We start from the raw sequence: 57671 nt of genomic DNA, 5'->3' as shown, positions 1-57671 counted from the left end.
AAAGCGGGCGGATCGGACGGTCGATCAGGCGCGAAACCAGAGTTTCGTTTTCGCTTGGACGACCTTCGCGCTTGAAGAAACCACCTGGGATCTTGCCAGCTGCGTAAGTCTTTTCCTGATAGTTGACGGTCAGCGGGAAGAAATCCTGACCCGGCTTTGGTTCCTTGGCAGAAACAACAGTCGCCAGAACGACGGTTTCGCCATAGGTTGCGAGAACTGCACCGTCAGCCTGACGCGCGATCTTGCCGGTTTCCAGAATGAGCGGACGGCCGCCCCATTCGATTTCAACTTTATGGGTATTGAACATATCTTGTCCTCATGTGGAGATGCCGCGCAAAAGCGCCTGAAGGCATCACCTCGGTTGGCGGACGGGCCACGGGCAAGACAACGGGAAGTTCGTTAAACGTATCAGAACATTCACTGGTACGAACTACCTGCAATCCTGCCCCATGACTGGTCCAGGTCATAAGCCTTACGGCTCTTAGAGCGGTTCCAGTTAAGATTGAAGCGTTGGAACCGCGTCTCACTATTTATTTTTAAGCATTGTCCTGCGCAAAACCGCTTTGCACTTTTGCTGGAAATGCTTTGATTGGCATGACGGAATGCACCCAGTGCGCCGTTTCATGCCAGATGGGCATTCGCCCTATACAGTCGCATCTTGCTCTGTCAGCGGCTATCCGCACGACAAAATGCCAAATAAATCAAACGGGCGACGTTTTGAGACGTCGCCCGATTTTACCGTTAGCGGCGCAGGCCGAGACGGCCGATCAGCGCCTGGTAACGTGCCTGGTCGATGCCCTTGACATAGTCAAGAAGACGACGACGCTGCGAAACCAGCTTCAGAAGGCCGCGACGCGAATGATTGTCATTCTTGTGGCCCTTGAAATGATCTGTAAGGTTAGCAATACGCTCGGAAAGAACGGCAACCTGTACTTCAGGAGAACCGGTATCGCCTTCCTTGGTGGCGTATTCCTTGATAAGTGCTTGCTTGCGCTCAGCAGTAATCGACATCGTACACCCTTTCTTGATGAGAGGAAAAAGAGACGCCCAGGCCGGGATGTCGTCCAGCGCGGGCCATTTACACGATCAGACACATATTTTGTGCGATCGCTGATGGGGCATATAGTGCAAAAACGGCAATAATACCAGCATCAATTCAGCACCGGTATTATTGCAGTTAATTTAGCGCCCTGTGAAAACACGCTTTGGCTTGAACTGACCATGCTCAATATAACCGATCGCAAGCAATTTGCCATGCGATGTCACACAAGCCTCGTCCGCTTCAAGCGGAGCATCGCGGCCACGAATGATCACAGGATTGCCAAGACGCACGCGTTGCGCCTGATCATCAGACAATGGAACCTGCGGCAGGCAATCAAGGGCAGCACCCGTATCGATGACAAGCGCATCAAGGGCGGAGAAATCGCGGCGCGGTGCCGACTGCTCAACAACCTCCGCCTCAGCGTCAGCTTCGCTCTCTTCCTTCTTGGGTGGAAGCGGGGGCCAGACTTCTTCAAGCTCTGCCAGCGTCACCAGATCCTCTTCGGTAAAGGGAGCCACTTCGATGCGGCGCAGATCAGAAATATGACCGTAACAGCCAAGATCGCGGCCCATATCGCGTGCAAGCGAGCGAACATAAGTGCCCTTGGAGCATTCAACTTCAAATTCGGTGCGGTTTTCGTCCGGAAACTCGACGATTTCCAGACGGTCGATTTCGACTTCACGCGCCGGAATTTCCACCGTTTCGCCTTCACGAGCCAGATCATAGGCACGTTCGCCTGCAATCTTGATGGCTGAGAACTGCGGCGGAATCTGTGAAATAACGCCGGTATAGTTTGGCAGCAAGGCTTCGACATCTGTCCGCGACGGGCGATTGTCGGAGTTCTTGGTAGCAACACCTTCCAGATCGTCGGTGGAGCGCTCTTCACCCCAGGTTACCGTGAAACGATAAACCTTGGTGCCGTCCATGACATAAGGCACGGTCTTGGTGGCTTCACCCAGTGCAATTGGCAACATGCCGGAAGCAAGCGGATCAAGTGTGCCAGCATGACCGGCCTTTTCAGCGTTGAAAAGCCACTTGATCTTCGAGACCGCTTCGGTCGATCCCATACCTTTCGGCTTGTCAAAAATGACCCAGCCAGAAACCGGACGGCCTTTTTTCTTGCCCCGTCTTGCCATGCTTTATGCGTCTCCATTGCGGGAAGCGTCGTCGGCTTCACCATCTGTATTATCGGCTTCTTCATTGTCTCGTCCAAGATCGCGTGCCACTTCCGGCGAGCGCAGAAGCGCATCAATCTTGGAAAAATTGTCAAAGCTGGTATCTGCCCGGAAGCGGAACTCCGGCATGTATTTCATCTGGCTCAAGCTTGGTGCAATGCGTCCGCGAATGAATTTCGCATTCGCCGCCAGCGCCTTGATGACAGCCTGCGCATCAGTGCTGCCGAGTGGCGTAATGAAACAGGTTGCGATTTTCAGATCAGGCGACATACGCACTTCCGACACGGAAATAACGGTGCGCTCGATCAGATCATCGCGGATTTCCCCGCGCTGAAGGACTTGTGCCAACGCGTGACGTACCTGCTCGCCGACGCGGAGCTGTCGCTGGGAAAGACCGCCCGAGCCTTTCGGGTCCGGAGAACGTGCCATAATTTTATCCTCGATAAACAGTGACTAGAGCATTTCCATTTTTGATTGAATCAAAAGAAATGCTCTATCTTTTTGTTTTAACGCACATCTTGTTCCGAAAACCGGTTCCCACTTTTCGGGATGTGCTCTAAGCGGCATTCAACCCCAAGGGCTGACCGATGAAATGACTACAAATTGATAGGTTCAATTTACCACAATTCAGATGGGAGTCAGACCCTCGGAACCGGGCAATGAAAAGCCGGACCGTCCAATCGAGGACGGCCCGGTATTTAAGAGATTACAGCGTACGCGTAATGTGTTCGACGCGGAACGCTTCGATCGTATCGCCTGCACGGATGTCGTCGTAGTTTTCGAACGCCATACCGCATTCCTGACCCATCGGCACTTCCGAGACTTCGTCCTTGAAACGCTTGAGTGTCTTGAGCTTGCCTTCGTGGATAACCACGTTGTCACGGATGAGGCGGACGCCTGCACCACGTTCAACCTTGCCATCAACGACACGGCAACCGGCAACCTTACCAACCTTGGTGATGTTGAAGACTTCGAGAATCTCAGCATTACCAATGAAGGTTTCACGACGTTCTGGCGACAGGAGACCCGACATCGCTGCCTTAACATCTTCGATCAGATCGTAAATGATGTTGTAGTAGCGGATTTCCGTGCCCTGCTGATCGGCTGCATCGCGTGCCTGCTTGTTGGCACGAACGTTGAAGCCGATGATCGCCGCATTGGAAGCTTCAGCCAGCGACACGTCGCTTTCCGTGATGCCGCCTGCGCCCGAATGAACGATACGCGCACGCACTTCGTCGGTGCCGAGCTTTTCGAGAGCCGTAATAATCGCTTCGACCGAACCCTGCACGTCACCCTTGATGACAAGCGGGAATTCCTTCGTGCCGGTCACCTGAAGCTGGTTCATCATCTGCTCAAGCGAGCCACGCTGACCAGTCTGGCGTGCAACGGCCTTATCGCGAGCAAGACGCTGACGATATTCGGCAATTTCACGAGCCTTGGCTTCATTGGCAACGACTGCAAAACGATCACCAGCCTGTGGCGTGCCCTGCAGACCGAGGACTTCGACCGGCATTGCAGGACCGGCTTCTTTCACATGTTCGCCATGGTCGTTGACCAGAGCGCGCACACGGCCCCATTCATTACCGGCAGCAATGATATCGCCCGGACGCAATGTACCCTTCTGAACCAGAACGGTTGCGACCGAACCACGGCCACGATCAAGCTGAGCTTCGATGACGACGCCTTCAGCCGTACGTGTCGGATCAGCCTTGAGGTCAAGAATTTCAGCCTGCAACAGAACGGCTTCAAGCAGCTTGTCGAGGTTCAGTTTCTTCTTGGCCGAAACTTCGACATCGAGCACTTCACCGCCCATGGTTTCGACGAAAACATCGTGCTGGAGCAGCTGTGTGCGAACCTTCTGCGCATCGGCTTCCGGCTTGTCGATCTTGTTGATTGCAACAATGATCGGAACGCCTGCGGCCTTGGCATGATTGATCGATTCAATCGTCTGCGGCATGACGCTGTCGTCGGCTGCGACCACCAGAATGGCGATGTCGGTTGCCTGCGCACCACGGGCACGCATTGCGGTAAATGCAGCGTGGCCCGGCGTATCGATGAAGGTAATCTTATGGCCGTTCTGTTCGACCTGATAAGCACCGATATGCTGCGTGATGCCACCAGCTTCACCCGATACCACATTGGCCTGACGGATCGCATCGAGAAGCGAGGTCTTGCCGTGGTCAACGTGACCCATGATGGTAACGACAGGAGGACGCGACACGAGTGCTGCCTGATCATCCGCCACGTTGAAGATGCCTTCTTCAACGTCGGATTCTGCAACGCGCTTGACTGTATGGCCGAATTCTTCAGCAATCAGCTGCGCCATATCGGCATCGATCACATCGCCCGGCTTCATCATCTGGCCCTGCTTCATCAGGTACTTGATGATGTCCACAGAACGCTCAGCCATACGCTGTGCGAGTTCCTGAAGCGTAATGGTTTCAGGCACGGTCACTTCACGAGAAATCTTCTCGCGGGTTTCCTGCATCTGCGAACGCTTGAACTTTTCCTGACGGCGACGCATTGCCGACAGCGAACGCGAACGACCTTCATCTTCCAGATTGCTGGAGATTGTCAGCTTGCCACGACGACGATCGTCTTCGGTCTTGGTAACCTTTGGCGCACGGACTTCCGGCTTTGCCGGTGCACCGCGACGCGCGGCACTCAGGCCACCGCCACGACGATCATCGTCGTCACCGGCGGCTCCACCCGGCTTGCGCAGCTGGCTCTGTGGAAGCGGCTTGTTGGCTGTTGGAATAACATCGGCAATCGCAGGTGCTGCCGGACGTGCATTCTGCTGCGGACGACCACCCTGTGGAGGACGACCCGAATGCTGCGGACGACCACCCTGCGGTGCAGGACGGGAATCGCCACGCTGTTCCGAACGGCCTTCCGACTGCGGCATACGCTTGTTTGCTTCCGCTTCGGCACGCGCCTTGGCTTCTGCTTCCGACTTCAGACGTGCTTCTTCCTCTGCCTGACGGCGAGCGGATTCTTCACGTTCCTTGGCGCGACGTGCATCTTCTTCGGCGCGGCGCTTGGCTTCTTCAGCAGCGCGAACGCGATCAGCAGCGTCACGAACCTGCGCTTCTTCAAGCGCGCGGCGACGTGCATCCATTTCGGAACGCGAGAGCGTATTCAGCACCATGCCGGAGCGATCAGACTGGCGTGGACGCTGCTGCTGGCCGGAGCGCTGCTGGTTACGCGGCTGCTGCTGTGCAACATGCGGCCGAGGCGTTGTTACGGGCGGCGCTGCTACAGGAGCTGCCGGTGCCGCTGCCACAGGAGCCTTGGGCTGCTGTGGTGCAGGCGTCGCCGCTGGTGCAGGTGCCTGTGGCGTTGCAGCTACAGGAGCGGCTGGTGCAGGTGTTGCAACAGGTGCAGGCGTCGCTGCTGGTGCGGGTGCCTGTGGAGCTACAGCTGCGGGAGTTGCCGGAGCAGATGCAGCTACAGGCTTTGGTGCCGCTGCTTCCACTTCAGGCTTCTCATCAGGCCGTGAGAACTTGCGCTTCTTAGTTTCAACGACGACAGCCTTCGTGCGGCCGTGGCTGAAATTCTGGCGCACGGTGCTCTGCTCAACGCCTGGCCGCTTGATGGTCAGCGTCTTCTTGGAGTTGACGCTCAGCGTCTTGTCGTCGTTTGTTTTATCGCTCATTACGTTTCCGTTTCCTTCGCAGCTTCAGCCGCTTTACTCGAGCAGTATCCAATCAGATCAGATCATTTTGAATAATGCTCCAGTCATCCACTTCAGTGCATGATCCAGCCCGGCAACCAAGCCGAGTATCCGTTTCATGCTCCAGAGCGGATCCCGTCTTCCCGGGATTAAGAGAACCGCTCTACTAATTTATACCACAGCAGTGTCGGACTGCCGTTTCAATTTCATAAAGCGCTCATGCAACCCTGAGGATCACGCGCTTTAAACCCTATTTCTTCACTGTCGTGATCGGAAACCGGCAACCGCCTTTCCGCGACAGTTTTGTTGACGCAGCTTCAAACGGGAAACCGGTTCCCACTTTTCCTAAAACTGCGCTAGTGGCTTTCACCACGATAGCGATGCAATAAAAGCACCCTTTGCACCACCCCGACGGATGCCTTTCCGTCGAGCACGGCTGCATGTATCACATTTCCCCCCCCAAATGCCAAATCCATTTCTTCTCCTTTGAAAAGAGAGAAGGCCGGGATTTCGGGGCCATCCATATGCACAACCACGCGGCGGGCCTGATCAAGCTTGCGAACCCCATCGGAGGCCGCTTCCTGAGCATGTAGCACAAGTGCCGCAGCGCCCGAGCGGATCGCCTGATCCACTTTAGTCGAACCAGACACCACAGCGCCCGCCTTGCGCGCCAGGGCCAGACTGCCGAGTGCGGATTTCGTCAGCAGCTGGTCAACCAGCGCGCCAAGATCCGCCTGTGGCGTTACGCCTTCCTTCAGCGCCCGCGCAAAAAGCTTGCGCTTGACGGCTTCATCGACCAGACGCCGTTCTGCCTTGACCCAACAGCCCCTGCCCGGCAGGTTTCGCTTGAGGTCCGGCACAACCGAGCCATCGGGACCTGCCACAAAACGGATCAGGTCATCAGCAGAACCGCTTTCGCGCGTGACGATACAGGTTCTGTCATTCATATCCTGCTCCACACGCAACTCCAAGCCAGGTGCAACTCCAAGTCAGGCCGGGCTTTGCCATCGACCGCCATCAACTCAATTACAAATCTGGCAGCGGCCTAGCAGAGCTTACGCCACTTCTCAACATGAAACTCTGAAACAGCAACTTTTGCGCCCGGATCGCTCCGGGCGCAAAAGCATTGTGTTCGGATACTTTACGAAGCGGCTTCTTCGTCGCCCGCTTCAGCATCTTCATCGGTTTCAACCGAAACCAGCTCGTCTTCCGTGATCCAGCCAGCCTTCAAACGCGCAGTCAGGATCATCTGTTCCGCGTCGACGCGAGAAACATCGAATGGCGACAGGATACCGGTATGGGTAACGGTTTCACCGTCCTTGCGTTCACGCCAGCCAACAAGATCGTCAACGGCATAACCAGCGAAGTCTTCGATGTTCTTCACGCCATCTTCGCCAACTGCAACCAGCATGGCTGTGGTCAGGCCCGGAAGATCGCGAAGTTCGTCTTCAACGCCAAGCGCCTTACGACGGTCGTCCTGCTCACCTTCGATGCGTTCCAGGAATTCGCGTGCGCGTTCCTGAATTTCACCAGCGGTGTCTTCATCGAAACCGTCGATAGAAGCGATTTCGCCTGGCTCGACATAAGCGAGCTCTTCAACGGAGGCAAAGCCTTCGGAAGCCAGAACCTGACCAACCATCTCATCAACGTTGAGGGCTTCCATGAAGAGGTTCGAACGCTCAGCGAATTCCTTCTGGCGGCGTTCGGATTCTTCGTCTTCCGTAAGAATATCGATATCCCAGCCGGTCAGCTGCGATGCAAGGCGCACGTTCTGACCGCGACGACCGATTGCTAGTGATAGTTGGTCATTCGGGACGACAACTTCAATACGTTCAGCGTCTTCATCGAGAACAACCTTTGCAACTTCAGCAGGCTGAAGCGCGTTGACGATGAAGGAAGCCGCATCTGGCGACCATGGAATAATGTCGATCTTTTCGCCCTGCAGTTCAGCAACAACGGCCTGAACGCGGGAACCACGCATACCAACACAGGCACCAACCGGATCGATCGATGCATCGCGCGATACAACGGCGATCTTGGCGCGCGAACCTGGATCACGGGCAACCGACTTGATTTCGATGATGCCGTCATAGATTTCCGGCACTTCCATGGTGAAAAGCTTCGCCATGAAAGATGGATGGGTACGCGAGAGGAAAATCTGCGGACCACGCTGTTCGCGACGCACGTCGTAAACATAAGCGCGGATGCGATCACCATAACGGAATGCTTCGCGTGGGATCAGTTCGTCACGACGAACGATGGCTTCGCCACGGCCGAGATCGACGATCACATTGCCATATTCGACGCGCTTGACAGTGCCGTTGGCGATTTCACCAACGCGATCCTTGAATTCGTCATACTGACGATCACGCTCGGCTTCGCGCACCTTCTGCACGATGACCTGCTTGGCTGACTGGGCAGCAATACGGCCGAAATCCATTGGCGGCAGCTGGTCAGCAATAAAATCGCCAACCTGCGCATCGGGATTGCGATCACGTGCAGTGAACAATGAAATCTGTGTGGAGTAGTCCTCAACAGTCTCAACAACTTCAAGCAGACGCTGAAGCTTGATCTCGCCGGATTTCGCGTTGATGTCGGCGCGGATGTTGCTTTCCTGACCGTAGCGCGAACGCGCTGCCTTCTGGATCGCATCGGCCATGGCCGCAAGAACGATCTCGCGGTCAATCGACTTCTCGCGTGCGACCGCGTCGGCGATCTGCAGAAGTTCCAGCCTGTTTGCACTGACTGCCATAGGTCTCTCCTTGGTGACGCATCCGACCTTCTTCGAGAACCGGACGCCTGAAACTCACTTTGAAACTTACTTCTTTTCCGTTTCGGATTCTGCGGAACCTGCTTCTTCCGTATCATCGCTGGAGCCATCACCGAGATCATCACCGGGGATACGGCCTTCACGCAGAGCCTTGTCCTTGCGCAGCGCATCGCGGATCAGATCATCGGTCAGAACCAGACGGGCATCCGAAATCAAATCAAACGGAATACGAACAACGGGTTCATTTCCATATGAAATCTGATCACTTTCAATCACGACCGAATCCGCATCGCCGATCACGATACGACCACGAAACTTCTTGCGTCCTTCATGGACGATAGAGGTCTCGACCTTGGCAATATGTCCGGCCCAATCCGAAAAATCAGACTTACGAACCATCGGGCGATCAATACCCGGCGACGAAATTTCCAGGTGATACTTGCCGCTAAGCGGATCTTCGACATCCAGAACCGGAGCCACGGTACGGCTCAGCAATTCGCAATCTTCAACCGTCATCGTGCCATCAGGACGTTCCGCCATGATCTGCAATGTCTGACCGTTAAGGCCGGACAGGCGCACACGCACAAGGCGGAAACCCAGCGTATTGATCACCGGTTCCACGATGTTTGCTACTTTTGCATCGATGCCCGTTTCGCGAATGATCCGATCATCTACGCTCACGGCTTCAACTGCCTGTTCCTGTTCCGTCACCCGATAAACCTTTTTTACAGAGCCGTAAGTAACAAAAAAGAGCGGGACCGGGGGGACCCACTCTTGTTCAAACGACCAAGAATTTGAAACTTATATACCAGCGGATGCGAGTTTTTTCAAGGCCGCAATTTGCTTCCGTTTCAAAGCCGGATGAATGTCAGATAGGCCGCACGGCGTCCTTCACGAAAAGCCTTGGCCTCGTAGCGTGTGCCCGGCCAGCCTTCATAGGCGTCGTTCCAGTCGGACGGTCCCTCCGCCTGCCATTCAAATGCCGGATGCCTGCTGCAATGCTGGAGCGTCCAGTTGACGTAATGCTCGATATCGGAAGCGAAACGGAATTTCGCTCCCGGCTTCAGCAAACGCGCAAACCGATCAAGATTGGCGTCACTCACAAAACGACGCTTCCAATGACGACGCTTGTGCCATGGATCAGGATAAAACAGATCAATTCCTGAAAGCGAAGCTTCCGGCAGCCAGTCGAGAACCTCTGTTGCATCCTCATCGTAAAGCCGAAGATTGCGACGCTTTTCTTCATGAAGGGCTGCCAGCATCTTGGCCATACCGTTGACGAAAGGCTCGACGCCAATGAAGCCCGACTGCGAATAGCGTCCACTCTCATGATAGAGGTGCTCTCCGCCGCCGAACCCGATCTCCATGCGCACATTTTCGACCGGTGCATCGAACAAGGTTCTCAAGTCCTGTGGTGCAGGCGTGTCGAGGTCAAGTTTCAGACGCGGTAGCAAATCCTCAAACAGATTGTTCTGATGTGGACGGAGTGGCTTACCATGACGGCGGCCGAAAAAGTTTCCGGCCGCTCGTACTGGGTGGGTAGGATCAGTCATTTTAGGTCTATCAAGCTGAAAGGGCGCTCTTCAATGCCTTGGTGAGATCGGTCTTCTCCCAGGAGAAGGAACCGTCACGACCTGGCTTGCGGCCAAAGTGACCGTAAGACGAAGTCTTGGCATAGATAGGCTTGTTAAGATCAAGATGCTTGCGGATGCCACTTGGCGACAGGTCCATGACCTTGCGCAACGCTTCCTCGACCGCCGATTCATCCACCTTGCCGGTGCCATGCAAATCGACATAAACCGAAAGCGGCTGGGCAACGCCAATGGCGTAGGAAAGCTGGATTGTGCAGCGATCAGCAAGATTGGCAGCAACGACATTCTTGGCGAGATAACGCGCAGCATAAGCTGCTGAGCGGTCAACCTTGGTCGTATCCTTGCCGGAGAATGCGCCACCACCATGCGGAGCGGCACCACCATAGGTATCCACGATGATCTTGCGACCCGTCAGGCCCGCGTCACCATCCGGTCCGCCAATAACGAACTTGCCAGTTGGGTTGATGTACCAGTTGCAGTTTGCGGCAATTGGAAGATCGCCAAGCGCTTCGCGGATATATGGCTCGACAACCGAACGGACCTTCTTGGAATCCCAGCTTGCATCGAGATGCTGTGTGGAAAGAACGATCTGCGTGACTTCAGCAGCCTTACCGTTTTCGTAGCGCACAGTGACCTGGCTCTTGGCATCAGGTCCGAGCTTGCCCGGATCGCCTTCGCCCTTGTGACGGGCTTCTGCAAGCTTTTCGAGAATCTTGTGCGAATAATAGATCGGAGCTGGCATAAGATCCGGGGTTTCACGGCAGGCATAGCCGAACATGATGCCCTGATCGCCTGCGCCTTCTTCGCCCTGACGGTCGGCTGCATTGTCCACGCCCTGTGCGATGTCGGCGGATTGTGGGTGCAGAAGCACATCGATCTTGGCTGTGCGCCAGTTGAAACCGTCCTGTTCATAACCAATTTCGCGGATCGCTTTACGGGCGGCCGAACGGAAACGGGAAGGATTGATCAGCGGATGGCCAGCCTTGTCGTGAGCGACAGAGCCGTCCTTATTCTTCTTCAGGAAAGTCTCAGGCACACGCACTTCGCCGGCAATAACCACACGATTGGTGGTGGCGAGCGTTTCGCATGCAACGCGAACAGTCCAGGGGTCAACGCCCGTACGGCGCGCCTCCTTGTAAATCATGTCTACGATTTCATCGGAAATGCGGTCGCAAACCTTGTCCGGATGACCTTCGGACACCGATTCGCTGGTGAAGAGATAAGAACTGCGCGACACGGGTAACCCCTCTTGAAAATCCAACGGAGCGAATGTCCGTTATGGAAACACAGTAGCGCCCGGAGCGATAAACAGGTTCCGGGCACATCATTGTGTTAGCGAAGTTGGGATTGAACCGTCAATGTATATTCTTGTTGCGACACAGCGTTGCTGGAAAAAAACCATCCGGCTTACGCTTTTGTGAACCAATCAGAGCGCATCGCGTTGAATTTCATTCACACGACGCGCTTTTGAATGTTCTTAAAACATGTGTCCCAAAACCGGTTTCCACTTCCGGGAGACATGCTTGAAGCCTTATTCGCCTTCTGCGGCGAGCGACTTTACCAGATCGATGATCTTGCGGCGCACTTTCGGATCCGCAATTTTGGTGAAGGCCCGGGTAAGCTGCACACCTTCATTCGAGTTCAGAAAGTCGACAACGTAAGTCGCTTCATTATCCTCGGCAAAGCCTGCCTGCGATGTTGGGTTTGAACCGGGCGCATCTTCAAAAAAGAAAGATACAGGAACCGTGAGAATGGAAGAAATCGCCTGAAGACGGCTGGCACCGACGCGATTGGTGCCTTTTTCGTATTTCTGGATCTGCTGAAATGTGATGCCGAGGCTTTCGCCTAATTTTTCCTGACTGAGACCCAGCATGTTGCGGCGAAGGCGAATGCGGCTGCCCACATGCACATCAATAGGGTTGGGTTTCTTCTTATTCTCAATCATACGGCTTTCACTCCTCGCAACCGCGAGCTTTCATTCATGGCCTGTTCATCTGAACAGGGATAAAATACATTGTGGGAGGTAGTCAGACTGGTTTGCGAAAGAAACCGTCACAGCGCGAGTATAACAGCTTAACAAAATTGCCGTGTCAATGAAAACGCCGTCGGAAAGACACCCTGAACCACACGCATACGGCGAGTAGGGTTAATAGGAGTGAAAGAGTCTGTTTGCCGCCGGGTGCACTGCCCCAAAATGGGACACGCTCTTCAGGCAAATAAGCATCAATTACACCGACAGCATCGAGTGGCAATTCCTCGATGATTCGACCATAGGCATCAACGACAGCCGAAATTCCATTATTAGCTGCACGAACCAATGGCAGGCCCTGCTCTACGGATCGCACCTGCGCCTGTCGGAAATGCTGATACGGCCCCGGCGTATCGCCATACCATGCATCATTGGTAACGTTGACAATCGCTGTCACTTTGCGGCCCGTATAGGACAGTTCATCCGGGAAAATTGCTTCGTAGCAGATCAGCGGCAGAAAGGTCTGCCCTTCCATTACATTGATCGCGTGACGCCTCTTGGCGGCGGTAAAGCCACCCGGCATCTCCACCACTTCCTGAAGCCCGAGACTGCGCAAGATACCTTCAAAGGGCAGATATTCGCCGAAGGGCACAAGATGCACCTTATCGGTATAATCAGTGATCCGACCCTGACCGCTGATTGTGAGGATCGAGTTGTAATAACGCGGGTCGCGCCGGGGAACGAGTTCTTCGCGCACTGCACCGGTGAGCAGCACCTGATCATCGCCAATCACCTCGCCGATCCGCGTGAGCGCCTCGGGCGTCGATGACAGGATATAAGGCACTGCCGTTTCAGGCCAGATCACCACGTCAGGCTTTGGTCTGCCCTCCACTGGCGCCTGTTGCGTCATGGCAATGAACTTGTCGAAGATCGCACGACGTTCGTTGTTGTCCCATTTAAGGCTTTGCGAAATGGAAGGCTGGACAATGCGGATCGACAGAGTTGTCCGATCAGCATCGAGAGCTGGCGCATTAGACAGCGTCCAGGCACCAAAGCCGATATGGGCTGTGATCAGCAAACCTGCCAGGACGATGCCGCTCTTTGCCAAACGCCCGCCGCTCAACAGCGACGGTGCCGAAAAAACCAGTGCCGCAAGCGCGCTCATCCCGACAAGACCGATGACTTCCACCGATTGCATCATCATCGGCGTAGGCATTGCGGCATAGCCGAGTGCATTCCACGGAAAGCCCGTGAAAACGAATGTGCGCAGCCATTCGGTAAAACCAAAGCCCAACGCTATCGCAAAAATACGCCCGATACCGTCCGACCAGAACAGCCGGGCGACCATGGCAGCCAACCCGTAAAAAATCGCAAGAAATGCCGGAAGCCCAAGAACTGCGAGCGGTATGGCCCAGGCAAATTGTTGCGCATCGACAAGAAGCGCCGTGCCGATCCACCAGAGGCCGGACACGAAATAACCGAAGCCGAACCACCAGCCGATTAAACCTGCCGGGAAAAAACGCCGGATAGGGCCTTTGTCTTTATCGGGGATGGCACCATCAATAAGCCAGACCAGCAGTGGAAAGGCGATGAAGCCCGCAATGAAAATATCGAATGGCGGCTGGGTCAGCGTCGCAACAGTGCCACTGAGAAAAGCGGTCAGCGCACGACGCCAACCGCTCAAAGAAGAGATCTTCCCCGCAAGCCTCTCTATCATCAAGCCTCTTTGGACGTTTCCGTTGTTTCAGTCATGACCTCGGATCCGTCATCCGATTTCGCTGGGCTCACGGAACGCTGCTGCCTGCGGCGGTCTGCTTCCGAAAGAGGCACGATCCGAACACGCTTTACGCGACGCGGATCGACTTCAAGCACATGGAATTCATAGCCCTGAACCGCCTGCACGACTTCGCCGCGCAATGGAATACGTCCCAGAACGGAGAAGATCAGACCGCCGACCGTGTCGACGTCCTCGCCATGCTCACCCACTTCAAATGAAGGGCCGATCTTCTGAGCCAATTCATCAAGATCTGCACGGGCATCGACGACGAACACGCCATCGGCCTCTTCAGCGATCATGATTTCTTCATCGTCATGTTCGTCTTCGATGTCACCGACGACCATTTCAACAATGTCTTCGAGCGACGCCAGTCCATCGGTGCCGCCATATTCATCAATGACCAGCGCCATCTGAATATGGGATGCCTGCATGCGCGCCATCAGACCGCTCGCCATCATCGACGGTGGCACGAACAACACCTTGCGCATCAGATTAAGCTCACCAATCGTCTTGGTGAGATCGATACGCCCCATGTCGAACTTGGCAGCGCTTGCCTCGGCGGTCTTGCGCGCCGTCGTACGACGGGTCGTCTTCTGACGTGCCTGCTTGGTGATATAATTGAGCACATCGCGGATATGGATCATACCACGAGGATCATCCAGCGTTTCGGCATAGACCGGCATACGCGAATGGCCGGAACTTTCAAACAGCTCCAGCGCTTCCCAAAGCGGTGTGGAAATTTCAACCGCCACCACATCGGCACGCGGGATCATCACATCTTCGACGCGGATTTCACGCAGACGCAGGATATTGTGCAGCATCGCCTTTTCTTCAGGCGAAAAAACGGAGTCCTGCTCACTTGCGGTGCTGGAAATCGCATCGGCCAGATCTTCACGCAAGGAAGATGACTGGCGCGAACGCATGAAAGGAAAAATGTTCGACAGAAGGGAACGCTTTTCGGTCGTCTGCGACCGCTGCGTACTTTGCCCTTCAGAATCTTGTGTGTCGCTTCGGCTATCGCCTGCGGACGAGGAATTGCTTTGGTCAGCCATGATCAATCTGTTTCAACGTTTAAATCGGATACAGCATAAGGGTCGGGGATGGCAAGAGCATGAAGGATTTCACGCTCACGGCGTTCCATCTCCTCGGCCTCATCTTCCGTCTCATGATCGTAACCCAAAAGGTGCAAAAATCCATGCACAACCAGATGGGAGAGATGATTTTCGAGCGGTTTGCCTTCTTCAAGAGCTTCGCGCTCAACCGTTTCCCGTGCAATGATGATGTCACCAAGCATTGGTCCAGGCTGCTCGCCAGCCTTTACAGGATAAGCAGGAAAAGACAGAACATTGGTCGGCTTGTCCTTGTTACGCCACTCGGCGTTGATCTTCCGGATGGAAGCATCGTCGGTAAAAACCAGACTCAATTCGCTCTCAGCGGGTTCAAGCCGGAGATTATCCCAGGCCGCCTCTACGGAGCGTTGTACAAGCCCTTCAAGGACCGTTTCGTCCGGCCAGTTGCCGGCTTCGATCATGATATCGATTTGGATCGTGTTGTCTGACACTTATTCCGCGGCTTGCGATGAAGCAACCGCTCTATCCTTCCAGTTGTTAAAAAATGCCGTCCGCTCAAAAGCGGACGGAATATTTTTAGATCGTCATTGTCTCACGCGAATACAAGAATAATTTTCAATTATTCTGATCGCGCATGTTTTTTGGCATCATTGTCGTAAGCACCGACAATTGCTGCCACCAGAGGATGACGAACCACGTCTTTCTCGGTAAAGCGCACTTTAACAACCGAATCCACGCCTTCGAGAACGCGAAGCGCCTCAACGAGACCGGACTTCTGGCCGGGCGGAAGATCGATCTGGCTTGGGTCGCCATTGACCATCATGCGCGAGCCTTCACCAAGACGCGTCAGGAACATCTTCATCTGCATCGACGTCGTGTTCTGCGCTTCATCGAGAATGACCGCAGAATGCGCCAGCGTGCGACCACGCATGAAAGCGAGCGGCGCAATTTCAATGACACCAGCGGTAATGGCACGCTCGACCTTTTCGGCAGGCATCATGTCATAGAGCGCGTCATAAAGCGGACGAAGATAAGGATCGACCTTTTCCTTCATATCGCCTGGCAGAAAGCCCAGACGCTCGCCTGCTTCGACAGCCGGGCGCGACAGGATAATGCGTTCCACAAGACCACGTTCCAGAAGCATGGCGGCATGGGCGACGGCCAGATAGGTCTTGCCCGTACCAGCGGGCCCAACACCGAAAACCAGCTCCGACCGGTCGAGAGCACGCATATAGGCGTCCTGCACCGGCGTACGGGCAAAAATAGTCTTCTTGCGTGTCGATATCTGCGCAGCCGACATCTTTCCCTTGTTTTCAAGCGTCGGCAATGTCAGCTGATCATCCGCAGCAATGGCAATGCGCATGGCACCATCCACATCCGACGTCGTCAGCTCATGGCCTTTTTGCAGGTATTCATAAAGCTGATCGAGAGTACGGCGCGCCTGTTCTGTGGCTGTCGCGTCTCCACGGATGGAAAGCTCGTTACCCTTGGAACGGACATCGACGCCAAGCTTCTGCTCGATACGAGCCAGATTCTCATCGAACTGACCGTAAAGCGCACTGGCAAGACGATTATTATCGAAGGTGAGGACGATATGGGCCATGTCGGAGGCCCCGGTCGCAGCCCCTGTAGCCGGACGTGTAACCGAACTTGAAATTGTGTTTGTTTGCGTTTGAATGGTTGGCTTGGCAGGCTTTAACTTTTCCGTAGCGCTCAACCGCATCTCCCTAAGGTTCACGCATTGCAATCGCAGTACCAGCAGAACGTTCGGTCAAAGGCTACTCACCGCGACTACTGCCTGAATGACATCATGCGCTTAGACAAGCTTTTGCGCAATAAGACTATTTGTGCCAGTCCCCGTAATTTTTACGCGGATGATCTCGCCGACCTGATCGTCATTGTCGTCGATAATGGCCGGCAGAAGCCACGGCGAACGCCCAACCATCTGGCGCTCGAAACGGCCCTTCTTTTCCAGAAGCACATCCATTTCACGACCAACAAGAGAATCCTGAAAGGCATATTGCTGCTCGTTCAGCAGCGCCTGAAGACGTTGCAGGCGCTCGTCCTTGACTGCTTCTTCCACATGATCGGGCAGATCGGCACCCGGCGTTCCGGGACGTGGGGAATATTTGAATGAATAGGCCTGCGCGTAATGCACTTCACGCACCAGCCGCATCGTATCTTCAAAATCCTGATCCGTTTCGCCGGGGAAGCCGACAATGAAATCGCCCGAAAGCGCCATATCCGGGCGCACTTCGCGAATACGTTCAACAAGGCGAATATATTCATCCGCCTTGTGGCGACGGTTCATGGCTTTGAGAATGCGATCCGAACCGGCCTGAACAGGAAGATGCAGATAAGGCATCAGCTGACGAAGATCGCGGTGCGCTGCAATCAGCGTATCGTCCATGTCGCGCGGATGGCTGGTCGTATAACGCAGACGCGCCACACCGGGAATACGTGCAAGGCGGAACAGAAGTTCGCCAAGACCCCACTCGCGGCCATCATCACCCACACCATGCCACGCATTGACGTTCTGCCCCAGAAGCGTCAGCTCGCGTACACCGCTATCGGCAAGACGTTCGGCTTCCGCAACAATCTGCGCAACACTGCGCGAGACTTCCGAGCCGCGCGTATAAGGCACCACGCAGAAGGTGCAGAACTTGTCGCAACCTTCCTGAACGGTGAGGAACGCAGAAACGCCACGCTTGCGCGTTTCTTCGCGCTTTGGCGCAGGCAGATGCTCAAACTTGTCTTCGATGGCATATTCGGTTTCGACGACCTTTTCGCCGTTACGTACACGCGCCAGCGCATTAGGCAGGCGGTGATAGGTCTGCGGTCCGATAACCAGATCGACATTCGGCGCACGACGCAGAATTTCCTGACCTTCGGCCTGTGCCACACAACCGGCAACACCGATGGTCAATTCCTTGCCGTTCGGTCCACGTTTATCCTGCATCTTGCGCAGGCGACCCAGCGCTGAATAAAGCTTTTCCGATGCCTTTTCGCGAATATGACAGGTATTGAGCAGCACCAGATCGGCATCATCGGGTGTGTCAGTCGCGACATAACCTTCAGCCGCAAGGCTGTCCGCCATGCGCTGGCTGTCATAGACGTTCATCTGGCAGCCATAGGTCTTCACAAAGACCTTACGTGTGTTGCTGCCATCCGTGTTTGTCTTGATATCGGTCATATTTTCGCTCATGCGCGGCTATCTACAGTTTTTATCGCCACTTTGGAAGGCGACAAACTTACGCTCTCAGTCTTCTGGGACTTCGCGTCCAAGAAGCGAGCTCTGCAACAGTGCCCTCACCCGGTTTTCCATCGTGCGGGCAAGCGCCTTGCGATCGGTTTCAGCCGTCACGACAACCGGCTCGCCAAAGCGCACTTCGACGTCGATAGCCCCCTCGCGTAAAATGCCTTTGAGATGCGGCATCAGCTGAACATCGCCGGGCCATGAAGCAATCGGGCGGTGATAGCGTCCCATCGCCATGCCGTGGACGCCGGTATAGGCAATCGCCACCGGCTGCACGATCACTTCCGGCACACTCGCCTCACGGATTGCTGCATGGGTAGCTCCAAAAAGCGCTGTCTTGAACGGCAGCACACGATTGCCATCGGAAGTCGTGCCTTCGGGAAACAAAACCATGGCATCGCCATCGGCAAGGCGCTTCGCAATGTCGGAGGTCTGCTCGCCGGTCTTGCCGCGGCGTTCACGCTCGACAAAGACAGTACGCTGGAGAACGGCAAAGAAGCCAAAAACCGGCCAGCTTCTGACTTCAGATTTTGCAATGAACGACACCTGACCAGTGGCCGACAAAACGATGATGTCACTCCATGAAGTGTGATTGGAGACCAGCAGCAGCGGTCGTCCTTCCGGCATCTCTCCAACAATCGTGATCCGAAAACCAAACAGTCGCGCGATGACACGATGAAAGAAATTGGGCAGCCGACGCTTCCATGTGTTTTTCAGTTTCAGAAACACATATTGCACCGGTATGAGCGACAGGCTGAGCGCCACCATCGCCGCTACGACCAAAATGATGCGGATCGCACCAATCATTGCGGCCTCACCAGATCGCGCCGCAAAATGAAAGCAGATGAACGACCACTGGAGGTTTCATAGTAAGCAGGCCTGTCGCCGACCTTATTGAAACCCATACGACGATAAAGGGCCAGTGCAGCCACATTGTTTTCATCGACTTCCAGGAACAGCGTTTCGGCGCGTTCCTGATAGAGATGGCGTAAAACGGCATCCATCAAAGACCGGCCCACGCCTTGCTTACGCACTTCATCAGAAACGGCAATTGTGAGAATTTCCGCCTCACCCGCAACCAGTCGCGCCAACACAAAGCCACATGCCTTGCCGGGCTTACCTTCCGGCCGCGCCACAAAGCCGAACACCGAATCCTGTGCGATCAGCGAACGGAAATCGTCCGAGCTCCAGCCATGATGAAAAGCCAGCGCGTGAATACGCTGGATTTCCCCGCTGTCCTGCGCACCAAGCGCTTCAATTGAGACAGGTCTGCGTCCAAAGCGTCCAAGCACAAAGCTCATCATGACGCTATTCTCCGCTTGCCTTACGCGGCAGCGCAAAGCCGGTCTGCGGCTTCACATCAGGTCCGCGCATATAAAGCGGCTTCGGCGCTTCGCCTGGCTCACGCAAGGCTGCAAGCTTTGCATAGGTGCCGATGTGGCCCGTTGGCTCGACATGCGCAACGCTGAAAGCGCCTGCAAGCGTTTCGCTGAGCGCTGTTGCAGCAGAACCAGCCAGAATTGTGCCGGAGGATTGCTGCTGAATAAGCGCCAGCGCTTCCTCCCGCGCCAGCACCATCGGGCCAGTTGTGGCTTCTCCGTCAGCGCCAAAGACCTGTGCGTAAATCTCGCCACGATGCGCTTCAAGCAGAATCAGAGCAGGTTGCCCGGGATGACTTGTCGCGACCTCCGATGCAAGTGCATCAAATGCACTGACACCAATCGCCGGACGGTCAAGTGCCAGTGCAAAACCGCGTGCTGCCGACACGCCAATACGCACGCCGGTAAAGGAACCGGGGCCGACATTAACCGCCACGCGATCGAGTTCGGACATGGCAATTCCGGATTGTGCCATTGTGCGCTCGATATAGTCCATCAGGACTTCTGCATGACCTTTTCCGATATCCTCGCTGACTTCAGCAAGAACGGCACCACTGCCGGAATCATAAACTGCGGCGGCACACCAGGACGAGGCGGTATCGAGGGCAAGTATCTTCATGAGCCATCGGGTAAATCAGAAATCGTCCCACGACAAGCAAAACACATAAAACGGCTAAAATTTACAATTTCTTTGAAGCGCTGCGCGCTTCAAATGTCTGGCTTTACGCATTGTCCAACGTAAAACCGCTTCGCACTTTTACTGGAAATGCTTTTTCGGGAACCAAACTCCTCTTGAAGCGTTTTTATGCTGGATGCGGGGCGGATATCAATTACCGTATCCGGAGATCGGTCTTATATTGAGATCTGGCGGGGCCGGTTTCAGAGAAACAAATCTGTTTTCCCTCAGCGATGTCCCAATCGCTGATACACAGCCGGATCGTGCAAAGGATATGAGGATAAAATGTCCAAGAAGTCGATGCATGCAACCCGCAACGATCTTCCCTCCAATACCAAGACCACGATGATAGCGTTGCTGAATGAAAATCTCGCAGCGACCATTGATCTTGCCCTCATCACCAAGCAGGCGCACTGGAACCTCAAGGGGCCGCAATTCATCGCCGTGCATGAAATGCTCGATACATTTCGTACCGACCTCGATGAGCAAGTTGATACGATAGCAGAGCGCGCTGTGCAGCTGGGTGGCACCGCCTATGGCACGACACAGGTTGTGGCCAAGGATTCGAAGCTCAAAGCCTATCCGACGGATATTTACGCCGTTCACGATCATCTTGCAGCGCTGATCGAACGCTATGGCGATGTGGCCAACCTCGTGCGCAAGTCGATCAAGGATGCGGACGACGCTGGCGACGACAATACGGCGGATATTTTCACCGCCGCATCGCGCAGTCTCGATAAGGCCTTATGGTTCCTGGAAGCCCACGTTCAGGAAAAGAACTGATTTTGGCGCTCTGACCAATCATCAATGAAAAAGGCCGGGAAATTCCCGGCCTTTTTGCATTCCATTACAGTCAGCTGGCCCATTCGCCGCCACGCATGACAGGCTCGCGGCTACCATCCGCATTAACGCCGTCGACATCGATCTTGTCGGAACCGATCATCCAGTCGATATGAATGAGGCTTGAATTGCCGCCCTGCGCTGCAATTTGTTCAGGCGTGAGCTTCGCGCCATCGATAAAGCATTTCGAATAGCACTGGCCAAGCGCGATATGGCTTGCAGCATTTTCATCAAACAGCGTGTTGTAGAACAGCAGACCACTTTGCGAGATTGGCGAGGAATGCGGAACCAGCGCCACTTCGCCCAGACGACGTGCGCCTTCATCCGTATCCAGCACCTTGTTGAGCACTTCCTCACCGCGGCTCGCCTTGGCTTCGACAATGCGTCCGCCTTCAAAACGCACGGAAATATTGTCGATCAGCGTTCCCTGATGCGACAGCGGCTTGGTGCTCGATACATGGCCGTCGACGCGCAGCGCATGCGGCGTGGTGAAGACCTCTTCGGTTGGAATATTCGGGTTGCAGGTAATGCCGTTCTTGGCAGTCGATGCACCGCCATGCCATTCGTGGCCATCGGCAAGACCCACCGTCAGATCGGTGCCCGGTCCCTTGAAATGCAGAGCGCTGTAAGCCTTGCTGTTCAGGAAACGTGTGCGGGTGCGCAATGCTGCATTATGCGCTGCCCATGCACCAACCGGATCGTCCACATCGACACGCGATGCAGCAAAAATCGCGTTGGCAAGCTTACGAGTCGCAACGTCTTGCGCATCATCCGGGAACATCAGCTTCGCCCATTCCGGGTTCGGATAGGAAATGATATTCCAGTTGATGTCGAAACCGGCAATCTTTTCGAGTGCTGGCTGATAGGCTTTGGAATTGGCGCGATTGGCGCGCGAAACCTTGGACGGGTCCTGCGAGGACAGCAGCATCGGATTGTCCGCCGCAATCGCAAGGCGCGCCGCGCCATTCGCATAGGCCTTGGCCATGCCTTCATAGAGCCAGCCAGCCGCACGATCAAAGCTCTCATCGGACGCATTTTCATAACGCGCCAGCGCAATCGCATCATCGGAGAAGAACGGCGTCACAACGCCTGCGCCAGCTCTATAGGCGTGTTTGGCGATCAGGCGCACCAGTGGCAGAGCAACGACAGGTGCAGTGATGACAAGATCCTGGCCTTCACGCAATTGCAGCCCGACGCGTACAGCCACTTCAGCCAGACGTTCGAGTTTTACCGGATCGATGACGGGAGCGTTATTGTCATGTGCCATATGGCTGCAAGCCTCGTGTTTGAAAGAATCAGTGGCAGTCTATCAGATGACTTAATTTCACCACGCTTTTTCCTGCCACTGCGTTATATTAATGGAGCGGTCGATAGAAATTTTTATGTTACGAGAGCAACGGCTATGAAGAAGAGCGTGCTTATTATCCTTGGTCTGGCGGGCCTGCTTGCAGGTTGTCAAACCATGACTCCGGAACAGCGCCGCGCCGCAGATGAACAAACCTGCCGCAGCTATGGTTTCAAACAAAAATCCGATGCATTTTCCAACTGCCTGTTGCAGCTTGATCTCGACCGCAGAGCAGATCGCCGCGCCTGGCAGAACCGTGCCGATTTCTACGACACACCGATGGTCATCTATCAACCGGTTTATCGACCAGTGCCTGTTCAGGCCAAGTAACAGACAGGCCAAGTAATAATCAGGCCGAGCAATAAAAAAGCGCCCTTTCGGGGCGCTTTTTTGTCTAGCAAAGTCACTTTTAAAGCGGAGATTCCGGACGCTCCTGCGACAGAAGCATCGCACCGATTGCATCAACATGCTTCTTATCGGCTGTGTAGCCGAGAGATACGTTTTCCACCGCTGGAGCCGTTTCATCAAATGTTGGCTGGTAGCTCGCCACCTGCGTCAGCGCCGGCTTTTCAGCAGGCTTCACAGGAAGCGTCGCCAGACGGTCACCACGGGCCTGCGGACCCACGCCGCCATTCTGCTGAGTTTCAGTCGTCTTTGCTGCTTCAGCCAACGCAACCTGCACTGTTGGCTGTGCCTGTGGAACAGTGGCATCCTGCTGATCAGTTACGTTGTAGAACGGACCTTCTGGCATGGATGGTGCCTGTGGTGTGGAAGCATAGGCCAGATTGTAAGGGGTCTGTGGAACCGGATTCTCCAGCTCGCCATCACGGCCACGCTTTTCGTAGAAAGAGTTTCCACCCGCAACCAGCACGTAATGCATGTTGCGGTATGGGAACTTGAGGCCAGCTGTGTGGAAGAACATGGAGTTCTTCAAGGAAGGGTGACGCTTGCCCTTGAGAATGGAATCAGCCGCTGCCTGAACATCTGGCATTGCCCTGGAATTCATCTTGCGGCTCAGAACGCCCGGCGCAAACTGGTTCTTCTGGCCCACAACACCACAGATCGTATCCGGATAGCTGCCGGATGCGAGACGGTTCATGACAACAGTACCGACGGCCATCAGGCCATCGGGGCTTGAACGGTTCGATTCAAAGAACATCGCACGTTCAAGACATTCACGGTCTCTGGCGGTATAGGTGAAAGTCTTAACGCCATTGACCGACTTGACGTGGCTGACCGCCGCCGTCTTATCGGATTTGGTCTTGGCTGTGCCTCCGGTCGTCGTGCAACCTGTCACCACAAATGGAGCAACCAGAAGCCCGAGGATAACGGGCAGTTTCCACTTAGCAGCGCGCGTCAACGGCTCAGTCTCATCGTTAGGACCCTTAATTGATCCAACCCGGCCTCCGCCCCGCAAAAGGCGTTTGAAACCTGGCTGTGGTGCCACTGCATAAAACTATGCAGCAGATTTGAACTAACAGAGCAGCCTTTGTGCATCCAATTGAGACACCCGGCGCTCCAGCCAAATAGAACGAAAATCAAATAATAAACGTTCTGCTGTCACTCATTGCATTCAAGGTTTTGGAATTTTTAGGCCAAAAAAAGGCGAACGGTCAAATTCCTAAAATGACAAAGCCACCAAAACGGTGGCCAATCGAACCCGAATCCAAAGTTGAATTTTCCCCACAAACCCCTTAAATTTATTAACAAATCCTTAACGTGATTTAGCAAATCTTATAAGTTATTGATTTAACGCGATTCAATTTGCTGAAATACAGGCCACATCGCTGCCTTATTTCACTGATGTTTCAAGATTTTACGCAGCCATCTTTTTTGACTTTTCAGATGCTGTTTTTGACGCCGATTTCAAGGCTTATTCAACTTTGTCACGATTGATGTAACATCGCGTGATATTGACCGTTTTTGGTACAGATTTGGGCAACATCACCGAATCGCAGGTCCGAATGCTGAGTCGCGCCGTTCGCTCCCTTCATGCAAAACGGCCCGTCACATTTTCAGTAACGGACCGCTTCTGAGACGTTCTGCAAGTCGAGATTTGATCACCCGAATGAGTAGCCTGCGCCACGCACCGTGCGAATTGGATCGAGTGCGCGCCCGACATTGATCGCCTTGCGCAAACGTCCCACATGCACGTCGACCGTGCGGTCGTCGACATAGATATCCGGGCCCCAGACACCATCGAGCAACTGGCTCCGGGAGAAGACACGGCCCGGTGACATCATGAAATATTCAAGCAAGCGGAATTCTGTGGGTCCGAGGCGGACTTCCTTTTCCTTGCGATAGACACGGTGCTGCTGACGGTCGAGCACCAGATCCCCAACCTTGAGCACATGCGAGAGAACGCTGGGATTGGCACGGCGCAGCATGGCTTTCACCCGCGCAAGCAGTTCCGGTGTCGAGAAGGGCTTTACGACATAATCGTCAGCACCCACACTCAGGCCACGGACACGTTCGCTTTCTTCGCCACGCGCAGTCAGCATGATGATCGGCAGACGCTCGGTTTCCGGCCATTGACGCAGACGACGGCAAAGTTCGATCCCCGATACACCAGGAAGCATCCAGTCCAGAATAAGCAGATCCGGTACGTTTTCGCGAAGCGTGATTTCGGCTTCATCGCCGCGCAGCATCGCATCGACCTGATAACCTTCTGCTTCCAGATTGTAACGCAAGAGTACGCTCAGGGCTTCTTCGTCTTCAACCACAGCAATCTTGGGTGCCTGTGACATCCAGTATTTCCTATCCAGAATTTAGAGCGCAGAAGATACAGTCCCCCCGTCGACCGCGTGCCGCCGCGCTATTCTTACACATGCAGAGATTTTGCGCCGCAATGATGCAGCGCAAAATACCATCAGGATTTACGCGCCTCGTCCACGACGATACCGTGGCTCAGGTCTTCTTTTGGGCGTTCCGCAGGCATTTGCAGGCCGGTCACGATGTAATAGACCGTCTCGGCAATGTTGGTTGCATGATCGCCAATGCGCTCAATATTCTTTGCGCAGAACAGAAGATGCGTGCAGGCTGAAATGTTGCGCGGATCTTCCATCATATAGGTGAGCAACTCGCGGAACAGCGAGGTGTACATGGAATCGATTTCATCATCGCGATCGCGAACAACATTGATCTGCTGTACCGAGCGCGTTGCATAGGCATCGAGCACGTCTTTGAGCTGGGTCAGAGCGAGTTCAGCCAGTGTTTCAAGTCCACGATAGAGCTTGACCGGCTGGCGCGATTCCGAGACGGCGGCAACGCGCTTGGCAATGTTTTTGCCAAGATCGCCCACGCGTTCCAGATCGGCCGATATGCGGATCGAGCCGATGATTTCACGAAGATCGACAGCCATAGGCTGGCGCTTTGCGATGATCATGACGGCCTTGTCGTCAATCTCACGCTCGCTTGCATCAAGGATGAGATCATCGGAGATAACGCGCTGAGCAAGCGCATTGTCGGCGTTGACAATCGCTGCAACGGACTGCTCGACCATACGTTCCGCATGACCGCCCATTTCAGCGATCTTATGGGTCAGGAACTGCAGTTCTTCGTCGTAAGCGGTAACGGTATGCTGAGACGCCATAATAGACCTCGAAGTAAGGATTACAGGGAAGCGAAACCGAAGATGGTTCCTGCTTCTGCTGAAATGTTAACCAAAGCGACCGGTGATATAGTCCTGAGTGCGCTTCTCGGTCGGTGCCGTGAACATCACATCCGTGTCACCCACTTCCACCAGATTGCCCAGGTGGAACATGGCGGTGCGCTGTGAAACGCGAGCGGCCTGCTGCATGGAGTGCGTGACGATGACGATCGTGTAGTTCTGGCGCAGCTCGTCGATCAGCTCCTCAACCTTGGCCGTCGCAATCGGATCAAGCGCCGAGCACGGCTCATCCATCAGGATGACTTCCGGGCTGACTGCAATCGCACGTGCAATGCACAGACGCTGCTGCTGACCACCGGAAAGACCGGTTCCGGCATCGTGAAGACGATCCTTGACCTCTTCAAAGAGGCTGGCCTTCTTGAGGCTGGTTACGACGATCTCTTCGAGATCGGTCTTGTTGCGTGCCAGACCGTGGATACGCGGGCCATAAGCCACGTTCTCGAAGATCGACTTCGGAAATGGATTTGGCTTCTGAAACACCATGCCGACACGGGCACGCAATTCAACCACGTCGATCTTCGGATCGTAAATGTCTTCGTTGTCGAGCGTGATATTGCCTACGATACGGCAGCCTTCAATCGTGTCGTTCATGCGATTGAGCGAACGCAGGAATGTAGACTTGCCGCAGCCCGAAGGACCGATAAGCGCTGTAACCATCTTTTCCGGAACATCCAGATCGACTTCGAACAGAGCCTGTTTCTCGCCATAAAACACGCAGACCTTGTCGCCGCGCATCTTTATGGAGGGGGCGTTGGCGTTCATCTTTTCTCCTACGGCTTTCTCGAGAGATCGTTCAGTCATGAGATTCATCATTTCTCTCCCGTTTACCAGCGGCGCTCAAAGCGGCGGCGCAGAATAATTGCTGCAATATTCATAACGGCCAGGAACAGAAGCAGGACGATAATAGCGCCTGATGTCCGTTCCACAAAGGCACGCTCAGCTTCATTCGCCCACATAAAGATTTGCACAGGCAGAGCGGTGGCCGGGTCCATCGGCGTTGCAGGCATATTGGCAACGAAGGCCACCATACCGATCAGAAGTAGCGGTGCTGTTTCACCCAACGCCTGAGCAAGACCAATAATTGTTCCGGTCAGAATGCCCGGTGCTGCGAGAGGCAACACATGGTGAAACACCATCTGCGTCTTCGATGCACCAAGGCCTAAAGCTGCGGCGCGGATCGATGGCGGCACGGCGCGAAGAGCGGAACGTGTCGCGATGATGATCGTTGGAAGCGTCATCAATGTCAGCACCAGACCACCGACAATCGATGCGGAGCGCGGCAGATTGAAGAAATTGATGAAGACCGCAAGACCAAGCAGACCAAACACAATCGACGGCACTGCAGCCAGATTGTTGATGTTGACTTCGATGAGATCCGTAAGACGGTTCTTCTTGGCAAACTCTTCAAGATAGATCGACGCAGCTACACCGATAGGCAGTGCAAGAACCAGCACGATCAGCATCATGTAGAAGGAGCCCACCAGTGCCACACCCAGACCGGAAGTTTCCGGACGACTGGAAGCACCATTGGTGAACAGCCCCCAGTTGAAAGCCTGGCTCATGATGCCTTCATCGGTCAGCGTCTTCATCCAGGCGACCTGACGATCAGAAACCTTGCGGTTTGCTTCTGCGACCGAAAGATCAATCTGCCCCTTATAGGCCGAGTCGATATCAGCAGCAGCCAGAACCGGGACCGTCTGCGTGGTGCCGATCAGCGATGGGTTGTCCATCACCATCTGGCGAAGCTGAACACGAACACCATCAGAGAAGAAGCGCCCGATTTCACGCAATTGCGCGCGATCCGTGGTTGGAACGCCGAGCTTTTCAGCCAAAGCATTGCGAACCAGAAGCGGATAGTTGGCGGTGATCAGTACATTCGGATCGGTCGCACGCTTGTTGCCTGGATCGATAACCTGTTCGTCAAGCTTGACCGGCAGATAGATCGTTGTTTGTCCGAAAGCGGTATAGCCCTTGGAAAAGACCGAGAACAGAAGCGCGCAGAGGAAGAACACACCGATCGCAATGGCAACAATGCCATAGAGACGGAAGCGACGTTCAGCGGCGTAGCGACGCTTGATTCCGATATCGCGGCGCTGGGGCGTTGCCACGGCATTCCCAGCAGCATTGAAAGTTGAATCGGTCATTATTCGTACTGCTCCCGGTACTTGCGAACGATGTAGAGCGCAAAGATGTTCATGATCAGCGTCAGGACGAAGAGGGTGATACCCAGCGCAAAGGCAACGAGCGTCTGCGGCGAGTCGAATTCAAGGTCACCGGTCAGCTGGTTGACGATCTTGACCGTGATGGTGGTCATGGCTTCAAATGGATTGGCTGTCAGGCGGGCTGCAACACCAGCTGCGAGTACCACGATCATGGTTTCACCAATCGCACGCGAAGCCGTCATCAGAAGTGCACCGACGATGCCGGGAAGTGCAGCTGGCAGAACAACCCGCTTGATCGTTTCGGAACGTGTTGCACCAAGGCCGAGCGAGCCGTCACGCAGCGAGCGCGGGACCGATGTAATGATATCGTCAGACAGCGACGACACGAACGGGATCAGCATCACGCCCATGACGAGACCGGCGGTTAGCACGCTCTGCGCCATGATGAAGCCCTGACCGCCAGCGATTGCCATCGAGAGATCGCGCAGGAATGGGCCAACCGTTATGAGTGCGAAGAAGCCGTAGACGATGGTCGGAATACCGGCCAGAAGTTCAAGCAGCGGCTTGACCACAGTACGCACGCGAGGTGATGCATATTCAGCCATATAGATGGCGGAGAACAGGCCAACCGGCACAGCAAAGAGCATTGCAACCAGAGCAATGTAAAGCGTACCAGCGAGCAGCGGGATCAGACCGAACTGGCCGACTTCACCGCCTGAACCGGCAGCTGCAAAGCGCGGGTCCCAGACTGTGCCGAAGAAGAAGTCCATCGGCGCGATTGACTGGAAGAAGCTCACAGTCTGGAACAGAACAGAGAACACGATCCCGATCGTCGTCAGGATGGCAATACCGGAAGCAGCGATCAGGCCCCACAACACGATGCGCTCGACATTGTTACGGGCACGCGTACGGCGCTTGATACCGGAGAGACCAAAAATCAGACCGGCAATCGCAATAATCATTGCGACGGCGCTGCCGAGCGTATGAGAGATTTTATTCGCTTTTTCCAGGAAAAGGGCGACAGGAACCATATAGTCCTGCCCTTCGGTCGCGAGCGCTACGCCCTTTGAACCGAGCACGTCACGTGCTTCCTTATAAGTCTGCGGGAAACTGTCGATTTCAGCAGGCGTCAGTTTGTCGAGACCGCCTGCAAGGCTGCGGATCATACCAAGCTGCAGGCTGCGCTCGGAAAACGAGCCATCTTCGACAGCAGCCGGCATACGAGCTGTTGCCGTATGATCGAGATAAACCGATGTACCAACCGCCCAGACCGCGAGAAACAGAATTGCGGGCAATGCGGAAACGAGGAAAACCCACCAGCCATGATAAAGCGGGCGGGAATGCATTTTCTCTGTGGCGACGCCTGAACTGACAGCAGGCTGAGCCTTGTCAATTGCAACGGCACGCTGTCGACCTATGAAGAATCCGATCAGTCCGATTGCGACGACACTGACGAGAACCAGAAAGAAGGACATTCAATTTCCCCGGTTGCCCCAAAAAATGTGAAGACAGCTTTTCATGCACAGTTGCAACCAGCCATTTCCACGCGAATGCGCCTGTCTTATCCGACCAGCGCAAAAGAGGAAGAATGTGGGAAGAAGTCCTCCCCACATTCCACAGATCAAAGCTTACTTGGCTTCCATCAGCTTGCCTTCGGTGAAGGCAGTGCGCTGTGCTTCACGTTCTGCATCCGGAGCCGGAACCAGACCGTATTCAGCAAGTGGGCCTTCTGGGCCGACCATCTGTTCGGACAGGAAGAAGTCAACATATTCCTTGAGACCCGGAATGACGCCAAGGTGAGCCTTCTTCACGTAGAAGAACAGCGGGCGCGAAACTGGATATTCGCCCGAAGCAACGGTTTCAGCCGATGGCTTGACGCCGCTGACGGTTGCGACCTTCAGCTTGTCAGCATTGTTTTCGAAGAAGTAGAGACCGAAAACGCCAACGCCCTGCTTGTTGGAGTCGATGCGAGCCAGCGTTTCGCTGTAGTCGCCATCAATATCGACAGCCTTGCCGTCTTTACGAACAGCGATACAGGCCGCAGCCGAAGCCTTGTCATCGAGACCGGTCTTCTTGATTTCGTCGAGAGCGCCCGATTCTTTGCAGCCGTCAGCAAGAAGCTTTTCTTCGAAAACTTCACGCGTGCCGTGCTTTTCGCCGGGGATGTAAGCAGTGATATCCCAATCTGGCAGGTCTGCATTGACCTGGTTCCACTTGGTGTTTGGATTGTCAACCAGCTTGCCGTCTACGACGAGCTTGGCAGCAAGAGCCTTGTAAACGTCAACTGGAGCAAGTTTCCAATCTGGGCCGTTCGCATCGGTTGCAAATACGATGCCGTCATAGCCGAAACGAACTTCCTGAACTTCCTTGACGCCAGCGTCGATGCAAGACTTGAGTTCAGTGCCCTTCATGGCGCGCGATGCATTGGCGATATCGATGGTGTTTTCACCGACGCCCTTGCAGAATTCCTTGATGCCTGCACCAGAGCCGCCCGATTCAATAACCGGCGTCTTGAAGTTAGGATAGGTTTCGCCAAAGGTTTCTGCAACGATCTTGGCATAAGGCAGAACGGTCGAGGAACCGGAAACCTGAATCTGATCGCGCGCATTCGCAGCGGAAACCGACAATACTGCAGCAATTGCGAGCGCTGCGGTCGAGGAAATCATCTTGTTCATGAGCACCAGCCCCTGTTGTAAAAGACACATGACGTGAAAGCGTCACCAGCCGTCTACGCGCTCTATATAACAGTCATATGACAGTAGTGTTACAGCTTTGTATCAATCGACTTTGCCCGCCATTTTGCTGGGTTTTCTCAGGTGCTCAGTCGTTCAAACTTTCAAAAGCGGCAATCGCGCAGCCATTGCCCTGATCCCGGCAACGTCTGCATTGGCGAATGCAAAGCGCAAGAACGCATCCTGCCCATCTCCGAAAAAACTGCCGGGTAGCGTAACAACACCGATTGCCTTGGCGAGCCTCTCGGCAACCTTGACAGACGACACGCCTTCATAAGGATGACGCACGAATGCGAAATAAGCGCCCACTGCCTCTATATGCCAACCAGCCACATTGCTCATGGAAACACGCAAAGCTTCCGCGCGCCGCGCAATCTCCTTGCGGTTGTCGTCACGCCAGACTTTCAGCGGTTCAATCGCCCGACTAACCGCAATCTGTGGCGCACGCGTCGCGCAGATTTGCAGATTGTCCATCACCTTGGCGACAAGGGCCACCATCTCTGAACCTGCAACAATTGCCCCAAGCCTGTGGCCAGGAATACAGAAGGACTTCGAGAAGCTGTAGAGCTGGATCAGATGCGACGGCCAGTCAGCCTCAGTGAACAGATCATGTGGAGCTTGTTCAGCATCACTCAGAAAATCACGATAGGTTTCATCGAGCAGCAGCCATGTCCCGTTGTCACGGCAAGCGGCATAAATCTGGCCAAGCAGTTGCGGCGAGTAAATCGCCCCCGTGGGATTGTTGGGTGACACCAGAACGAGCGCGCGCACGCCTTTATGTAAGGCCGCCTTTACATCTTCGATATCAGGCACAAATCCGTTTTCAGCACGGCAATCGACAGTCGCCGAGCGAATGCCCAGCATCTCCAGTGATGACTGATGATTGAAGTAAAAGGGATTAGTCGCGAGAACCGTATCGCCGCTTTGAGCGACACACATGATCGCGGCGATGAAAGCCTGATTGCAGCCTGATGTTATATGAACATTGTTGGCCTTGATTTCAGCGCCATAAAGCTTGCCGACATGGATCGCATAAGCCTCACGCAAAACCGTCTCGCCCTCGATTGGACCATAGCCCGCAGATGTGACAGATCCCGCAGCCTCACCGAGAAAGCGCAGCATATCAGGATGCGGCGGATAACCGGGAACGGCCTGCGAGAGATCAATCAGAGGACCATGTGCCCCATCATAATTCCGCGCCCAGGCCTGTACCGCAGGAATGGGCGGTGCGGAAAGCTTACCGATAAGCGGATTGATGGAAGGCAAAGGCATTAAAAGCTCCCGTTTGCAATTTTGTCTTATTCACTGGGGCGCGACAACACGTAAGCCGCAGAACCAAGCATAAAGATCGTGACAGAGACAGCAAGCAAAGGCCCCGGACGCGCGCCCCACCAGAACATGCCATAGCCGAATGCCATGCCGAGGCAGGCATACAGTTTTGCCTTGGGCGGGATAGCACCGCGCTCACGCCATTTGACAATAAGCGGACCAAATCGCGGATCTGCAAGCAGGCGCGCCTCAAATTTGGGCGATGAACGGGCGAAAAACCATGCAGCCAGAATGATAAAGATCGTTGTCGGCATGACCGGCAGAACGGCGCCAATGATACCAAGCGCCAGCATGAGGAAGCCAAGGCATAGATATAGAATACGCTTGCTCGCCGAAATGGCCGGAAGCGCTGTGTCGTTATCGTCCTTTTGTGGCTTATCCTGCATGATTTTCCGTTCTGAACATGAGCGCTTATAGCAGGATTTTGGCTTTTGCATGCATGCGATAAGCGGTCAAAACTGCGTCATCGCGCTGCCTTTCAACAAAAGTTACAGACGGCATCACAAACTTTACCACACCAAAAACACCCTATGGTTGTATTTCGCCCAAAAAAGGCCGGATTTTGTCAACTTGACTGACGCAGCCGAAAACTGGGGCTACAAATAAAAATTGCACCGGAACGGCAAGACCGTGGCCATCGGCAAAGCAGCTTTTCTTGGACTTCCCGCATCAAAACATGAGTCCGCAAAGGGCAAGCCCGGAATCCTAACGAATCGTAAACAGTTTTACAGCAACATCGATATATCGGTTAAAATATTCCTGATCTTTTCTTGAGCCATCAAATAAACAACGCATAGTATAGGATCATTTTCCGCACAGTTCATCGAATCTATTATCTCATTATACTCTCAATAACATCACGCCATCGCCACATTTAGATTCCAGTTGGCACAGGTCTTTCTCGTCGTAACTCAAAATTACCGGACAGACTTTGTGAAACGACTCTTGGAATCAGTATGAACTTCAAAATCCGTATGGCTATGCTCGCCGTTGCGACGACAGGTCTTTTCTCGATCACCGCAATGGAAGCTGAAGCTGCGCGCTGTGGCGGCGCCTCCTGGTATGCACTCACCTCACGCACTGCATCGGGCGAACGCATGAACCCAGCCGGTCTGACTGCGGCTCACAAAACACTGCCGCTTGGCACCAAGGTTAAGGTCACCAATCAGAGAAACGGCAAGTCGCTTATCGTCCGTATCAATGATCGCGGACCGTTCATTAAGGGACGCGTGCTTGATCTTTCCAAGGGTGCAGCGCAGCGCCTTGGTTTCATCAGTGCCGGACACACAAACGTCTGCTTTACACCGCTTTAAGAAGCCTCATGAACAGAACTTCACTGTTCAGCCCGCGCGTTCCAGCAGCATTTCTCTGACAGAGAAGTCGGTGTAAGCTTATATTTTATATGCGTAATTTCTGAACCGTCGCCCTTAAAGCGGCGGTTTTCTGCATCATCAAATGCAATTTATTAGTGTTAAAATAGCGCAATACCCGCGTTAACCATTAATTAAGATGTTGGGCGAAGACGCGGCAGTCTCAATTGACTCCGGCCATGTTTCATACTTTAACTTTTCGTTAATAAATGCCCAGTGCGGGCTGTGAAAAGGGCCTTGAGTATGTTTTGCGTAGTTCGCTCGAGCATGAAGTTTATCGCTGCTGCCAGCATCGGCATTGTCGCTCTTATGGCGAGCGTCGGTGCACAGGCTGGAACCGGTGCCTACATGCAGACTGGCAAGCTTACCTCACAGCCAATCGGTCATTACGAGTTCTGCAAGCGCGAAGCCGCTGAATGCAACATCGTCAGCCGTGACACCCGCGCGCTCTCACTCAACAACAGCAACTGGCAGCACATTCAGGCCGTCAATCTTTCGGCCAATGAACGCATCAAGCCGATGACCGATATGGAAATCTACGGCGTCGAGGAATATTGGGCCTATCCAACCACTGTCGGCGATTGTGAAGATTATGTTCTTCTCAAGCAGCGTGAACTTGCCAAGGCCGGCATTCCGATGACGGACCTGCTGATCACCGTGGTCCGCAAGCCAGACGGCGAAGGCCATGCGGTTCTGACCGTACGTACCGATCGTGGCGATTTCGTTCTCGACAACCTGACTGACGAAGTTCTGCGCTGGGATGAAACCGATTATACCTACCTGAAGCGTCAGGCCGCCAATAATACCGGCCGCTGGGTCACGATCGAATCCCAGGACAATCTGCTGGTAGGCGCAGTCAAATAATCACCAGCCTCTCTCGAACATCTTGAAGACAGGCCTGTTTGTGTTATCCTTTTCAGGTCTAAAAAGGAAAGATCGGTGCGGTTAGCCCGATCCCCGTTGCAAAAGCGGGTCCTGGCTTTCGCGGGTGTTGAGAGCGCGCATTTTATCCGAAACCGCTTCACGCTTTTTGGGATGCGCTCTGATCCGACCAATGCGTCGAGTCCCTTGACCTTCAACTCCGATGCAATGGTGCATTGGAGAACAAGAGGTCTTGGTTATGAAACAGCAAATCTCCGTTATCACGCTTGGGATCGATGATCTTGAGCGCTCTCGTCGCTTTTACGTCGAAGGCTTTGGCTGGACGCCCATATTCCAGAACGAAGAAATCATCTTCTATCAGATGAATGGTTTTGTTCTCGGCTGCTTCCTGAAACCCTCACTCGAGGCCGATATGAACCGCTTCGGCCTGATGCAGCCGGGCGCATTTTCACTAGCCCATAATGTGGGTGACAAAGCAGACGTCGAGCCACTCATGGAAAAACTCGTACAAGCTGGTGGAAAGATCGTGCGACCCGCCGATGCGCCGGTGCATGGTGGCATTCGCGGCTACATTGCCGATCCCGACGACCATGCATGGGAAATTGCCTGGAACCCGGCCTGGAGTATTGATGAAAACGGGCTGGTGACTTTCGGACTCTGACAAAATGCCGGGGCGCGTAAACGGCTCCCCGGCTAGAGCATTTCCAGCAAAAGTGCGAAGCGGTTTTGCATCGGATAATGCGAAAAAACAAAGAGATAGAGCATTTCCAATGATTCAAGAAAAACAGGAAATGCTCTAGCACGCAAAATGCTGTTCACCTCTCAACCCGATCTGCGCTATGCTCTGATTCTGGCTTCCTCCACGCCTCCTCCCTCCAATCGGGAAAGCATTTTTCATGCGGGAAATCTAACCATCGAACCAGCTGTTCGAGCGAATGCATAAGGAGGGATTGCAATCAAAGCTCGCATAGGAGGTTTTGATGAAATTATCGGCTCCCATCTATCATTTGAAACGCCGCGCGAAGCTTATGGCGCGCGATGAAAGCATACCGCTTCATTCGGCATTGGACCGCATAGCAAAGCGCGAAGGCTTCAAAAGCTGGAGCACACTGACCCATAAATATACCGACACCGTTTCGGCTGCGGAACTTTATGCGCGCTTACAGCCGGGTGATCTGGTTCTGGTTGGCGCACGGCCCGGCCATGGCAAGACGCTGCTCAGCCTCGAAATCCTCATTGAGGCCATGAAGAAGGGAAATCGCGGCCTGTTCTTCTCTCTCGACTACACGCGGAAAGACATCAGAAAGCGATTTGAGATGCTTGGCGTCAACGAGCATGACTTTGACAGACAGTTCGTGTTCGACACATCTGAAGTAATCAGCGCCAATTACATTATAGAGCAATCGCAGAATGAACCGCGCGACACATGTATCGTCATCGACTATCTGCAATTGCTGGATCAGAAGCGTGAAAAGCCGGAACTGATACTTCAGATAAGGGCGCTGAAAGCTTTTGCGGAGGAAAAGGGGCTGATCATTCTCTGCATCTCACAGATTGATCGTAGTTTCGATGCGGACCTCAAGGCCTGCCCGGATTTAAGCGATGTGCGCCTTCCCAATCCGCTTGATCTATCGCTGTTCAACAAGGCCTGTTTTCTTAACAATGGCACCGTGACGCTTCAGGTGAACTAAGCCCGGAAAAAAGCTTCTGTGGCGTGGTCTTCACGCCACAGAAGACAGTCTCTCAGCACCCATACGATAAGAAATCGCACCTGCAAGATGTATCCGGCTGATCTGATCCACTCCATCAAGATCAGCCAATGTGCGCGCTACTTTCAAAATGCGATGATAGGCACGTGCAGAAAAGCGCATCTGTTCGCTCGCGTCGCGTAACAGTTTTAAACCCGCAGCATCGGGTTTGGCCACGTCTTCAATCAGATTTGCCGAGCAGTAGGCGTTGGTCATGGATGCATCCAGCCCAAGTGCGGCATAGCGCGCGCTTTGCATTGCCCGCGCCCGCGCGACACGTTTGGCAACGCTTTCGCTTCGTTCGGATTGCGAGGGCTGAATGAGATCAAGAGCTGAGACAGCAGGCATGTCGACGCGCAAATCGATACGATCCAGCAACGGCCCGGAAATGCGCGCCTGATAATCGCTTTGGCAGCGTGGCCCACGTGCGCATGTGTGACCCGGCTCTCCCGCCATGCCGCAACGGCAAGGGTTCATAGCGGCAATCAACTGAAAGCGTGCGGGATAGCTTGTGCGATGATTGACGCGCGCAATCATGCATTCACCAGTTTCCAGCGGTTGTCTGAGAGAATCGAGTACCTGCGGCGAAAATTCGGGAAACTCGTCCAGAAACAAAACGCCATTATGTGCGAGCGACACCTCACCCGGTCTCGCCCTGAGCCCACCACCAACCATAGCGGCCATGGAGGCCGAATGATGCGGAGCGCGAAAAGGTCTGCGGTCAGAAAGCTTTCCACCCGATAGCTCGCCTGCAATGGATGTGATCATTGAAACATCGAGCAGTTCACGCGGGCTGAGTTTTGGCAGAATGGACGGCAGTCGCTGCGCCAACATGGATTTTCCCGATCCCGGTGGCCCGACCAGAAGCAGATTGTGATTTCCGGCAGCAGCTATCTCAAGCGCCCGCCTGGCAGTTTCCTGTCCCTTGATATCGGCAAGATCCGGCAGCATTTCGCTTGATACGCGCATGGAAGGATCAGGCGGCGTCAGCACCTGTGTTCCGCGAAAGTGGTTGGCGAGGGCAATCAGGCTGCGTGGTGCAAGAATATCGACATTGGCCCCTGCCCATGCAGCTTCCGGTCCGCAGGCATAGGGACAGATCAGACCCTTGTCTTCACGATTGGCACCAATTGCGGCTGGCAATACACCCGCAACAGCCGTGATGGAACCATCAAGCGAAAGCTCTCCCAAAACCAGATAGGACTGTATGGCGTCTATCGGGATAGCACCGATTGCCGCCATCAACCCAACGGCAATCGGCAGATCGTAATGCGAGCCTTCTTTCGGCAGGTCGGCCGGAGCCAGATTGACCGTGACCCGCTTGGTCGGCATGGAAAGGCCGGAAGCATGGAGTGCTGCCTGTACACGCTCCCGGCTTTCGGCCACAGCTTTATCAGGCAGACCGACAATCGACATGCCCATCTTGCCTGGCGCCACCATCACCTGCACATCGACAGGCACCGCCTCTATACCCTGAAAGGCGACTGTCCCCACGCGCGCTACCATATGCCCCCACACAACACGCAACTCACCTAAAAGATGAGTAGACACTTAAATACAACCATAGGATTTAAGCATTTTCGACAGGTGCAATCAAGAGAAAGGGCCGATCTGATTGTTTCAGACCGGCCCTATGATTTTTTTCGCCGAAGAGATGCGTGTTACTTGCGCTTGGCTTCCACAGCGTCCCAGAACAGGGCGGCGATATTGGTGCCGTCGAAGCGCTCAATCTCTCGAATACCAGTTGGCGAGGTCACATTGATCTCGGTCATGTAATCGCCAATCACGTCGATACCGACGAGGATGAAGCCGCGCTCTTTGAGCGATGGTCCGATGCGGGCACAGATTTCCTGTTCGCGCGCAGTCAGCTTGCTTTGTTCTGCACGGCCACCGACATGCATGTTGGAACGCGCATCGGTTTCCGAAGGCACGCGATTGATCGCACCCACCGGCTCGCCGTCGATGAGGATAATGCGCTTGTCGCCTGCGCGCACATCTTTGAGATAACGCTGCGCAATGAACGGCTCCCTGAAGAGCTGGCCGAACATTTCCAAAAGCGATGTCAGATTGCGGTCGCCATCAGCCAGATGGAACACGCCGGCACCGCCATTGCCGTAGAGCGGCTTCAGGATGATATCACCAAACTCGCGGCGGAACTCCAGAACCTCCTGCGGATCCTTGGTGATCAGCGTTTCGGGCATCAAGTCGGGGAATTCGGTGACGAAGATCTTTTCCGGGCTGTTGCGGACCCATGCCGGATCGTTCACCACCAGCGTCTTTGGATGAATACGCTCCAGAAGATGCGTTGTGGTGATGTAATTCATGTCGAACGGCGGGTCCTGACGCAGCAGAACCACATCCATTTCCGTCATGTCGCGACGCACCGGCTCACCCAGCGTGTAGTGATCACCCTTGATGTCGCGGACTTCCAGTTTTTCGACGCGAGCCGAAACAACGCCATCGCGCATGGAGAGGCGGTCCGGCGTGTAATGATACAGCTCATGGCCGCGCTTCTGAGCTTCAAGCGACAGAGCAAAAGTGGTGTCACCCGTAATATTGACCGTGCTGATATGGTCCATCTGGACCGCAACTTTTAGCGACATGATTTCCTCGCGATTCTCAGTTGCCGGAACTTAAAACGGAATTTGTATGCAACATAGCCCTTTCTGCTTACACAAATATTTGTAGCTGGATCGCGGCCCTGCCCTTCATTATGTTGAAACGGCAAAGCCCGGGAGGAACAGGTGAGCGTAGTCAACACAACCATATTTGCCGAACATATCGCAGAACTGGGGGAAGGTCCGGGCTATGATCAGCTGACCGGTCAGTGCTGGTGGTTCGATATTCTGGGCCAAAGGCTGATCGAGAAAGACGATAGCGGTGAAATCCGCACGCATGATCTCGGCATGAAAGCCAGCGCACTTGCGGTTATCGATCGTGAGCGGCAGTTGATAGTCAGCGAGCACGGGCTTTTTGTGCGCGAGCGCGCCAATGGACGTCTGACGCTGCACCATCCGCTCGAAGCCGATAACGACGCCACGCGCTCCAATGATGCCCGTGTGCACCCATCCGGTTCCTTCTGGATCGGCACGATGGGCAAAAAAGCGGAACCGGATGCAGGTTCGATCTGGTGGTATCGCGAGGGGCAAGTCAAAAAGCTTTTCTCTGGCATCACGATCACCAATTCCATCTGTTTTTCGCCAGATGGCAAGATCGCTTATTTTGCAGATACCGACCGTAACATCATCTGGCGCGTCGACACGGATCCCGAAACCGGCCTGCCGACATCGGAGAAAAGCGTCTTTCACCATCGTGTCGAAGATGGCGGTGTTGATGGCTCGGTGGTGGATGCAGAAGGAACACTGTGGAATGCTTGCTGGGGTGGCAGTGCGCTGAACGCTTATTCGCCGCACGGGCGTCTCTTACGCTCAATCAAACTGCCCGTTACCCAGCCAACCTGCCCGGCTTTCATTGGTGCCGACGCCTCTGTCCTGATTGTCACCAGTGCACATGAAGGCATGAATGAAAATGCCCGCAATGCGGATCCGCATGCGGGCAAGGTCATATTGCTTGATCTGTCTGTCGCGGGCCGTCACGACCCGCCAGTAAGATTATAATCAGGCGACGCCTTCAACGATAACGATTTCGCCATCTGCTACAGTCTGGCGGATGGCTTTTGCTGCCTGATATTCCGGCGAATTGTAGCAATCAAGCGCGTGCTGCATGGTTTCAAATTCGATGATGACGTTGCGGGCGCGGCCCGGTCCTTCGACGGCTTCGGCTTTGCCACCGCGTGCAATGAACTTCGCACCATAGCGCTCGAAAGCAGGCGTAGCGGTCGAAACATAATCCTTGTAACGCTCCGTATCACGGGCATCCACACGGGCGATCCAATAAGCTTTGGTCATTAGGTCCTCCTCAGAAATCGATTAGAGCGCCGGGCGTCCTATTGGACGCCCAAAGGTCGCTCTAACCCTTTAAAATCAGAGCATAATTTTACCTTAAACTGATCCAAGTTTAAGGAATTATGCTCTAGGCAACCGAGCGCATTTCTTCGAGAATGGCAAGGGCCGAAGCCCTGCGATCCTGAGCTCCGACAATTGGTCGCGCAACAACGAGATGGCTTGCACCGGCTTTCAGCGCATCGGCGGGCGTCATCACGCGCTTCTGGTCGCCCTTCTCGGCTCCCGCCGGACGAATACCAGGCGTTACAACTGCCATATCGGGACCGATTGCCTGACGGATGGCGTAAGCTTCAGCAGCCGATGCTACAATCCCGCCCATGCCAGCCTCACGCGCCTGCTGTGCCCGCTTGAGCACCAGCGCTTCCGGCGTATCGGAATAGCCCGCTTCTTTGAGATCAGCATCATCCATAGAGGTCAGAACCGTCACACCCAGCAGGCAAAGATCAGACCCTTTGGCCGCTTCCACAGCCGAGCGCATGGCTTTTGGATAAGCGTGGAGGGTGAGCATGGAAACGCCCATCTTCGCGACATTCTCCACGCCCTTGGCGATGGTGTTGTCTATGTCGAGGAGTTTCATGTCGAGGAAGACTTTTTTCTTGGTCGCAATCAGGCTCTTTGCAAAATCGAGACCGCCCGCAAACACCAGCTGATAGCCGATCTTGTAGAACGTGACAGCATCGCCCAGTTCTTCGACCACTTTTTCTGCTTCAGCAACGGTTGGCACGTCGAGGCCCACGATCAGCTGATCGCGCAAATCTTTCGTCGTCATGGAAATCTCCGCTGTGATTTTTGTTTTACAGCATCGGCCCAAAAATCGGAACCGATTTTTGGAAAGCACGATGCGTGGATCAAATAGATTAGAGCGTCCTTTGTGCGTCCAGTTGGACGCACCGCGCTCTAGTCGCACAACAGGGCGCGGTACGAAAGATACCGCGCCCTGAAATGTGCAGATAATGCTGACTTATCAGCGTCCCGGATTGACCGAATGTTTGATAAGGCTCGCACAAACAGCGCTCAGCATTTTGGCGTGACGCTCGTTCCTGAGTGTACCATCATCATTGAAAGCGTCGGCCGCACCACCAACCGAGCATTGCTCTGTCACAATCTGCGTGCCGCAATTCATCAGAACAGCGCGCAAGTGATAAAGCCCGCGCATACCGGCAAAGGCACCGTTGGAAGTCGAGCAAAGCCCAACCGTCAAACCCGCATAAGGCCTAAACGGCTTGTCACCATCCCTGGAAATGCGGCTGACCCAATCAACTGTATTTTTAAGCAGCGGCGGGATCGACGCATTATATTCCGGCGAACAGATCATCAGCCCGTCATGCCCGGCAAAGAGTCGGGCAAGCTTCATGGCATTTTCAGGAATACCCTCTTCGGCTTCCAGATCTTCATTCATGATTGGAAGCTGATAATCGGCCAGCGTTATGCGCATGACCTTCGCACCCTGTCGCGTGAGTTCTTTTTCGGCTGCATCGGCCATCTGTCCCGAAAATGCACCCGTGCGGATAGAACCCGCAAAAACGAGAATTCGTGCAGTCATTGTTACTCCAGTTATCAGGCAAGCGGGCTGCGATAGACCCAGAGCTGCGCAGGCGGTACGTTGCGCACGACAAAATCATAATGCTGCACAATGTAATTGCCCTTGCCTGCCGGAACCGGTGGACGCGGACCATAAGTGATCTGGATCAAAGGACGACCGCGCGGCATACGCAACAACAGGCTCTCCATCAGCTGAATGCGGCTTTCCATCGGAAAGTTCAGCATGGGAACAGCGGAAACGATGCTGTCGAATTTCTGATCTTTCATGTCGCCAAGCGCCTGATCGAGATCGAATACGTCTCCCTGAATGATGTTCACGTCAGGAAAAGTCCGGTCAAGATGATCGACAAAGTCAGATGAGTATTCAACGCAGTAGAGATCGGACGGCTTCACACCATGGGCGAGAATGGCTTTAGTAATGACGCCTGTGCCTGGTCCGAGTTCTAAAACAGGCAGTCCTGATTTCGTATCGATGACACTCGCCATGCGTCGCGCCGTAATCGAACTTGTCGGCAATATCGCGCCGACCGCTTTTGGTCCGTCTATCCAACCTTTGAAAAAACGGATTTCTTCATCGAACTTAGCGGCCAGTTTCCTGCCGAGCTGCCCTGCCATTCTTCACTGCTCCCATTGTCGTTATCAGGCAAGTTTATGCCGCATTGGAGTATTTAGGCAAGGCAACATTAAGGAATGTATTAAAAAAAGGGAGCCAAACGGCTCCCTTCTTTCACTCACCTATGCCTTCGAAAAACTCCTTCATCCGCGAGAAGAAGCCTGCCGATTTCGGGCTGTTCTCCTTGGACGAGAGTTGTTCAAATTCCTCAAGCAACTCACGCTGGCGTTTGGACAGGTTCTGCGGTGTCTCAATATCGATCTGGATATAGAGATCGCCCACTGCCTGCTGGCGCAAAACCGGCATGCCTTTGCCCTTGAGGCGGAACTGTTTGGCATTCTGGGTGCCTTCGGGCACCTTCACACGCGTCTGGGTGCTGTCGAGCGTGGAGACTTCAAAATCTCCGCCCAGTGCCGCCGTGGTCATCGAGATCGGCACTTTGCAGTAAAGATCAGCGCCATCACGCTGGAAAAACTCATGTGGTTTGACCGACAGGAAAATGTACAGATCGCCCGATGGGCCACCCCGCGTTCCGGCTTCACCTTCGCCTGCGAGACGAATACGCGTGCCGTCTTCAATACCAGCCGGAATATTGACTGATAGCGAGCGCTCCTGCGTCACACGGCCCTGACCGTGACACTTGCCGCAAGGGTCCTTGATGATCTGACCGCGACCGTTACAAGTTGGGCAGGTGCGCTCTACAGAGAAGAACCCCTGCGCAGCACGTACACGACCCGCACCCGAACACATGGTACAAGTGGTCGGCTGCGAACCGGCCTTAGCGCCCGAACCCGAGCATTCATCACAGGTCATGGATGTCGGCACACGGATCTGTGCGGCCTTGCCGGAATAGGCTTCCTCAAGGGTGACTTCCATATTGTAGCGCAGATCGGCGCCGCGTTCGCGTCCGCCATTGGAGCGACGGCGACCGCCACCCATCATCTCGCCAAAAATATCTTCGAAAATATCGGCAAAACCACCGGCTCCACCGAAACCGCCGCCACCACCAAAACCATTGCCCATGCCGCCATTTTCAAAGGCTGCATGACCGAAACGGTCGTAGGCTGCGCGCTTTTGCGGGTCTTTCAGCGTTTCATAGGCTTCGCCGATTTCCTTGAACTTGCGCTCTGCATCCGGATTATTCGGATTGCGATCCGGATGGTACTCCATGGCGAGCTTGCGAAAGGCGGTTTTGAGCACCTTATCGTCTGCAGTTCGCTCCACACCCAGAGCTTCGTAATAATCGATCTTCATAGTTCGTTATCCCGACGGCTGGATCGCATCCATTTTCCGGATTGCGTCTCCACGGTCCCATTTTTCGCAAAGCGGCCTCTGAATGACCTGTCTGCTGGACTGTTTTTATTTTTGTCCGTCCGGTGCAACCGTCCCGAAAGGCCGCAAAGGCCCGGGAATGACCCGGGCTTAAGCTTTACGGACAAGGCTTACGACTTTTTCTTGTCGTCGTCGATTTCTTCGTAATCGGCGTCTACGACATCGTCGTTGGAAGAAGCATGCTCACCACCTTCAGCGCCACCTTCTTCAGCAGCCTGTGCTGCTTCATACATGGCCTGTCCGAGCTTCATCGAAGCTTCGGCAAGTGTCTGCGTCTTCGCCTTGATATCTTCAGCATCGTCGCCTTCAAGCGAGGTCTTCAGCGCTGCGATTGCGCCTTCAATTGCCTGCTTGTCTTCGGCCGAAACCTTGTCACCATATTCCTTCAACGACTTTTCAGACGAATGAAGCAGGCTCTCACCCTGGTTCTTGGCTTCAACCGCATCGCGGCGCTGCTTGTCGGCTTCAGCATTTGCTTCAGCGTCCTTGACCATCTTTTCGATGTCAGCATCCGAAAGACCACCCGATGCCTGAATGCGGATCTGGTGTTCCTTGCCTGTGCCCTTGTCCTTTGCGGACACGTTCACGATACCGTTGGCGTCGATGTCGAAGGTCACTTCGATCTGTGGAACGCCACGCGGTGCCGGCGGAATGCCAACGAGGTCGAACTGGCCGAGGATCTTGTTGTCGGCAGCCATTTCACGCTCGCCCTGGAACACGCGGATCGTCACGGCCGACTGATTGTCTTCAGCGGTCGAGAAGGTCTGCGACTTCTTGGTCGGGATCGTCGTGTTGCGTTCGATCAGGCGGGTGAACACGCCACCGAGCGTTTCAATGCCGAGCGAAAGCGGGGTCACGTCGAGCAGCAGAACGTCCTTGACGTCGCCCTGCAGAACGCCGCCCTGAATTGCTGCGCCCATGGCAACAACTTCGTCCGGGTTCACGCCCTTGTGTGGTTCCTTGCCGAAGAAAGCCTTAACGACTTCCTGAATCTTCGGCATACGGGTCATACCGCCAACCAGAACCACTTCATCGATATCACCAGCCTTCAGGCCTGCATCGCGAAGAGCTGCCTTGCATGGCTCGACCGTGCGCTGAACGAGGTCGTCAACAAGGCTTTCAAACTTCGAACGCGAAAGCTTGATTGCAAGGTGCTTAGGACCGGTCTGGTCAGCCGTGATGAATGGCAGGTTGATTTCGGTCTGCTGAGCGGACGAAAGCTCGATCTTGGCTTTTTCGGCAGCTTCCTTGAGGCGCTGCAGAGCAAGCTTGTCTTTCTTAAGATCGATGCCCTGTTCCTTCTTGAACTCGGCAACCAGATATTCGACCAGACGCATGTCAAAGTCTTCACCGCCGAGGAACGTGTCACCGTTGGTGGACTTCACTTCAAACACGCCGTCACCGATTTCGAGAACCGAAACGTCGAACGTGCCGCCGCCAAGATCGTAAACAGCAATCGTCTTGCCTTCGCTCTTGTCGAGACCATAAGCAAGAGCTGCAGCAGTTGGTTCGTTGATGATACGCAGAACTTCAAGACCAGCGATCTTGCCGGCATCCTTGGTTGCCTGACGCTGGGCATCGTTGAAGTATGCCGGAACCGTAATAACGGCCTGGGTAACAGTTTCACCCAGATAGGATTCAGCGGTTTCCTTCATCTTCTGAAGGATCATCGCAGAAACCTGCGATGGCGAATATTTCTTGCCGTGGGTTTCTACCCAAGCATCGCCATTGTCACCCTTGACGATCTTGTAAGGCACAAGATCCTTGTCCTTGGTGACCATTGGGTCATCAAAGCGGCGGCCAATAAGGCGCTTTACGGCAAACAGGGTGCCTTCAGGGTTAGTGACAGCCTGACGCTTCGCAGGCTGACCAGCGAGGCGTTCGTCACTTTCGCTGAAAGCGATGATCGAAGGCGTCGTGCGAGCACCTTCAGCATTTTCGATGACCTTCGCGTTTTTTCCGTCCATGACGGCAACGCAGGAGTTGGTCGTTCCCAGATCGATACCAATAACTTTAGCCATATTTCTCTCCATTCAGCAAACCGCCAGGACCTCTACCGAGCGTTCCATAAGCGGCTCCTATCGATTTCACAATGCTTGCTTCAAGGTTGCGGTACGGAAGATCACCATTGATCAACCGGGCCTGTCATCAAAGCCTCGTGCGTGGCGTATATAAGAAAGGCTCTTTTTCACTGCAAGTCACAACCTGTAAGGCATCGAAAGATTCCTGCCTGTCAAACTTTACAGCCTCTTCAGACATTCACGAAGCCGTCGCTTTTACCAGCACGATAAATCGCATCGATGAATTTCTGATTTGCCTTCGAGTTTTCCAGAGAAAACAGCATCACACCTTCACCTTTCGTGGCACGCACGAAGTTTTCGGCCTGAAGCTGGTAGTGGTTTGTATCGGAGAACGACCATTCGGTCGCTTCCGTATGCCCACCATTATAGAGCGTAATGCGGCCATGACCATATTTGCCAGTATTAAATGGTGCATGAACTTCGATAAAGCCCTTGTCGCCGTGGAAAACCATGGTCTGGCGGGCGCCAAGCTGGGTTGCGACATAGAAAGTCAGGTCGAAACCATCGAATCGCGCCGACACATTGGCATAGCGATCGGTGCCGAACTTCGGATCGAACTCAACTGAGGCCTGAACCGAAAGTGGCTCTTTTCCGGTCACCATGCGCGTCACCACGGTCGGATACACGCCGATATCCGGCAGCGCACCGCCGCCAAGCTCCGGCTGATTGCGCATATTGCCCGGATCATTGTTGAAATAGCTGAATGCGCCCTGCACATGACGCAGAGTGCCAATTGCACCTTCTTGCAGAAGAAAACGCAGCTTGATCCATTGTGGATGGTAATAGACCATGAAGGCTTCGGCGACCGTAACCTTATGCTTGTCGCGCGCGGCAATCAGCTGATCGATATCGTCGGCCTTCAACGCAATCGGCTTTTCACAAAGCACATGCTTGCCAGCCTGCGCCGCTTTCAGTGTCCATTCAATATGCTGCGAGGTCGGCAGCGGAATATAAACGCCATCCACTTCGTCACTCGCCAGCAGTTCTTCATAGGAACCGAAGGCGAGCGGCGCGCCAAAACGGTCAGCAACAGCGCGAGCGCGAGCATGATCGCGGCTGGCAATCGCATGAACCACACCATTGTCAGAAGCACTGAGCGCCGGAATGACCTGCGTGACACCAATCTTGGCGGTGGAAAGAATACCCCAACGAAACATGCTATTCCCTTCTTCCAAACTTTGCCTGGTCTCGTGCTTTCAAGCAGAGTTCCAGTAGGCGCAACGCGCCTCAGCATCATATTTTGTGGCTATCGATGGCACGATTAATGCCGAATATGAAACAAAAAATTCGCATCACCGAAGCGTTCCAATGAGGTTCGGCAGAACGAAATGCCTTACGCTCCCATAAAACGGTGTTGCATCTCATAAGATCCGCGAAAGAAATCGATGAATGCGCGCAGAGCGGGCCGCATCTGGCGGCGGCTTGGGTAATAAAGATAAAGGCCCGCAAAAGGCTGGCACCAATCTTCCAGCACTCTGACCAGACGTCCGTCCTCCAGCGCATCGCGAACGTAGTCTTCGAACAGATAGGCAAGACCGGCGCCGTTGAGAATGGCATCGAGAATCAGCCTGTCATCATTGAGGATGAGTGGGCCGTTGATGGCAACTTCCAGCTCCTCACCCGCTTTTTCAAACTCCCAGCGATAGATACGCCCACTGGCAAAGCGATGACGCACACAGTGATGCTGCATCAGATCATTGGGATGTTCGGGGATGGCTACTGTTGCAAGATAGGAGGGCGACGCCACGATTGCCGCACGCAGATCACCGGTAAGACGGGCGCAGATCATATCCGCTTCGAGACTTTCACCGAGCCGCATTCCCGCATCAAAACCCGCCGATACAATATCGGTGAAAGCGCTTTCGACTGTCAGATCAAGCGTGATATCCGGATAGGCTTCAGCAAATTCACCAAGCCGCGGTGCAATGACAAACTGTGCAGCGATGTGTGGCATCGTAATTCTCAGCGTGCCCGCCGGGCGCTCGCGTGCTTCAATCGCAGCTCCCAGCGCCTGATGAATTTCCTCAAGCGCAGGCGCGAGCCGTTCCAGTAACTGTCGTCCGGCATCGGTGGGCGCCACGCTGCGCGTGGTGCGCGACAAAAGCCGAATACCAAGACTGTCTTCAAGGGCTGCAACAGCATGACTGACTGCGGATGGCGCAATTGACAATTCTCTCGCCGCACCGCGAAAACTGCCATGGGCTGCAACTGCGGCCAGAACGGCCAGTTGGGAAAGCTGATTTCGATTCATTGTTCTAAAATATAGAATAACCCGTGAAAATAAATCGGTATTATCGAACACGGATTCAGGGCGTAGTTTTCGCCTCACCGGACGCCCCTTCAGTTCCCCCCTTGCCTCCCGGGGTTTCCGCGCTTTGTTCTGCTGGAATGAGCAGACATTCAGATTTCAGAACTCGTCCCGAAAGGAATACCGATGAAAACGCGCAAGCTTGGCCAGGAATTGACTGTCTCCGCAATCGGCCTTGGCTGCATGGGCATGAGCTATGCCTATGGCGGACAGGAAGAACAGGATGCCATCCGCACATTGCACCGTGCTTTTGATCTCGGCATCACATTCTTCGATACGGCTGAAGTTTATGGCCCCTATGAGAATGAAAAGCTTTTGGGCAAGGCGCTCAAGCCATTTCGTGACAAAGTAACCATCGCCACGAAGTTCGGCTTCAAGATCGAAGATGGCAAGCCGGTTGGCGTGGACAGTCGCCCCGAAAATATCCGCGCCGTGGCGGAAGCCTCTTTGAAGCGCCTCGATATCGAAACGATTGATCTCTTTTATCAGCACCGTGTCGATCCGACTGTTCCGATCGAAGATGTGATCGGCACGATGAAAGACCTGATCAATGAGGGTAAAATCCGCACCATCGGCCTCTCCGAAGCAGGTGTAAAGACAATCCGCCGTGCGCATGCAGTCCACCCGATTGCAGCTCTTCAGAACGAATATTCCCTCTGGACGCGTGATCCGGAACAGGGTGTTCTGGCACTATGTGCCGAGCTCGGCATCGGTTTCGTGCCCTATAGCCCGCTCGGTCGCGGCATGCTGACAGGACAGGTGCGCTCGCAATCCGATCTGGCAGAGGGCGATTTCCGCAAGACGCTTCCGCGCTTCCAGCCGGGCAACCTCGAAGCCAATAACAAGCAGGTCGATCTGATTGCCGAGATCGCGCGCGAAAAGCAGGTGACACCGGCGCAGCTGGCGCTCGCCTGGGTACTCAATCAGGGCGATTTCATTGTGCCCATCCCCGGTGCCCGCAAGGTCCACCATCTGGAAGACAATGCAAAAGCAGTCAATGTGACATTGACCACCGAAGAACTTGAACGGCTGAACACGCTTTTCGATTCTGAGAAGATTGCAGGCAAACGTTATACCGAGGCCTCGCTCGCCATGACCGGGCTTTAAAACAAATATTTAGAGCGCCGATCCGATCCAATCAGATCGAAACGCGCTCTAAGAACACAGACCTTTGCAAAGAAAGGCGGGGATGGTTCCCGCCTTTCTTTCATATATCTGTGAACCGACGCGAACGCGCTGAGGCATCCCCATAAAGTAGAAAAATCTAATAAAACTTGTCATTCTGACACGCGCATGCTCTTTGCCCGCCATGAAAACGGGAACCATAACGAGAGTACCTGGCATATTTACCATCGCCGACGCTGTCATTGAATGAGGGAAAACCACATGAAACGCTTCTCGCCTCGTGCGATCCTGTTCACGCTTCTGGCAGTCATTCTGCCAACCGCCGCTTTTGCGCAATCTGCCGAAGAGGTCGATCCGAATGCTGCGATTGAAAAGATGAACGCCTATGTTTCGCTTCTCAACCGAACCATTCGTGCCTCGGAATCGCTCGACCGTTACGACAGCTGGGTCGATATGAAGAAGGGCCCAACAGGCAAGGAACGCAACGTCTACGGTCTTTACTCGCTCTATGATGTGCGCAGTGAGATCGAAGCAGCGGAAGCCGCCACCACCGCAGAGCCCAAGCTGCCTGCTCTCGACGAGGCAATGGTGAGCTACATTGCGATCTATCAGAAGCTTGCGCCGGTGATCGAGAAGGCCAGCAAATACTACGACCGCAAGGACTATAAGTCCGACAAATATGCGGGTGCCAAGGAGTTCCACAAACAGATAGCCGAGTATGCGCCGGAATTTACCAAAGAACGCAAGCTCGTCGATGCATTGCTGAGCGAAGAAAAGAGCAAGGTCGATCTGGCAGAGCTCGATGCGCTTGAGAAGGCCGAAGGCAAGAAAGCCAGCTGGCATGTGCGCAATGTCATGATCCGCGCCAATGCTCTGGTTGAACTGCTGCCGGAAAACGAAAAGCCGGTCGTCGATATGGATGCTTTCGGCAAAGCCATGGATTCCTATGCAGCCGCCGTCCGTGAAATGGACGACTATGCAACTGAACATCCAAACTCATTCCACGTCTTTGAATCCCGTCCGGCAAGCCTGCTGGGCAAGCTGCGCGACTTCCAGGAAAAGCTGGAGAAGACAAAAGGTGATGCACGCAAAGGCGGTGCTGCCTCTGATCTTCAGTGGATCGTGAATGACTACAACATGATGGTCTCGACATCGCAGAGCGCGACGCTGTTCTCGAAGGACTAATCCCCTTCCAGTACAATCTGCCTCAGAGGCTGAAAAGCCCGGCTCGAAGCCGGGCTTTTTATTTGTCTTTAACCGCGAAGGACGCCACCAGTCTGCTTGGCGACACTTGCAATCACCTGCTTCGACAAGGCTTCGAGATCCTCATCGGTCAGCGTACGGTCCTGCGGCTGCAACAGCACTTCAACCGCAATCGACTTCTTGCCTTCACCAAGCGATGCGCCTGTGAACACGTCAAAGACCTGCACACCAGCAATCAGCTTCTTGTCAGCCGATGATACGGCCTTCATGACGCTACCTGCTTCGACACTTGCATCCACGACAAACGCATAGTCACGCTTGAGGCTCTGGAACTGCGAGAGGCTCAGAGCAGGCTTGGTGCGGGTTGCCTTTGCCTTCGGCTCAGGGATCGCGTCGATATAGACTTCGAAGCCGCAGAGCGCGCCCGACACATCAAGCGCTTCCAGCGTATCCGGATGGAACTCGCCGAAAGTGCCAAGCACGACCTTAGGGCCGAGTTTCAGCGTGCCGGAACGGCCCGGATGGAACCATTCCGGGCCACCGGCTTCGATCTGAATGCGGTCAACCGGCGCACCGGCTGCTTCAAGTGCTGCCAATGCATCAGCCTTGGCATCGAAGACGCCGACGGTTGCTGCATTGCCCGACCAGAAACGACCCGAACCTTCAACGCCAGCGGTGCCGCGACGGACGCCGCCAGCCACACGACGCTGCTGCTCAGGCTTGTCGCCTTCATAGATACCCGACACTTCAAACAGTGCCGTATCACCAAAACCGCGATCTGCATTGCGCTGTGCAGCAGAAAGCAAACCAGGCAGAAGCGATGGGCGCATATCCGACATATCGGCTGCAATCGGATTCGCCAGCTTGAGTTCCGGCTTGCCGCCGCCAAAAGCTTTGGCCTGTCCTTCGGAAATGAAGGAATAGGTCACAGCTTCCATCATGCCACGCGAAGCAAGCGTGCGGCGTGCGAGACGCGTGCGGATCTGCAGCGTCGTCAGGATACGGCCATTGACCGCACCATGATTTGGCAATGGCTGTGGCGCGATCTGGTTGATACCGTGAATACGCATGACTTCTTCAACGAGGTCGGCCTTGCCTTCCACATCGCCACGCCATGACGGAACGGTCGCTTTGATGAGCTTGCCGTCGCCTTCAACGCCGAAGCCAAGTCGCTTCAGAATATCAAGCGAAGCATCATAGGCCACCTCAATGCCCGTCAGGCGCTTGACTTCCGAAACCGGGAAATCGATGACGCGTGCCTGATAAGGCTTGTAACCAACCACGTCGAGAACTGTCGGCTGACCGCCACAGAGCTCGAGCACCAGCTTGGTCGCGATTTCTGCACCCGGAACCATCATTTCCGGATCGACGCCGCGCTCAAAGCGATAGCGTGCATCGGTAACGATGCCGAGTTCGCGGCCCGTGCGTGCAATCATGCGCGGGTCCCAGAGAGCAGATTCAATCAGCACATCGACGGTGTTTTCATCACAGCCAGAATGCTCACCGCCCATGATACCGGCAATCGATTCGGGACCGTTTTCATCGGCGATCACATACATGCCCGGCTTGAACTTATATTCACGCTGGTCAAGACCGAGAATGGTTTCGCCATCCTTGGCCAGACGCACCGTGAGATTGCCTTTGACCTTGGCCGCATCAAACACATGCAGCGGACGGCCCTGATCGAACGTCACGTAATTGGTGATGTCTACCAGTGCATTAATTGGACGCAGACCAATGGCCTTGAGGCGTTGCTGCATCCATTTCGGGCTTGGACCGTTCTTCACACCCTTGACCAAGCGCAGTGCGAAGCCGGTGCAGAATGGGTTTTCGGTATCCTGATCAAGAATGACCTTAACCGGCGTTTCGCCTTCGCCCTTCGCCGCTTCCGGCAAGGTGTTCCTGAGCGTACCAAGACCAGCTGCGGCAAGATCGCGCGCGATGCCACGAATGCCAGTGCAGTCCGCACGGTTTGGCGTCAGACCGATTTCGATAATTGGATCATCGAGGCCCATATAGGCGGCGAAGCTGGTGCCGACCGGAACATCGTCGGGCAGATCAATAATGCCGTTATGTTCGTCGGAAAGTTCCAGCTCGCGCTCGGAACACATCATGCCGAAGCTTTCGACACCGCGAATCTTGCCGACCGACAGCGTGACATCAAGGCCCGGCACATAATCGCCCGGACGCCCCAGAACACCGACAAGCCCGGCCCGGGCGTTTGGTGCACCACAGACCACCTGAACCGGCTGGCCTTCGCCCGTATCGACCGAGAGAACGCGCAGCTTGTCAGCATCAGGATGCGGAACGGCAGTCAGAACCTTGGCGACCTTGAACGCCTTGAAAGCGGCGCGGTCATCGACCCCATCCACTTCCAGACCAATATCAGTAAGCTTCTCGACGATCTCAGCAAGCGTCGCATCGGTTTCAAGGTGATCCTTGAGCCAGGAAAGCGTGAATTTCATCTCTTTATTCCTTATCCGATCTTTACGCGCTCAGACCGCCGAACAGCGTCGGAATGTCGAGTGGACGGAAACCGTAATGATTGATCCAGCGCACATCGGCATCGAAGAATGCGCGCAGATCAGGCATGCCATATTTCAGCATGGCGATGCGGTCGATACCCATGCCCCATGCAAAGCCCTGATAGACGTCCGGATCATAGCCGGAAGCACGCAGCACATTCGGATGCACCATGCCGCAGCCCAGAATTTCGAGCCAGTCATTGCCCTCGCCGAACTTCACATGCGGGCCGGAACGGTCGCACTGAATATCGACTTCAACCGATGGCTCGGTGAACGGGAAGAAGCTCGGACGCATGCGCATCTTGACCGAAGGCACTTCGAAGAAAGATTTGCAGAATTCTTCCAGAACCCACTTCATATTGGCAACATTAGCCGACTTATCGACAACCAGACCTTCGACCTGATGGAACATCGGCGAATGGGTAGCATCGGAATCCATGCGGTAGGTCTTGCCCGGAATAACGATGCGAATCGGTTCGTCACGGCCTTCCTTGTCACGGATGGCCGCGAACTTCTCCATCGTGTGCACTTGCACCGGAGAGGTATGCGTGCGCAGAAGTTTGCGCTCGCCCTTCTCGTCTGCATTGAAGAAGAACGTGTCATGCATTTCGCGCGCCGGATGACCTTCAGGGAAGTTCAGCGCCGTGAAATTGTAATAATCGGTTTCGACATCCGGACCTTCGGCGATCGAGAAACCCATATCCGCAAAGATCGCGGTGATTTCATCGATAACCTGCGAAATAGGGTGAATGCGGCCGCGCGATGCAGCGCTTTCACGAACCGGCAAAGTCACGTCGACCTTTTCGCGCTCAAGGCGCGCGGCAATCGCTTGCTTACGCAGCTCTGTTTTGCGCTCAGTCAATGCTTCGGTGACGCGGTTCTTCAAACCATTGATCGCCGGTCCCTGCGCCTGACGCTCTTCTGGAGACATGGAACCCAGCGTCTTCAGCTTCTCAGAGATAGTACCCTTTTTGCCAAGTGCTGCGACGCGCACCGCTTCAATCGCCTGCTCATCGCTGGCAGCGACGATTTCGCCAAGAATAGTTTGTTCGAGTTGTTCAAGATCGCTCATTTTTAGCTTCCCTGTCGCGCTTTCAGCGCTCCACGCCTCTTGGTTTACATCCCTCTCGTGTCCAGGGGACACTCGACGCCTCTTGATTTATTTCCCTGTCGCGCCTCTTGATCCGTGATATTTGTAGCGGACGCCAGATACGAAAGAAAAACCCGCGCCAGCCAAGCCAGCGCGGGTTCCCAAAATTAACAATATCGCTTCGGGAAGGCGGCTGGCTTAACGAACAGCGCCTTCAAAAGCGTTTGGTGTCTCGGTGTTCTTGAGATACTCGAGAGCCTTCTTTGCCGCTGCAACCAGCGCGCCGAATGCTTCCGGCTGATGGATTGCGATATCGGAAAGAACCTTGCGGTCGACTTCGATACCTGCCTTAGCAAGACCGTCGATGAAACGGCCATAGGTCAGGCCCTGCTCACGAACAGCAGCATTGATACGCTGAATCCAGAGAGCGCGGAACGTACGCTTACGGTTCTTGCGATCGCGGTAAGCATACTGCTTCGAACGATCAACAGCAGCCTTAGCGGTGCGGATTGTATTTTTACGACGGCCGCGGAAACCGGAAGCCTGGTCGAGAACTTTTTTGTGCTTGGCGTGTGAAGTAACGCCGCGTTTTACACGTGCCATGATATGATCTCCTTAGAGGATAGACGGCTTAGAGGCCGTTAGGCAGGAACTGTTTTACGATCTTCGCATCTGCTTCCGAGAGCACCATGGTGCCGCGTGCATCGCGAATGAACTTGTTCGAGCGCTTGATCATGCCATGGCGCTTGCCTGCAGCCGCAGCTACAACTTTGCCAGTGCCAGTAATTTTGAACCGCTTCTTAGCAGCCGATTTGGTCTTCATCTTGGGCATTTTGCTACTCCTTCTTTACGATCCCCCTCGTGCCTCCGGCACTCGACGCCTCTTGTGTGGCGTCTGGTCGTGCCTGATGCGTATGGGAACCCAGTTTTTACTCCCGGACCGACCAAGTCCGAAAAGCATGCGAAACCGCCACGGCATGCCCTGCCGGGCGGTTCGAAGGCGGCTTATAGGCTTAAAGCCTGAAAAACGCAATGCCTGAATCAGCTTGAATCAAGCTGAATCGCGCCTCAAACTCAATAAAGTCGCAGCAAAACCGGCAATGTGCCGATGTTCTGAAGATATTCGATGAATTCAAAGAACGGATAAGCCACAAAGAACACAAGACCGTCCGTGAATGTCCGATAAAGCCGATCCGGCTTTACGCGCAATTCATCTTCATCGCGAAACAATGAAAAGTTGGGAAAGAAGCGCGGCACGCTTGCGCAATAAGTCTCATAGGGCTTTCCAAAATTCGCCTTGAGAAACTTCTCTTCCGTGCGGATGACTGTCGCAAAAGCTAAGTAACACAGCACGCCAAAAGCCAATGCGATAATAATGCTGCCCGTCTGGGCGCCAATGCCGATCGCGCCGATGCTGCTGAACACATAAAGCGGATTGCGCGTCATCGAATAAGGGCCGGTCTGCACGATTTCCGCACTTTTGCGGCCACCGATATAAAGCGTACACCACATACGACCGAGAATGGCTGCAACGATCAGGCTTATACCAAATGCCTCGATATATTCATGCATGTGGCCTGTCGATTGTGAACGCACAAACAACAGTGCAAACACAAGCAGTCCGATGACAATGGCAATCGCAAGACGACGTCGTTGCTGATATTTGCCCAGTTCGCCCAATGTTTTCATGGTTTTCTCTGAAAGTGGGGTGATTCTGGAAAAGGAAAAACCGCCCGAAGGCGGCTTTTCAAAGGCGGGAATTCACGATTAGCGCGGAGCCAATACCATCATCATCTGGCGGCCTTCGAGCTTTGGCTCGGATTCCACCTTTGCGATTTCAACGGTATCTTCCTTCACGCGCAGCAGAAGCTTCATACCAAGCTCCTGGTGGGCCATTTCACGGCCACGGAAACGAAGTGTAACCTTGACCTTGTCGCCTTCTTCGAAGAAACGCTGTGCAGCCTTCATCTTCACTTCATAGTCATGAGTGTCGATGTTCGGTCGCATCTTGATTTCCTTGATTTCGACCGTTTTCTGCTTCTTGCGTGCTTCGGAGGCTTTTTTCTGATTCTGATACTTCAGCTTGCCAAGATCCACGATCTTGCACACAGGCGGTTCAGCGTTCGGCACGATCTCAACGAGATCGAGGCCCGCTTCTTCTGCCATCGCAATGGCGTCCTGCGTCGGGATACTGCCGTGGTTGTGGCCTTCGGCATCAATAAGCTGGACCCGGGGAACCCGGATATCACGGTTGGAGCGCGGTCCGTCTTTCTGGACCGGCGTCGCTCTGAACGGTCGGCGAATGGTCGTTATCTCCTGATTATTAACGTCATAGGCGGCTTAATTTTGTGGCCCGCGACGGCCTTTCCCCATCAAACCGCTGTTTAACGCGGAAATGTGGTCAAGCGAGCGGTAAAGTCAATAGCATCTTTGACAGGGAAAATCACCCCCGACGAATAAAGAAGTATTTCGGGAGTGTTACGCGACATATCGGTCACATTCCTCATTATTTCAAGGGAGTGAGGTTTTCTCCGACGGGCAGAAATGGCAAATGAAAAACATTTGATAGATTGTCTGCCAAATCAGGAGACGAACCATGAGCGCAGCTGAACCAGACTATATTGATGTCGATGGTGCAAAGATTGCAGTCCGCCAACGTGCCGGACATGTTGCTCCGGGCGTCGTCTGGCTTGGCGGTTATCGCTCCGACATGCTCGGCACCAAGGCTGTCATTCTCGACGAATGGGCAGAACAGACCGGACATTCGGCACTTCGCCTCGATTATTCAGGCCATGGTGAGTCGGGTGGCGACTTCAATCAGGGCACGATTTCGCGCTGGCTCGACGAAAGCCTCGCCGTCTATGCAAAATACGCGCAAGGCCCACAAATACTTGTCGGCTCGTCCATGGGCGGGTGGATTGCGCTGCGCATGGCACAGGAGTTGAAAAAGGCTGGCAAGTTACCGGCAGGCATCGTTCTGATTGCACCAGCGCCGGACTTCACCGCCGAACTTGTGGAACCGTCGCTGACTGAAGCACAAAAGCGTGATCTCATCGAAAACGGTTATTTCGAGGAACCCTCGGAATATTCGCCCAATCCTTACATCTATACACGCGCGCTGATCGAAGATGGTCGCCACAATCTGGTTCTCAAGGGAATCATCGAGACGGGCTGCCCGGTTCATATTCTGCAAGGCATGCAGGATGAGGCTGTTCCCTATAAACACGCACTGAAACTGGTGGAGCATCTGCCGGTCGATGACGTAACGCTGACGCTGGTTCGCGATGGCGATCATCGTCTTTCGCGCCCACAGGACCTCGAACTTTTGATCCGTACAGTTTCCGGCCTCGCCGAACGCATATCGACAGGAGCATAATCATGCGCTTCTCGGTCTTTGCATCTTCGGCGGTCGCGGCGATTGTGGGCTTTG

At 54.3% G+C, this 57671-nt stretch carries 57 protein-coding genes (2 of these 57 running past the window's edge); 12 read left to right on the top strand and 45 right to left on the bottom strand.

Annotated elements, in window-relative coordinates:
- The 19 genes from pnp to tsaB all read right to left on the bottom strand — a co-directional run.
- A protein-coding gene (gene pnp, locus C9380_RS00830; protein ID WP_100558359.1) for a polyribonucleotide nucleotidyltransferase crosses the window boundary here: on the bottom strand, positions 1 to 307 show its beginning. 1835 nt of this gene lie to the left of the window's left edge; only the first 307 of its 2142 coding nucleotides appear in the window; the start codon lies at positions 305 to 307; the stop codon falls past the left edge of the window.
- A 434-nt stretch (positions 308 to 741) separates the two neighbouring features.
- Positions 742 to 1011, bottom strand: coding sequence for a 30S ribosomal protein S15 (gene rpsO / locus C9380_RS00825; protein WP_024898336.1), 270 nt, complete (start codon positions 1009 to 1011; stop codon positions 742 to 744).
- Positions 1012 to 1182: 171 nt separating this feature from the next.
- Complete coding sequence (gene truB / locus C9380_RS00820) at positions 1183 to 2178, bottom strand: tRNA pseudouridine(55) synthase TruB (protein ID WP_128092796.1); 996 nt, start codon at positions 2176 to 2178, stop codon at positions 1183 to 1185.
- Between the two features lie 3 nt (positions 2179 to 2181).
- Positions 2182 to 2646 (bottom strand): 30S ribosome-binding factor RbfA, encoded by a 465-nt coding sequence (gene rbfA / locus C9380_RS00815; protein WP_024898338.1) that lies wholly within the window; start codon positions 2644 to 2646, stop codon positions 2182 to 2184.
- A 277-nt stretch (positions 2647 to 2923) separates the two neighbouring features.
- Entirely contained in the window at positions 2924 to 5872 is a 2949-nt protein-coding gene (infB, locus tag C9380_RS00810) for a translation initiation factor IF-2 (protein ID WP_128092795.1), read from the bottom strand.
- A 374-nt stretch (positions 5873 to 6246) separates the two neighbouring features.
- Complete coding sequence (locus C9380_RS00805; RefSeq protein ID WP_036567503.1) at positions 6247 to 6837, bottom strand: RNA-binding protein; 591 nt, start codon at positions 6835 to 6837, stop codon at positions 6247 to 6249.
- 194 nt (positions 6838 to 7031) lie between these two features.
- Entirely contained in the window at positions 7032 to 8642 is a 1611-nt protein-coding gene (gene nusA / locus C9380_RS00800) for a transcription termination factor NusA (RefSeq protein ID WP_024898341.1), read from the bottom strand.
- Between the two features lie 66 nt (positions 8643 to 8708).
- Positions 8709 to 9371, bottom strand: a complete 663-nt coding sequence (gene rimP, locus C9380_RS00795) for a ribosome maturation factor RimP (RefSeq protein ID WP_024898342.1) — start codon at positions 9369 to 9371, stop codon at positions 8709 to 8711.
- Between the two features lie 140 nt (positions 9372 to 9511).
- Positions 9512 to 10213 carry a tRNA (guanine(46)-N(7))-methyltransferase TrmB gene (gene trmB, locus C9380_RS00790; protein WP_128092794.1) on the bottom strand — a complete coding sequence of 234 codons (702 nt, stop codon included), beginning with the start codon at positions 10211 to 10213 and terminating at the stop codon, positions 9512 to 9514.
- Between the two features lie 10 nt (positions 10214 to 10223).
- A complete protein-coding gene (gene metK / locus C9380_RS00785) occupies positions 10224 to 11489 on the bottom strand; it encodes a methionine adenosyltransferase (protein WP_024898344.1) in 1266 nt (421 codons plus the stop codon).
- Between the two features lie 294 nt (positions 11490 to 11783).
- Positions 11784 to 12197 (bottom strand): helix-turn-helix domain-containing protein, encoded by a 414-nt coding sequence (locus C9380_RS00780; protein WP_024898345.1) that lies wholly within the window; start codon positions 12195 to 12197, stop codon positions 11784 to 11786.
- 145 nt (positions 12198 to 12342) lie between these two features.
- On the bottom strand, positions 12343 to 13938 hold the full coding sequence (gene lnt / locus C9380_RS00775) for an apolipoprotein N-acyltransferase (RefSeq protein ID WP_128092793.1): 1596 nt from the start codon (positions 13936 to 13938) through the stop codon (positions 12343 to 12345).
- Positions 13938 to 15050 (bottom strand): hemolysin family protein, encoded by a 1113-nt coding sequence (locus C9380_RS00770; protein ID WP_128092792.1) that lies wholly within the window; start codon positions 15048 to 15050, stop codon positions 13938 to 13940. Before C9380_RS00770 ends, lnt begins: the two co-directional genes overlap by 1 nt.
- 2 nt (positions 15051 to 15052) lie before the next feature.
- Complete coding sequence (gene ybeY, locus C9380_RS00765) at positions 15053 to 15559, bottom strand: rRNA maturation RNase YbeY (RefSeq protein ID WP_036567504.1); 507 nt, start codon at positions 15557 to 15559, stop codon at positions 15053 to 15055.
- Positions 15560 to 15687: 128 nt separating this feature from the next.
- Positions 15688 to 16785, bottom strand: a complete 1098-nt coding sequence (locus C9380_RS00760; protein WP_024898349.1) for a PhoH family protein — start codon at positions 16783 to 16785, stop codon at positions 15688 to 15690.
- Between the two features lie 99 nt (positions 16786 to 16884).
- Positions 16885 to 18273 carry a tRNA (N6-isopentenyl adenosine(37)-C2)-methylthiotransferase MiaB gene (miaB, locus tag C9380_RS00755; RefSeq protein WP_128092791.1) on the bottom strand — a complete coding sequence of 463 codons (1389 nt, stop codon included), beginning with the start codon at positions 18271 to 18273 and terminating at the stop codon, positions 16885 to 16887.
- Between the two features lie 54 nt (positions 18274 to 18327).
- Positions 18328 to 19131 (bottom strand): lyso-ornithine lipid O-acyltransferase, encoded by an 804-nt coding sequence (gene olsA / locus C9380_RS00750; RefSeq protein ID WP_128092790.1) that lies wholly within the window; start codon positions 19129 to 19131, stop codon positions 18328 to 18330.
- Positions 19128 to 19628 carry a ribosomal protein S18-alanine N-acetyltransferase gene (gene rimI, locus C9380_RS00745; RefSeq protein ID WP_128092789.1) on the bottom strand — a complete coding sequence of 167 codons (501 nt, stop codon included), beginning with the start codon at positions 19626 to 19628 and terminating at the stop codon, positions 19128 to 19130. The genes olsA and rimI overlap by 4 nt, the downstream gene beginning before the upstream one ends.
- A gap of 4 nt (positions 19629 to 19632) precedes the next feature.
- A complete protein-coding gene (gene tsaB, locus C9380_RS00740; protein WP_128092788.1) occupies positions 19633 to 20322 on the bottom strand; it encodes a tRNA (adenosine(37)-N6)-threonylcarbamoyltransferase complex dimerization subunit type 1 TsaB in 690 nt (229 codons plus the stop codon).
- A 342-nt stretch (positions 20323 to 20664) separates the two neighbouring features.
- Here tsaB and dps point away from each other — a divergent pair, with 342 nt between their 5' ends.
- Entirely contained in the window at positions 20665 to 21162 is a 498-nt protein-coding gene (gene dps / locus C9380_RS00735) for a DNA starvation/stationary phase protection protein Dps (protein WP_100558368.1), read from the top strand.
- A gap of 70 nt (positions 21163 to 21232) precedes the next feature.
- On the opposite strand, the gene C9380_RS00730 is transcribed toward dps, so the two are convergent.
- Positions 21233 to 22486: an aminopeptidase gene (locus C9380_RS00730; protein WP_128092787.1), complete on the bottom strand. Its 1254-nt coding sequence runs from the start codon at positions 22484 to 22486 to the stop codon at positions 21233 to 21235.
- Positions 22487 to 22621: 135 nt separating this feature from the next.
- On the opposite strand from C9380_RS00730, the gene C9380_RS00725 reads away from it, so the two are divergent.
- Positions 22622 to 22894, top strand: a complete 273-nt coding sequence (locus tag C9380_RS00725) for a hypothetical protein (protein WP_128093610.1) — start codon at positions 22622 to 22624, stop codon at positions 22892 to 22894.
- A gap of 79 nt (positions 22895 to 22973) precedes the next feature.
- On the opposite strand, the gene C9380_RS00720 is transcribed toward C9380_RS00725, so the two are convergent.
- From C9380_RS00720 to C9380_RS00680, 9 genes are all read right to left on the bottom strand, one after another.
- A complete protein-coding gene (locus C9380_RS00720; protein ID WP_024898357.1) occupies positions 22974 to 23924 on the bottom strand; it encodes a cell wall hydrolase in 951 nt (316 codons plus the stop codon).
- 700 nt (positions 23925 to 24624) lie between these two features.
- Positions 24625 to 25311: a phosphate regulon transcriptional regulator PhoB gene (gene phoB / locus C9380_RS00715; protein WP_024898358.1), complete on the bottom strand. Its 687-nt coding sequence runs from the start codon at positions 25309 to 25311 to the stop codon at positions 24625 to 24627.
- A 122-nt stretch (positions 25312 to 25433) separates the two neighbouring features.
- Positions 25434 to 26156, bottom strand: coding sequence for a phosphate signaling complex protein PhoU (phoU, locus tag C9380_RS00710; RefSeq protein ID WP_024898359.1), 723 nt, complete (start codon positions 26154 to 26156; stop codon positions 25434 to 25436).
- A 66-nt stretch (positions 26157 to 26222) separates the two neighbouring features.
- Complete coding sequence (gene pstB / locus C9380_RS00705; protein ID WP_024898360.1) at positions 26223 to 26996, bottom strand: phosphate ABC transporter ATP-binding protein PstB; 774 nt, start codon at positions 26994 to 26996, stop codon at positions 26223 to 26225.
- Positions 26997 to 27058: 62 nt separating this feature from the next.
- The gene (gene pstA / locus C9380_RS00700; protein ID WP_024898361.1) at positions 27059 to 28378 is read right to left on the bottom strand and encodes a phosphate ABC transporter permease PstA; all 1320 of its coding nucleotides are present in this window, start codon (positions 28376 to 28378) and stop codon (positions 27059 to 27061) included.
- Entirely contained in the window at positions 28378 to 29871 is a 1494-nt protein-coding gene (pstC, locus tag C9380_RS00695; RefSeq protein WP_024898362.1) for a phosphate ABC transporter permease subunit PstC, read from the bottom strand. Before pstC ends, pstA begins: the two co-directional genes overlap by 1 nt.
- Before the next feature lie 153 nt (positions 29872 to 30024).
- Positions 30025 to 31071 carry a PstS family phosphate ABC transporter substrate-binding protein gene (locus C9380_RS00690; protein ID WP_024898363.1) on the bottom strand — a complete coding sequence of 349 codons (1047 nt, stop codon included), beginning with the start codon at positions 31069 to 31071 and terminating at the stop codon, positions 30025 to 30027.
- 153 nt (positions 31072 to 31224) lie between these two features.
- On the bottom strand, positions 31225 to 32394 hold the full coding sequence (locus C9380_RS00685) for an aminotransferase (protein ID WP_164844643.1): 1170 nt from the start codon (positions 32392 to 32394) through the stop codon (positions 31225 to 31227).
- A gap of 32 nt (positions 32395 to 32426) precedes the next feature.
- Positions 32427 to 32843, bottom strand: a complete 417-nt coding sequence (locus tag C9380_RS00680) for a YbaN family protein (protein WP_100558372.1) — start codon at positions 32841 to 32843, stop codon at positions 32427 to 32429.
- A gap of 570 nt (positions 32844 to 33413) precedes the next feature.
- On the opposite strand from C9380_RS00680, the gene C9380_RS00675 reads away from it, so the two are divergent.
- The 4 genes from C9380_RS00675 (at position 33414) to C9380_RS00660 (ending at position 36400) form a co-directional block, all read left to right on the top strand.
- A complete protein-coding gene (locus C9380_RS00675; protein ID WP_024898366.1) occupies positions 33414 to 33770 on the top strand; it encodes a septal ring lytic transglycosylase RlpA family protein in 357 nt (118 codons plus the stop codon).
- A gap of 300 nt (positions 33771 to 34070) precedes the next feature.
- The gene (locus C9380_RS00670; RefSeq protein WP_100558373.1) at positions 34071 to 34691 is read left to right on the top strand and encodes a transglutaminase-like cysteine peptidase; all 621 of its coding nucleotides are present in this window, start codon (positions 34071 to 34073) and stop codon (positions 34689 to 34691) included.
- A gap of 256 nt (positions 34692 to 34947) precedes the next feature.
- The gene (locus C9380_RS00665; protein ID WP_024898368.1) at positions 34948 to 35370 is read left to right on the top strand and encodes a VOC family protein; all 423 of its coding nucleotides are present in this window, start codon (positions 34948 to 34950) and stop codon (positions 35368 to 35370) included.
- 319 nt (positions 35371 to 35689) lie between these two features.
- Positions 35690 to 36400, top strand: a complete 711-nt coding sequence (locus C9380_RS00660; protein ID WP_128092785.1) for a DNA helicase — start codon at positions 35690 to 35692, stop codon at positions 36398 to 36400.
- A 30-nt stretch (positions 36401 to 36430) separates the two neighbouring features.
- Here C9380_RS00660 and C9380_RS00655 read toward each other — a convergent pair whose 3' ends face one another.
- Together C9380_RS00655 and gshB are read right to left on the bottom strand one after the other, a co-directional pair.
- The gene (locus C9380_RS00655; protein ID WP_105731168.1) at positions 36431 to 37963 is read right to left on the bottom strand and encodes a YifB family Mg chelatase-like AAA ATPase; all 1533 of its coding nucleotides are present in this window, start codon (positions 37961 to 37963) and stop codon (positions 36431 to 36433) included.
- A gap of 155 nt (positions 37964 to 38118) precedes the next feature.
- The gene (gshB, locus tag C9380_RS00650) at positions 38119 to 39060 is read right to left on the bottom strand and encodes a glutathione synthase (protein WP_128092784.1); all 942 of its coding nucleotides are present in this window, start codon (positions 39058 to 39060) and stop codon (positions 38119 to 38121) included.
- A gap of 141 nt (positions 39061 to 39201) precedes the next feature.
- On the opposite strand from gshB, the gene C9380_RS00645 reads away from it, so the two are divergent.
- Entirely contained in the window at positions 39202 to 40074 is an 873-nt protein-coding gene (locus C9380_RS00645) for an SMP-30/gluconolactonase/LRE family protein (protein ID WP_128092783.1), read from the top strand.
- Here the strand turns inward: C9380_RS00645 and C9380_RS00640 are convergent, their stop codons facing one another.
- The 8 genes from C9380_RS00640 to C9380_RS00605 form a co-directional block, all read right to left on the bottom strand.
- Complete coding sequence (locus tag C9380_RS00640) at positions 40075 to 40365, bottom strand: DUF1330 domain-containing protein (protein ID WP_105705550.1); 291 nt, start codon at positions 40363 to 40365, stop codon at positions 40075 to 40077.
- A gap of 124 nt (positions 40366 to 40489) precedes the next feature.
- Positions 40490 to 41191, bottom strand: coding sequence for an orotidine-5'-phosphate decarboxylase (gene pyrF / locus C9380_RS00635; protein WP_128092782.1), 702 nt, complete (start codon positions 41189 to 41191; stop codon positions 40490 to 40492).
- Between the two features lie 195 nt (positions 41192 to 41386).
- Positions 41387 to 41965 (bottom strand): NADPH-dependent FMN reductase, encoded by a 579-nt coding sequence (locus C9380_RS00630; RefSeq protein WP_128092781.1) that lies wholly within the window; start codon positions 41963 to 41965, stop codon positions 41387 to 41389.
- Between the two features lie 14 nt (positions 41966 to 41979).
- On the bottom strand, positions 41980 to 42579 hold the full coding sequence (gene pmtA / locus C9380_RS00625) for a phospholipid N-methyltransferase PmtA (protein WP_128092780.1): 600 nt from the start codon (positions 42577 to 42579) through the stop codon (positions 41980 to 41982).
- A 112-nt stretch (positions 42580 to 42691) separates the two neighbouring features.
- Complete coding sequence (dnaJ, locus tag C9380_RS00620) at positions 42692 to 43831, bottom strand: molecular chaperone DnaJ (RefSeq protein ID WP_100558378.1); 1140 nt, start codon at positions 43829 to 43831, stop codon at positions 42692 to 42694.
- A gap of 188 nt (positions 43832 to 44019) precedes the next feature.
- Positions 44020 to 45930 carry a molecular chaperone DnaK gene (dnaK, locus tag C9380_RS00615; RefSeq protein WP_024898378.1) on the bottom strand — a complete coding sequence of 637 codons (1911 nt, stop codon included), beginning with the start codon at positions 45928 to 45930 and terminating at the stop codon, positions 44020 to 44022.
- Between the two features lie 230 nt (positions 45931 to 46160).
- Entirely contained in the window at positions 46161 to 47147 is a 987-nt protein-coding gene (locus C9380_RS00610) for a Gfo/Idh/MocA family protein (RefSeq protein WP_100558379.1), read from the bottom strand.
- Between the two features lie 176 nt (positions 47148 to 47323).
- Positions 47324 to 48241, bottom strand: a complete 918-nt coding sequence (locus C9380_RS00605) for a LysR family transcriptional regulator (protein WP_024898380.1) — start codon at positions 48239 to 48241, stop codon at positions 47324 to 47326.
- Positions 48242 to 48424: 183 nt separating this feature from the next.
- Between C9380_RS00605 and C9380_RS00600 the strand changes: the two genes are divergently transcribed.
- Both C9380_RS00600 and C9380_RS00595 read left to right on the top strand, forming a co-directional pair.
- On the top strand, positions 48425 to 49405 hold the full coding sequence (locus tag C9380_RS00600) for an aldo/keto reductase (protein WP_128092779.1): 981 nt from the start codon (positions 48425 to 48427) through the stop codon (positions 49403 to 49405).
- A 279-nt stretch (positions 49406 to 49684) separates the two neighbouring features.
- Complete coding sequence (locus tag C9380_RS00595; RefSeq protein WP_128092778.1) at positions 49685 to 50608, top strand: YiiG family protein; 924 nt, start codon at positions 49685 to 49687, stop codon at positions 50606 to 50608.
- 68 nt (positions 50609 to 50676) lie between these two features.
- Here the strand turns inward: C9380_RS00595 and pheT are convergent, their stop codons facing one another.
- From pheT to infC, 6 genes are all read right to left on the bottom strand, one after another.
- Entirely contained in the window at positions 50677 to 53091 is a 2415-nt protein-coding gene (gene pheT, locus C9380_RS00590) for a phenylalanine--tRNA ligase subunit beta (RefSeq protein WP_128092777.1), read from the bottom strand.
- A 22-nt stretch (positions 53092 to 53113) separates the two neighbouring features.
- On the bottom strand, positions 53114 to 54223 hold the full coding sequence (pheS, locus tag C9380_RS00585; RefSeq protein WP_024898384.1) for a phenylalanine--tRNA ligase subunit alpha: 1110 nt from the start codon (positions 54221 to 54223) through the stop codon (positions 53114 to 53116).
- A gap of 216 nt (positions 54224 to 54439) precedes the next feature.
- Entirely contained in the window at positions 54440 to 54844 is a 405-nt protein-coding gene (gene rplT / locus C9380_RS00580) for a 50S ribosomal protein L20 (protein WP_024898385.1), read from the bottom strand.
- Positions 54845 to 54872: 28 nt separating this feature from the next.
- Positions 54873 to 55073, bottom strand: coding sequence for a 50S ribosomal protein L35 (rpmI, locus tag C9380_RS00575; protein WP_024898386.1), 201 nt, complete (start codon positions 55071 to 55073; stop codon positions 54873 to 54875).
- 242 nt (positions 55074 to 55315) lie between these two features.
- Positions 55316 to 55930 (bottom strand): methyltransferase family protein, encoded by a 615-nt coding sequence (locus C9380_RS00570; RefSeq protein ID WP_024898387.1) that lies wholly within the window; start codon positions 55928 to 55930, stop codon positions 55316 to 55318.
- Between the two features lie 78 nt (positions 55931 to 56008).
- Entirely contained in the window at positions 56009 to 56485 is a 477-nt protein-coding gene (gene infC, locus C9380_RS00565; protein WP_374844440.1) for a translation initiation factor IF-3, read from the bottom strand.
- On the opposite strand from infC, the gene C9380_RS28840 reads away from it, so the two are divergent.
- The 3 genes from C9380_RS28840 to C9380_RS00555 form a co-directional block, all read left to right on the top strand.
- A complete protein-coding gene (locus C9380_RS28840; protein WP_374844436.1) occupies positions 56438 to 56629 on the top strand; it encodes a hypothetical protein in 192 nt (63 codons plus the stop codon). The two genes, infC and C9380_RS28840, sit on opposite strands and share 48 nt — an antisense overlap.
- 208 nt (positions 56630 to 56837) lie before the next feature.
- Positions 56838 to 57617, top strand: a complete 780-nt coding sequence (locus C9380_RS00560; protein ID WP_100558385.1) for an alpha/beta hydrolase — start codon at positions 56838 to 56840, stop codon at positions 57615 to 57617.
- A 2-nt stretch (positions 57618 to 57619) separates the two neighbouring features.
- Positions 57620 to 57671 carry the 5' portion of a benzoate/H(+) symporter BenE family transporter gene (locus C9380_RS00555; RefSeq protein WP_024898389.1) on the top strand. The gene runs 1100 nt beyond the window's last position, so only the first 52 of its 1152 coding nucleotides appear in the window; it begins with the start codon at positions 57620 to 57622; its stop codon lies beyond the right edge, outside the window.

It is taken from the genome of Brucella pituitosa, assembly GCF_003049685.1.
Lineage (GTDB): Bacteria > Pseudomonadota > Alphaproteobacteria > Rhizobiales > Rhizobiaceae > Brucella > Brucella pituitosa.
The sequence above is the reverse complement of the archived record's forward strand: the minus strand, read 5'-3'. Positions and strand labels throughout refer to the sequence as shown.

Coding starts and splice junctions, on each gene's coding strand:
- pyrF (WP_128092782.1), bottom strand. CDS start 41,191: ATGACGACGAAAGATTTGCGCGATCAGCTGATCGTGGGCCTCGACGTG.
- C9380_RS00725 (WP_128093610.1), top strand. CDS start 22,622: ATGAAGAAGAGCGTGCTTATTATCCTTGGTCTGGCGGGCCTGCTTGCA.
- gshB (WP_128092784.1), bottom strand. CDS start 39,060: ATGTCGCTAAAAGTTGCGGTCCAGATGGACCATATCAGCACGGTCAAT.
- dnaK (WP_024898378.1), bottom strand. CDS start 45,930: ATGGCTAAAGTTATTGGTATCGATCTGGGAACGACCAACTCCTGCGTT.
- C9380_RS00655 (WP_105731168.1), bottom strand. CDS start 37,963: ATGGTAGCGCGCGTGGGGACAGTCGCCTTTCAGGGTATAGAGGCGGTG.
- trmB (WP_128092794.1), bottom strand. CDS start 10,213: ATGACTGATCCTACCCACCCAGTACGAGCGGCCGGAAACTTTTTCGGC.
- rbfA (WP_024898338.1), bottom strand. CDS start 2,646: ATGGCACGTTCTCCGGACCCGAAAGGCTCGGGCGGTCTTTCCCAGCGA.
- C9380_RS00610 (WP_100558379.1), bottom strand. CDS start 47,147: ATGTTTCGTTGGGGTATTCTTTCCACCGCCAAGATTGGTGTCACGCAG.
- rplT (WP_024898385.1), bottom strand. CDS start 54,844: ATGGCACGTGTAAAACGCGGCGTTACTTCACACGCCAAGCACAAAAAA.
- olsA (WP_128092790.1), bottom strand. CDS start 19,131: ATGATTGGTGCGATCCGCATCATTTTGGTCGTAGCGGCGATGGTGGCG.
- miaB (WP_128092791.1), bottom strand. CDS start 18,273: ATGAGCGAAAATATGACCGATATCAAGACAAACACGGATGGCAGCAAC.
- pstB (WP_024898360.1), bottom strand. CDS start 26,996: ATGAACGCCAACGCCCCCTCCATAAAGATGCGCGGCGACAAGGTCTGC.
- dps (WP_100558368.1), top strand. CDS start 20,665: ATGTCCAAGAAGTCGATGCATGCAACCCGCAACGATCTTCCCTCCAAT.
- C9380_RS00665 (WP_024898368.1), top strand. CDS start 34,948: ATGAAACAGCAAATCTCCGTTATCACGCTTGGGATCGATGATCTTGAG.
- C9380_RS00805 (WP_036567503.1), bottom strand. CDS start 6,837: ATGAATGACAGAACCTGTATCGTCACGCGCGAAAGCGGTTCTGCTGAT.
- C9380_RS00560 (WP_100558385.1), top strand. CDS start 56,838: ATGAGCGCAGCTGAACCAGACTATATTGATGTCGATGGTGCAAAGATT.
- phoB (WP_024898358.1), bottom strand. CDS start 25,311: ATGTCACAGGCACCCAAGATTGCTGTGGTTGAAGACGAAGAAGCCCTG.
- nusA (WP_024898341.1), bottom strand. CDS start 8,642: ATGGCAGTCAGTGCAAACAGGCTGGAACTTCTGCAGATCGCCGACGCG.
- lnt (WP_128092793.1), bottom strand. CDS start 13,938: ATGATAGAGAGGCTTGCGGGGAAGATCTCTTCTTTGAGCGGTTGGCGT.
- rpmI (WP_024898386.1), bottom strand. CDS start 55,073: ATGCCCAAGATGAAGACCAAATCGGCTGCTAAGAAGCGGTTCAAAATT.
- truB (WP_128092796.1), bottom strand. CDS start 2,178: ATGGCAAGACGGGGCAAGAAAAAAGGCCGTCCGGTTTCTGGCTGGGTC.
- C9380_RS00690 (WP_024898363.1), bottom strand. CDS start 31,071: ATGAACAAGATGATTTCCTCGACCGCAGCGCTCGCAATTGCTGCAGTA.
- C9380_RS00595 (WP_128092778.1), top strand. CDS start 49,685: ATGAAACGCTTCTCGCCTCGTGCGATCCTGTTCACGCTTCTGGCAGTC.
- C9380_RS00630 (WP_128092781.1), bottom strand. CDS start 41,965: ATGACTGCACGAATTCTCGTTTTTGCGGGTTCTATCCGCACGGGTGCA.
- C9380_RS00570 (WP_024898387.1), bottom strand. CDS start 55,930: ATGAAAACATTGGGCGAACTGGGCAAATATCAGCAACGACGTCGTCTT.
- C9380_RS00680 (WP_100558372.1), bottom strand. CDS start 32,843: ATGCAGGATAAGCCACAAAAGGACGATAACGACACAGCGCTTCCGGCC.
- C9380_RS00675 (WP_024898366.1), top strand. CDS start 33,414: ATGAACTTCAAAATCCGTATGGCTATGCTCGCCGTTGCGACGACAGGT.
- pmtA (WP_128092780.1), bottom strand. CDS start 42,579: ATGGCAGGGCAGCTCGGCAGGAAACTGGCCGCTAAGTTCGATGAAGAA.
- phoU (WP_024898359.1), bottom strand. CDS start 26,156: ATGGCGTCTCAGCATACCGTTACCGCTTACGACGAAGAACTGCAGTTC.
- infB (WP_128092795.1), bottom strand. CDS start 5,872: ATGAGCGATAAAACAAACGACGACAAGACGCTGAGCGTCAACTCCAAG.
- C9380_RS00605 (WP_024898380.1), bottom strand. CDS start 48,241: ATGAATCGAAATCAGCTTTCCCAACTGGCCGTTCTGGCCGCAGTTGCA.
- C9380_RS00780 (WP_024898345.1), bottom strand. CDS start 12,197: ATGATTGAGAATAAGAAGAAACCCAACCCTATTGATGTGCATGTGGGC.
- rimI (WP_128092789.1), bottom strand. CDS start 19,628: ATGATGAGCTTTGTGCTTGGACGCTTTGGACGCAGACCTGTCTCAATT.
- pheT (WP_128092777.1), bottom strand. CDS start 53,091: ATGAAATTCACGCTTTCCTGGCTCAAGGATCACCTTGAAACCGATGCG.
- C9380_RS00640 (WP_105705550.1), bottom strand. CDS start 40,365: ATGACCAAAGCTTATTGGATCGCCCGTGTGGATGCCCGTGATACGGAG.
- tsaB (WP_128092788.1), bottom strand. CDS start 20,322: ATGAAGATACTTGCCCTCGATACCGCCTCGTCCTGGTGTGCCGCCGCA.
- pstC (WP_024898362.1), bottom strand. CDS start 29,871: ATGTCCTTCTTTCTGGTTCTCGTCAGTGTCGTCGCAATCGGACTGATC.
- dnaJ (WP_100558378.1), bottom strand. CDS start 43,831: ATGAAGATCGATTATTACGAAGCTCTGGGTGTGGAGCGAACTGCAGAC.
- C9380_RS00730 (WP_128092787.1), bottom strand. CDS start 22,486: ATGGCACATGACAATAACGCTCCCGTCATCGATCCGGTAAAACTCGAA.
- C9380_RS00660 (WP_128092785.1), top strand. CDS start 35,690: ATGAAATTATCGGCTCCCATCTATCATTTGAAACGCCGCGCGAAGCTT.
- rpsO (WP_024898336.1), bottom strand. CDS start 1,011: ATGTCGATTACTGCTGAGCGCAAGCAAGCACTTATCAAGGAATACGCC.
- C9380_RS00670 (WP_100558373.1), top strand. CDS start 34,071: ATGTTTTGCGTAGTTCGCTCGAGCATGAAGTTTATCGCTGCTGCCAGC.
- pheS (WP_024898384.1), bottom strand. CDS start 54,223: ATGAGCGATCTTGAACAACTCGAACAAACTATTCTTGGCGAAATCGTC.
- C9380_RS00770 (WP_128092792.1), bottom strand. CDS start 15,050: ATGGCTGACCAAAGCAATTCCTCGTCCGCAGGCGATAGCCGAAGCGAC.
- pstA (WP_024898361.1), bottom strand. CDS start 28,378: ATGACCGATTCAACTTTCAATGCTGCTGGGAATGCCGTGGCAACGCCC.
- C9380_RS00600 (WP_128092779.1), top strand. CDS start 48,425: ATGAAAACGCGCAAGCTTGGCCAGGAATTGACTGTCTCCGCAATCGGC.